At 32.3% G+C, this 57,671-nt stretch carries 47 protein-coding genes and 1 tRNA gene; 10 read left to right on the forward strand and 38 right to left on the reverse strand.

What is annotated here, in order from left to right:
- Positions 1 to 85: 85 nt before the first annotated feature.
- From H3S73_RS05585 to H3S73_RS05635, 11 genes are all read right to left on the reverse strand, one after another.
- A complete protein-coding gene (locus H3S73_RS05585; protein ID WP_198236086.1) occupies positions 86 to 997 on the reverse strand; it encodes a putative type VI secretion system effector in 912 nt (303 codons plus the stop codon).
- A 66-nt stretch (positions 998 to 1,063) separates the two neighbouring features.
- On the reverse strand, positions 1,064 to 2,170 hold the full coding sequence (locus H3S73_RS05590) for a DUF6708 domain-containing protein (RefSeq protein WP_198236087.1): 1,107 nt from the start codon (positions 2,168 to 2,170) through the stop codon (positions 1,064 to 1,066).
- Positions 2,171 to 2,189: 19 nt separating this feature from the next.
- Complete coding sequence (locus H3S73_RS05595; RefSeq protein WP_198236088.1) at positions 2,190 to 3,290, reverse strand: DUF6708 domain-containing protein; 1,101 nt, start codon at positions 3,288 to 3,290, stop codon at positions 2,190 to 2,192.
- A gap of 20 nt (positions 3,291 to 3,310) precedes the next feature.
- Positions 3,311 to 4,411 (reverse strand): DUF6708 domain-containing protein, encoded by a 1,101-nt coding sequence (locus tag H3S73_RS05600; protein WP_198236089.1) that lies wholly within the window; start codon positions 4,409 to 4,411, stop codon positions 3,311 to 3,313.
- A 19-nt stretch (positions 4,412 to 4,430) separates the two neighbouring features.
- Positions 4,431 to 5,531 (reverse strand): DUF6708 domain-containing protein, encoded by a 1,101-nt coding sequence (locus tag H3S73_RS05605; RefSeq protein WP_198236090.1) that lies wholly within the window; start codon positions 5,529 to 5,531, stop codon positions 4,431 to 4,433.
- On the reverse strand, positions 5,532 to 8,228 hold the full coding sequence (locus tag H3S73_RS05610) for a T6SS effector BTH_I2691 family protein (protein ID WP_198236091.1): 2,697 nt from the start codon (positions 8,226 to 8,228) through the stop codon (positions 5,532 to 5,534).
- 3 nt (positions 8,229 to 8,231) lie between these two features.
- Positions 8,232 to 9,071, reverse strand: coding sequence for a DUF4123 domain-containing protein (locus H3S73_RS05615; protein WP_198236092.1), 840 nt, complete (start codon positions 9,069 to 9,071; stop codon positions 8,232 to 8,234).
- Between the two features lie 2 nt (positions 9,072 to 9,073).
- Positions 9,074 to 11,770, reverse strand: coding sequence for a type VI secretion system Vgr family protein (locus tag H3S73_RS05620; RefSeq protein WP_198248894.1), 2,697 nt, complete (start codon positions 11,768 to 11,770; stop codon positions 9,074 to 9,076).
- A 1,326-nt stretch (positions 11,771 to 13,096) separates the two neighbouring features.
- Complete coding sequence (locus H3S73_RS05625) at positions 13,097 to 14,143, reverse strand: type VI immunity family protein (protein WP_198228989.1); 1,047 nt, start codon at positions 14,141 to 14,143, stop codon at positions 13,097 to 13,099.
- An 861-nt stretch (positions 14,144 to 15,004) separates the two neighbouring features.
- Positions 15,005 to 15,796, reverse strand: coding sequence for a phosphatase PAP2 family protein (locus tag H3S73_RS05630; RefSeq protein ID WP_198236898.1), 792 nt, complete (start codon positions 15,794 to 15,796; stop codon positions 15,005 to 15,007).
- Between the two features lie 182 nt (positions 15,797 to 15,978).
- A complete protein-coding gene (locus H3S73_RS05635; RefSeq protein ID WP_198236897.1) occupies positions 15,979 to 16,695 on the reverse strand; it encodes a GntR family transcriptional regulator in 717 nt (238 codons plus the stop codon).
- Positions 16,696 to 16,875: 180 nt separating this feature from the next.
- On the opposite strand from H3S73_RS05635, the gene H3S73_RS05640 reads away from it, so the two are divergent.
- Positions 16,876 to 18,204 carry a 6-phospho-alpha-glucosidase gene (locus H3S73_RS05640; RefSeq protein WP_198236896.1) on the forward strand — a complete coding sequence of 443 codons (1,329 nt, stop codon included), beginning with the start codon at positions 16,876 to 16,878 and terminating at the stop codon, positions 18,202 to 18,204.
- Positions 18,205 to 18,317: 113 nt separating this feature from the next.
- Positions 18,318 to 19,898, forward strand: coding sequence for an alpha-glucoside-specific PTS transporter subunit IIBC (locus tag H3S73_RS05645; RefSeq protein WP_198236895.1), 1,581 nt, complete (start codon positions 18,318 to 18,320; stop codon positions 19,896 to 19,898).
- 173 nt (positions 19,899 to 20,071) lie between these two features.
- On the opposite strand, the gene H3S73_RS05650 is transcribed toward H3S73_RS05645, so the two are convergent.
- From H3S73_RS05650 to H3S73_RS05725, 16 genes are all read right to left on the reverse strand, one after another.
- Positions 20,072 to 20,914: a hypothetical protein gene (locus tag H3S73_RS05650; RefSeq protein ID WP_198236894.1), complete on the reverse strand. Its 843-nt coding sequence runs from the start codon at positions 20,912 to 20,914 to the stop codon at positions 20,072 to 20,074.
- Between the two features lie 351 nt (positions 20,915 to 21,265).
- Entirely contained in the window at positions 21,266 to 22,504 is a 1,239-nt protein-coding gene (locus H3S73_RS05655) for a M20 family metallo-hydrolase (protein WP_198236893.1), read from the reverse strand.
- A complete protein-coding gene (locus H3S73_RS05660; RefSeq protein ID WP_065736976.1) occupies positions 22,494 to 22,979 on the reverse strand; it encodes an L-2-amino-thiazoline-4-carboxylic acid hydrolase in 486 nt (161 codons plus the stop codon). The genes H3S73_RS05655 and H3S73_RS05660 overlap by 11 nt, the downstream gene beginning before the upstream one ends.
- Positions 22,980 to 23,017: 38 nt before the next feature.
- Positions 23,018 to 25,399: an ABC transporter permease subunit gene (locus tag H3S73_RS13995; RefSeq protein ID WP_232352940.1), complete on the reverse strand. Its 2,382-nt coding sequence runs from the start codon at positions 25,397 to 25,399 to the stop codon at positions 23,018 to 23,020.
- Positions 25,400 to 26,392: 993 nt separating this feature from the next.
- Positions 26,393 to 26,830: a hypothetical protein gene (locus H3S73_RS05670; protein ID WP_198236892.1), complete on the reverse strand. Its 438-nt coding sequence runs from the start codon at positions 26,828 to 26,830 to the stop codon at positions 26,393 to 26,395.
- Positions 26,831 to 27,824: 994 nt separating this feature from the next.
- Positions 27,825 to 27,995, reverse strand: a complete 171-nt coding sequence (locus tag H3S73_RS05675; RefSeq protein WP_198236891.1) for a hypothetical protein — start codon at positions 27,993 to 27,995, stop codon at positions 27,825 to 27,827.
- Between the two features lie 1,477 nt (positions 27,996 to 29,472).
- Positions 29,473 to 29,739: a YkgJ family cysteine cluster protein gene (locus tag H3S73_RS05680; RefSeq protein WP_198228982.1), complete on the reverse strand. Its 267-nt coding sequence runs from the start codon at positions 29,737 to 29,739 to the stop codon at positions 29,473 to 29,475.
- Positions 29,736 to 31,307, reverse strand: coding sequence for a hypothetical protein (locus H3S73_RS05685; protein ID WP_198236890.1), 1,572 nt, complete (start codon positions 31,305 to 31,307; stop codon positions 29,736 to 29,738). Before H3S73_RS05685 ends, H3S73_RS05680 begins: the two co-directional genes overlap by 4 nt.
- A 45-nt stretch (positions 31,308 to 31,352) precedes the next feature.
- A complete protein-coding gene (locus tag H3S73_RS05690) occupies positions 31,353 to 32,441 on the reverse strand; it encodes a hypothetical protein (RefSeq protein ID WP_198236889.1) in 1,089 nt (362 codons plus the stop codon).
- A gap of 130 nt (positions 32,442 to 32,571) precedes the next feature.
- Positions 32,572 to 33,447: a WYL domain-containing protein gene (locus H3S73_RS05695; RefSeq protein ID WP_198236888.1), complete on the reverse strand. Its 876-nt coding sequence runs from the start codon at positions 33,445 to 33,447 to the stop codon at positions 32,572 to 32,574.
- Positions 33,448 to 34,221: 774 nt separating this feature from the next.
- On the reverse strand, positions 34,222 to 34,566 hold the full coding sequence (locus H3S73_RS05700) for a hypothetical protein (protein WP_198236887.1): 345 nt from the start codon (positions 34,564 to 34,566) through the stop codon (positions 34,222 to 34,224).
- Positions 34,566 to 34,787 (reverse strand): DNA/RNA non-specific endonuclease, encoded by a 222-nt coding sequence (locus H3S73_RS14000; protein ID WP_370548783.1) that lies wholly within the window; start codon positions 34,785 to 34,787, stop codon positions 34,566 to 34,568. Before H3S73_RS14000 ends, H3S73_RS05700 begins: the two co-directional genes overlap by 1 nt.
- 239 nt (positions 34,788 to 35,026) lie before the next feature.
- Positions 35,027 to 35,377, reverse strand: a complete 351-nt coding sequence (locus tag H3S73_RS05710) for a hypothetical protein (protein WP_198236885.1) — start codon at positions 35,375 to 35,377, stop codon at positions 35,027 to 35,029.
- 460 nt (positions 35,378 to 35,837) lie between these two features.
- Positions 35,838 to 36,185 (reverse strand): hypothetical protein, encoded by a 348-nt coding sequence (locus tag H3S73_RS05715; protein WP_198236884.1) that lies wholly within the window; start codon positions 36,183 to 36,185, stop codon positions 35,838 to 35,840.
- Entirely contained in the window at positions 36,185 to 37,897 is a 1,713-nt protein-coding gene (locus tag H3S73_RS05720) for a DNA/RNA non-specific endonuclease (protein ID WP_198236883.1), read from the reverse strand. Before H3S73_RS05720 ends, H3S73_RS05715 begins: the two co-directional genes overlap by 1 nt.
- A 1,158-nt stretch (positions 37,898 to 39,055) precedes the next feature.
- Positions 39,056 to 39,142, reverse strand: a tRNA-Leu gene (locus H3S73_RS05725).
- A 332-nt stretch (positions 39,143 to 39,474) separates the two neighbouring features.
- Between H3S73_RS05725 and H3S73_RS05730 the strand changes: the two genes are divergently transcribed.
- On the forward strand, positions 39,475 to 40,449 hold the full coding sequence (locus H3S73_RS05730; protein WP_198236882.1) for an esterase family protein: 975 nt from the start codon (positions 39,475 to 39,477) through the stop codon (positions 40,447 to 40,449).
- Positions 40,450 to 40,579: 130 nt separating this feature from the next.
- Here H3S73_RS05730 and H3S73_RS05735 read toward each other — a convergent pair whose 3' ends face one another.
- The 3 genes from H3S73_RS05735 to hemA form a co-directional block, all read right to left on the reverse strand.
- Positions 40,580 to 40,822 (reverse strand): zinc ribbon domain-containing protein, encoded by a 243-nt coding sequence (locus tag H3S73_RS05735; protein WP_025315648.1) that lies wholly within the window; start codon positions 40,820 to 40,822, stop codon positions 40,580 to 40,582.
- 129 nt (positions 40,823 to 40,951) lie between these two features.
- Complete coding sequence (locus tag H3S73_RS05740) at positions 40,952 to 41,203, reverse strand: DUF1289 domain-containing protein (protein WP_065736973.1); 252 nt, start codon at positions 41,201 to 41,203, stop codon at positions 40,952 to 40,954.
- A gap of 35 nt (positions 41,204 to 41,238) precedes the next feature.
- Positions 41,239 to 42,510 carry a glutamyl-tRNA reductase gene (hemA, locus tag H3S73_RS05745; protein ID WP_198228968.1) on the reverse strand — a complete coding sequence of 424 codons (1,272 nt, stop codon included), beginning with the start codon at positions 42,508 to 42,510 and terminating at the stop codon, positions 41,239 to 41,241.
- A gap of 172 nt (positions 42,511 to 42,682) precedes the next feature.
- Between hemA and lolB the strand changes: the two genes are divergently transcribed.
- Both lolB and ispE read left to right on the forward strand, forming a co-directional pair.
- Positions 42,683 to 43,300 carry a lipoprotein insertase outer membrane protein LolB gene (gene lolB, locus H3S73_RS05750; protein WP_065736971.1) on the forward strand — a complete coding sequence of 206 codons (618 nt, stop codon included), beginning with the start codon at positions 42,683 to 42,685 and terminating at the stop codon, positions 43,298 to 43,300.
- A gap of 12 nt (positions 43,301 to 43,312) precedes the next feature.
- Positions 43,313 to 44,152, forward strand: a complete 840-nt coding sequence (ispE, locus tag H3S73_RS05755) for a 4-(cytidine 5'-diphospho)-2-C-methyl-D-erythritol kinase (protein ID WP_198236881.1) — start codon at positions 43,313 to 43,315, stop codon at positions 44,150 to 44,152.
- Positions 44,153 to 44,229: 77 nt separating this feature from the next.
- On the opposite strand, the gene H3S73_RS05760 is transcribed toward ispE, so the two are convergent.
- Both H3S73_RS05760 and H3S73_RS05765 read right to left on the reverse strand, forming a co-directional pair.
- Positions 44,230 to 44,877: a DUF421 domain-containing protein gene (locus H3S73_RS05760; protein WP_172397842.1), complete on the reverse strand. Its 648-nt coding sequence runs from the start codon at positions 44,875 to 44,877 to the stop codon at positions 44,230 to 44,232.
- Between the two features lie 157 nt (positions 44,878 to 45,034).
- Positions 45,035 to 45,802: a transporter substrate-binding domain-containing protein gene (locus tag H3S73_RS05765; protein ID WP_198236880.1), complete on the reverse strand. Its 768-nt coding sequence runs from the start codon at positions 45,800 to 45,802 to the stop codon at positions 45,035 to 45,037.
- A 293-nt stretch (positions 45,803 to 46,095) separates the two neighbouring features.
- Between H3S73_RS05765 and H3S73_RS05770 the strand changes: the two genes are divergently transcribed.
- Positions 46,096 to 47,163, forward strand: a complete 1,068-nt coding sequence (locus tag H3S73_RS05770) for a bifunctional transcriptional activator/DNA repair enzyme AdaA (protein WP_198236879.1) — start codon at positions 46,096 to 46,098, stop codon at positions 47,161 to 47,163.
- A gap of 41 nt (positions 47,164 to 47,204) precedes the next feature.
- Here H3S73_RS05770 and H3S73_RS05775 read toward each other — a convergent pair whose 3' ends face one another.
- From H3S73_RS05775 to H3S73_RS05785, 3 genes are read right to left on the reverse strand one after another with little or no spacing between them, the layout of a single operon-like run.
- Entirely contained in the window at positions 47,205 to 47,888 is a 684-nt protein-coding gene (locus H3S73_RS05775) for a response regulator transcription factor (RefSeq protein ID WP_198236878.1), read from the reverse strand.
- Positions 47,869 to 49,335, reverse strand: a complete 1,467-nt coding sequence (locus tag H3S73_RS05780) for a sensor histidine kinase KdpD (RefSeq protein ID WP_198236877.1) — start codon at positions 49,333 to 49,335, stop codon at positions 47,869 to 47,871. The genes H3S73_RS05775 and H3S73_RS05780 overlap by 20 nt, the downstream gene beginning before the upstream one ends.
- Before the next feature lie 2 nt (positions 49,336 to 49,337).
- Complete coding sequence (locus H3S73_RS05785) at positions 49,338 to 50,672, reverse strand: VWA domain-containing protein (protein ID WP_198236876.1); 1,335 nt, start codon at positions 50,670 to 50,672, stop codon at positions 49,338 to 49,340.
- 257 nt (positions 50,673 to 50,929) lie between these two features.
- Here H3S73_RS05785 and apt point away from each other — a divergent pair, with 257 nt between their 5' ends.
- The 3 genes from apt (at position 50,930) to H3S73_RS05800 (ending at position 53,954) form a co-directional block, all read left to right on the forward strand.
- Positions 50,930 to 51,481 (forward strand): adenine phosphoribosyltransferase, encoded by a 552-nt coding sequence (apt, locus tag H3S73_RS05790; protein WP_198228964.1) that lies wholly within the window; start codon positions 50,930 to 50,932, stop codon positions 51,479 to 51,481.
- Positions 51,482 to 51,728: 247 nt separating this feature from the next.
- Positions 51,729 to 52,499: a dimethylargininase gene (gene ddaH, locus H3S73_RS05795; protein WP_198228963.1), complete on the forward strand. Its 771-nt coding sequence runs from the start codon at positions 51,729 to 51,731 to the stop codon at positions 52,497 to 52,499.
- Between the two features lie 45 nt (positions 52,500 to 52,544).
- Positions 52,545 to 53,954, forward strand: a complete 1,410-nt coding sequence (locus H3S73_RS05800; RefSeq protein WP_198236875.1) for a basic amino acid/polyamine antiporter — start codon at positions 52,545 to 52,547, stop codon at positions 53,952 to 53,954.
- A 14-nt stretch (positions 53,955 to 53,968) separates the two neighbouring features.
- Here H3S73_RS05800 and H3S73_RS05805 read toward each other — a convergent pair whose 3' ends face one another.
- Positions 53,969 to 54,718: a tRNA1(Val) (adenine(37)-N6)-methyltransferase gene (locus H3S73_RS05805; RefSeq protein ID WP_198236874.1), complete on the reverse strand. Its 750-nt coding sequence runs from the start codon at positions 54,716 to 54,718 to the stop codon at positions 53,969 to 53,971.
- Positions 54,708 to 55,373, reverse strand: a complete 666-nt coding sequence (gene nfi / locus H3S73_RS05810; protein WP_198228991.1) for a deoxyribonuclease V — start codon at positions 55,371 to 55,373, stop codon at positions 54,708 to 54,710. The genes H3S73_RS05805 and nfi overlap by 11 nt, the downstream gene beginning before the upstream one ends.
- Before the next feature lie 60 nt (positions 55,374 to 55,433).
- Between nfi and H3S73_RS05815 the strand changes: the two genes are divergently transcribed.
- Entirely contained in the window at positions 55,434 to 56,015 is a 582-nt protein-coding gene (locus H3S73_RS05815; protein ID WP_198228960.1) for a YigZ family protein, read from the forward strand.
- Between the two features lie 756 nt (positions 56,016 to 56,771).
- Here the strand turns inward: H3S73_RS05815 and H3S73_RS05820 are convergent.
- A complete protein-coding gene (locus H3S73_RS05820) occupies positions 56,772 to 57,194 on the reverse strand; it encodes a hypothetical protein (RefSeq protein WP_198228959.1) in 423 nt (140 codons plus the stop codon).
- Positions 57,195 to 57,671 lie beyond the last annotated feature (477 nt).

Genomic DNA, 57,671 nt, shown 5'->3' on the forward strand with positions numbered 1-57,671 from the left:
TTATTCTTTGCGTTTATCTTCAAGATTATCATCCAGTTCGGTATCAATTTCTGTAATACTATCTGGTTTAGCTAATAAATTCTTATTATTTTTTTTTACAAAACATTTCTGGATCATAATAGAAAAACCCAAAGCCATCTCCTCCTTTATAAGGTCTTATAAAACGATCAACATTATTATTCCACTCTAATGAATATTTACCTTGCGCAATTAATTTTTTCACTTGCTCCTTACTTATATCAACTAAATCAATGTTAGTAACATCTCGCCAACCCAATACGGAAAAAATTCGTTCCGCCAATTTAACATGGGTATTTATCTCTTTTTTATATAAAATTAAAATTGTTGGTATATAAAATACACCAATTCCAATATAAGCTGGAATTAGATTATCCAAAGTAAAATCACTAGATAGATACACTAATGCTGCTGTAAATAATAAATAAAATGAAAGTACTGGGATATGATAACGTTTTAAAGCGTGTTTACGTCCAGCAAAACAAGGGGTAATAAGAGAAATAATTTGCTCGCTCGGTTTAAGCATAGCATACACTTCATAATGGTCAGTATGCTTTTCGGCTACAACTTCAACCAAATCTCCTTCATTAAATTTATAATAACCCAGCCAACCTTTTAACTTAATTGAATTATTTAGTTTAGCTGTAAAATATTGTGATGGGAAATAATTACTTACATGTATATCGTCATTATGCCCTAATGCCGCTAAACCAGCACTGTTATTCCCAGCTAATGTTGCTAGCGCTGCTCTACTTCGTATTTTAGCATTCAGTTTTTTCCTCTCTTCTTTACTCATATAAGCATCATCACCCACAGGTGCATAACAGAATATTCCTTTAAACTCCGAAAGTGTACCCGTTATTTTTACTAAATTTTTAGGTGGTAAAATGGGATCAGTAATACTGATCCCCGTTTTTTTTAATAACTCTTCTTTATTATTATAAAGAATATCTGTTCCATCATATTTTGCGTAGGGCATAATAGGCCTTCTTCATTTTTATTATTACTTATTTTTTCGCTTTCATATTCAATAATCAGTATTCATTTAGGAGAAGTTTCCGTAATCAACGTATTTTCCGGTTTTTTCATCCAAAACGCACCACTCTAATCGGCTCTCTAAAATGCCTTTTTGCACGTCAGGTGGATAGTCTGATAAGGTTGTTTCTTTGGGTATGGGTTTGCCTTTTTTACCTGCTTGCCTAATCACCTTTGGCCAACGTGGCTGCCAGCATAAACATTCCGATATAAAATAACCTGCTGTGTAAACAGGTAATAGTATTAAAAATACCGGGATTAATAACAGATACATCACTATACTTTTTGAATTTTGTGCAGCGTGGATCATCGGGCTGATATGACCACCTAATCCATGAAATGGCATTGGTAAATGGGTGCTAAGTCTTGGTTTGGGTAAATTTTCTGGGCCATCTTCCATATAACGGCGAATAAATTCCCATTCATCTTTATAGTCTTGACCTTTATAGGTATTTTTCCCTATCCCGACTGAGTGAGCAATAGGAAAACCCGTTTTATAAGGATGAAAAACAATTAAATTCACCATATTGGTGCCATTCATATCCGAACCGCTGTCGCCAAAGTTACCCGGCATAATATGATCCCATTTAAATACGACGGTACCGCCGCAATATTTAGGGCGTTGAATATAAACTTGCCTTGTTACCCGATTAAACCGTACCCGTATATGGCGTATGGTAAACAGTTCCAATCGATAAACATAACGGAAATATCTGATATATAAATAAATAAGAATCAATGATATAATGGCAAAAATAATCATAGCGAAAATTCCAGAACCAATTTTATCGGCGTCCCATTGATTGTTATTTATTTTAAAAAATATTATAAGTACATAAAAGCTACTAGTTATAGGAATTAAAAATATGAGCAGAGAAATCCAAGTGAGAATTCCTCGAAAATTTTCAAACATTCCACCACGAATCTCGAGATAGCGATCGTTATAGGCATAGTATGGACCAATGGCTTTTGGGTTATTACTGACTGACTCCTTAGTCCAATCCTTTTCAACTTCGCTAAGTTTCATATCACTACTGCTATAACTCATTTCTAATTTTTTTCGTGTCTCTTTTTTTATGGAGTTACCAAACCATAATAAATATTCACCGATATACATTAATTTTTACATCCCTTTTTTAATCACTATTACCATAATCAACGTATTTCCCGGTTTTTTCATCCAAAACGCACCACTCTAATCGGCTCTCTAAAATGCCTTTTTGCACGTCAGGTGGATAGTCTGATAAGGTTGTTTCTTTGGGTATGGGTTTGCCTTTTTTACCTGCTTGCCTAATCACCTTTGGCCAACGTGGCTGCCAGCATAAACATTCCGATATAAAATAACCTGCCGTGTAAACGGGTAATAGTATTAAAAATACCGGGATTAATAACAGATACATCACTATACTTTTTGAATTTTGTGCAGCGTGGATCATCGGGCTGATATGGCCACCTAATCCATGAAATGGCATTGGTAAATGGGTGCTAAGTCTTGGTTTGGGTAAATTTTCTGGGCCATCTTCCATATAACGGCGAATAAATTCCCATTCATCTTTATAGTCTTGACCTTTATAGGTATTTTTACCTATCCCGACTGAGTGAGCCACAGGAAAACCCGTTTTATAAGGATGAAAAACAATTAAATTCACCATATTGGTGCCACTCATATCCGAACCACTGTCGCCAAAGTTACCCGGCATAATATGATCCCATTTAAATACGACAGTACCGCCGCAATATTTAGGGCGCTGAATATAAACTTGCCTTGTTACCCGATTAAAGCGTACCCGTATATGGCGTATGGTAAACAGTTCCAATCGATAGACATAACGGAAATAGCGGAAGCATAAATATATTAAAACTAAAGAAGTAATTAAAAAACAAATCATTGCAAATATATCAGAAGCAATGTTTTCATTCTCACTATTATATAATTGTGATGCAATTATAAATGCAAAATAAAAGCCTGTTAAAGGAAACATAAATATTAGTATAGAGAGCCATGTAACAATCCCTCGAAAATTTTCAAACATTCCGCCACGAATCTCGAGATAGCGATCGTTATAGGCATAGTATGGACCAATGGCTCTTGGGTTATTACTGACTGACTCTTTAGTCCAATCCTTTTCAACTTCGCTGAGGTTCATATCATTACTGCTATGACTCATTTCTAATTTTTTTCGTGTCTCTTTTTTTATGGAGTTGCCAAACCATAATAAATATTCACCGATATACATTAACCTTTACATCCCTTTTTTTAATCACTATTACCGTAATCAACATATTTTCCTGTTTTTTCATCCAAAACACACCACTCTAATCGACTTTCTAAAATGCCTTTTTGTACGTCAGGTGGATAGTCTGATAAGGTTGTTTCTTTGGGTATGGGTTTGCCTTTTTTGCCTGCTTGCCTAATCACCTTTGGCCAACGTGGCTGCCAGCATAAACATTCCGATATAAAATAACCTGCTGTGTAAACAGGTAATAGAATTAAAAATACAGGTATTAATAACAGATACATCACTATGCTTTTTGAATTTTGTGCAGCGTGGATCATCGGGCTGATATGACCACCTAATCCATGAAATGGCATTGGTAAATGGGTGCTAAGCCTTGGTTTGGGTAAATTTTCTGGGCCATCTTCCATATAACGGCGAATAAATTCCCATTCATCTTTATAGTCTTGACCTTTATAGGTATTTTTCCCTATCCCGACTGAGTGAGCAATAGGAAAACCCGTTTTATAAGGATGAAAAACAATTAAATTCACCATATTGGTGCCATTCATATCCGAACCACTGTCACCAAAGTTACCCGGCATAATATGATCCCATTTAAATACGACAGTACCGCCGCAATATTTAGGGCGCTGAATATAAACTTGCCTTGTTACCCGATTAAACCGTACCCGTATATGGCGTACGGTAAACAGTTCCAATCGATAAACATAACGGAAATAGCGGATGCATAAATAAACTAATATTAATGTAATAATTGAACATATTATTATAAAAATTATATCAGATATCACATCTTCACTTTGATGATTATATAAATCTAATGCTGCATCGAATCCCATTTCAAAACTTATGTAAGGGATAAAAAATATTAATAAAGAAATCCATGTAACAATTCCACGAAAATTTTCAAACATTCCACCACGAATCTCGAGATAGCGATCGTTATAGGCATAGTATGGACCAATGGCTCTTGGGTTATTACTGACTGACGCTTTAGTCCAATCCTTTTCAACTTCGCTGAGTTTCATATCACTACTGCTATAACTCATTTCTAATTTTTTTCGTGTCTCTTTTTTTATGGAGTTGCCAAACCATAATAAATATTCACCGATATACATTAACCTTTACATCCCTTTTTTAATCACTATTACCGTAATCAACGTATTTTCCGGTTTTTTCATCCAAAACGCACCACTCTAATCGACTCTCTAAAATGCCTTTTTGTACGTTAGGTGGATAGTCTGATAAGGTTGTTTCTTTGGGTATGGGTTTGCCTTTTTTACCTGCTTGCCTAATCACCTTTGGCCAACGTGGCTGCCAGCATAAACATTCCGATATAAAATAACCTGCCGTGTAAACGGGTAATAGTATTAAAAATACCGGGATTAATAACAGATACATCACTATGCTTTTTGAATTTTGTGCTGCGTGGATCATCGGGCTGATATGGCCACCTAATCCATGAAATGGCATTGGTAAATGGGTGCTAAGTCTTGGTTTGGGTAAATTTTCTGGCCCATCTTCCATATAACGGCGAATAAATTCCCATTCATCTTTATAGTCCTGACCTTTATAGGTATTTTTCCCTATCCCGACTGAGTGAGCAATAGGAAAACCCGTTTTATAAGGATGAAAAACAATTAAATTCACCATATTGGTGCCATCCATATCCGAACCACTATCACCAAAGTTACCCGGCATAATATGATCCCATTTAAATACAACGGTACCGCCGCAATATTTAGGGCGCTGAATATAAACTTGCCTTGTTACCCGATTAAACCGTACCCGTATATGGCGTATGGTAAACAGTTCCAATCGATAAACATAACGAAAATAGCGGATGCATAAATAAAGTGAAGGGAAAAAAACAATAGAATAGAATATGATAGCTATTATATGACTAGCTATCTTATCTGTTTCACCACAATATAACATTATAATATGATTAATACAGTAATAACCTGAACTAAAAGGAATAAAAAAAATTAATAGACTAATCCAAGTGAGAATCCCTCGAAAATTTTCAAACATTCCACCACGAATCTCAAGATAGCGATCGTTATAGGCATAGTATGGGCCAATGGCTCTTGGGTTATTACTGACTGACTCCTTAGTCCAATCCTTTTCAACTTCGCTGAGTTTCATATCACTACTGCTATAACTCATTTCTAATTTTTTTCGTGTCTCTTTTTTTATGGAGTTGCCAAACCATAATAAATATTCACCAATATACATCTATAAAGTCTCCGTAATAGCTTGATTCCAGGTTGTTAATTCTTCAGTTAAATCTGCAAATTTTTTACGGTCTGGTTCCTTGCCAAAACAGCAGCGATCAAACCATTTTTGAAGTGCATTGTCATCAGTAATAATAAGCACAAACGAAACAATTAGTATAATAAATGAAGCCATAAATACAATTCTCCCTATAACAAGGGCACTTCTAAGTGCAAAGCGTCCAATTGAAAGCCCCAAATCAGCTATTTTCACCCAAATGGTTCGTTTTGTACTATAACTAACAATCCTATCTAACCATGGTGCAAGCGTACCTAGTACAGTTACAAATTGCCCAATACTAAGCGCCAATGTTGCCAGTCCTCTTGCATAATATGAAATTTCTAAAATGCTATTCCCAGCTTTACCCTCTGTATATCCATCTATAAAATCTAATACCCCCATTACCCCCCCTGCTATCGTAGATATACTTGCCGACCACAAAAACAACCGACCAAAGGCATTAATAGTAACATGTCCAATTTTAGAATTTGGTTTGTTACCAATGCTATATTCAATTGTGCTTATACATACCTGTAAGGCGGCAGCAATGCTTGTCACTACAGATGTTAGGAATTCGGTTACTTCCCGAATATTATTAATATGACCTGTTTTAAATTTTTGGTATGAATCGTAAGCGCTAAATCCAAGTAAGACGATAGCAAAACGAGTATTGACTAAATCAGCATTTCGGAAGTTTTCTTGTGCAATATTTTCAAGTTGCGGAACCCCTCGATTAGGCACAGCTGAAAATCTTACACGATTAATATTATAACCCTGACGATACATATTAGTCGCGGTTCGATTAAGCGAACTTATGATAAGATTCCCCGCAGCATTGTGGAGGCGCACCTCGGCACTCGATACGGTAATTCTTAAAAAATTTCTTACTAAATCTGTTAATGTCACGGATAATATTGCTATTGGAAATCCTCGTTCTGCTAGTTGATCTATAATAGAACCTACTGTGTTAATATGTTCAGTAAGGTTATTTAATAGTTCAATTGCTTTATTAACATTGGGATCAGTCTCATCTGTTTCAGGAGCATCAATTATCGCAATTGATCGTTGTATATCTAAATATTGATTGATGTCATCAATTAAACTTTTATTGTTAAAAAGGTATGTACGCATAACTAAGTTATCACGAGTTATTTGCGATGCATTCCACCATTGGTCAAGTATATCGGTAATTTCTGGCGAACTGCTTGTTCCATGTAGGCACATACTCATCTGAAATTGAAACATAATTCCGTCGAGTTTTTTGCTTTCATCATAAAGATCTAATGCTGTAATCAATTGCTCCGATTTTAACCATTTTATGTAGTCTTTAGTTCTTAGCTCTGCAAGTTTTTCAGCTTGTTCTGATTTTTCTTTAAAATCATTTTCAAATTTATTAAATTTTTCGTGTGATAAACGACTCCAATATTTTTTTTGAAACTCTTTCTCTGCTAGCTCTTTTGTATAGATAGATTCCACATTTTCGTTATACCATTCTTCACTCTTATCAAGTATTTTATTACTTTGGTTTTTAAGACCTTCAGGAATATAAATACCTTGCATTGCTTTAGTATTCTGTTTTTTTTGCAGCTCAACCGATTTCGAGTAACTCTGTGTTAACTGTTTTATACGGCGATCATGAAATGACTTTTTAAATTCATCAAGTTGTTTTTTAACAATTAGACGATGTTCATTCGAAATCCCTTCATTATCTTTAGCTTCCATCCAGGGTTTCATTCTTTTTTCAAGTGCTTCGTTACGACGATTATTTAAACTTTGTGTAATTCCTATCGCATCATTAACTACAATTGCAGCACCTTTGCGAGCATTTAATTTTTTACAGAGTGATAAATAACGACCATAATATTTCTGAATATCTTTATCAAAAAAAGTGGCGCGATTTGTATATATGTAATGAGTTAATTGAAGTTGTTTGTTAGCATTATCCCGTTCTCCAAGTTTAAATTCATAAGGCAATTTACTACGCAAAAAAGCCTCTTGTTCGGCAATCTCTATTGCCGTTGAAAACTCTAGTATATTTGAAAGTAAAGCTTCATCTTTTATCGATCTCTGACCACTTCGTATTTGCTCTGGTGTCATGCCTTCTAGTTCGAATTCTGGAGTAGTCAGGTAAAACTCTAACCGTTCATTAGTTATTTTATTTGGACTAAAAATAAAATGAATTTTATAGATATCTTTACTATTTTTAAAACTAATATATGAAGCATCCGCTCCGTCAGTAGCTATATTGCAATTATAATTAGGTGGTATAGAGGGTATCGTATTAGTATTTTCAAACTCCGTTAAACATCCTTCAGGGCTGGAAGAAAATACTCGCCACTCTTTATTACCATTTTTATAGTCAATAAGCACATATAAATAACCTTGTCTAAGCATTTGTATACAATAATTAGAGTGTTCTAATGGTAAATTTTTCACCATTTCTTGAGCAAAATCTGGTAAAGGAGGGACTTCTACATTAGCTTTAAGATTATTTTTTATCATACGGTTTTTAGCTAAATAACCGCTAACTGATAACCGAGTTGGTAGAACAATTAAATCGCCTTCTTTTTCTTGACATTTTGGACACCGCCTACCAGAATCGTTCTCCTTAATTTTTGCAGCTGCTATTAATTTAATTAATTCATCTATTGATGCCATATTTTATTCCTGCTCTAATTGTTGCAAATATTTTTTAATTTGATGAATATTACTATTTTTCATCATATTGGAAAATTGATTGTAGGAAGTTCTCTGAAAAAATGGTTCGGATTTTTCCATAACATGATTAACAATATAATCCATTTTTTGTTGTTCTGGCGTATTAAATGAGGCCTTATAAATCCAGTCTAAAATCAATGTTAGAGTGTTTTGTTGACTCCCTGACAAAGGAGAATTTTGTTGTCTCATCATTTGATATTCATAAGCGTTATAAGCTTGAGCAATGTTAATTTTTTGCCATTGATTTGTTGTTATTTCATAATCAATATCTGACAGTATTAATTCTGGTTTGTGATGTAATTCGATATAACTATTTTGCCAATAGTACCAATATTGAGTAACGCCTAATAATTGATTTAATTGTTTTTTATTTAAGATATTTACTAAATGTTTTAAGACATATGGGTCATAAAATCTTAAAAAATAACATTTAGCTTTATACGACATAAACATAGCATTACTAATATGATTTTGTATGTTTTTCACACTGTACGGTGAAATAATTAAAGCAATTGCAGCCGATTGATTATTCTTTAACTCACTAATCACTTGATCAACATAACTTACTCCTTTCCTTATTGTACATAGCTGCAAACATTCATGATCCTGTGAAACCGTATCTTGTCTATCTCGAATTGGTACAATTGATTCAAATTCAAAATTATGCTCAAAGAAAAAATCATCGTTAATTTTTGGATCAATTAATAAATATACCTTGCCAAATCGATTCATTTGCTTAGCTATAATATTACTGATATCTGTTTCTGCTATGTTTTTAATCATTGTTATCTTTCCACAATAATAGCATGCTTATTTGCTTCATCTTGTTGTACACCATTGCATATCGATGGTAATTCCCGTTGAATGTTTCTTTGTGCCGGTCCCATTTTCTGCATAGCATTACTTTTTATATAAACATTATCAGAAGTGCCCAGTTCAATGCCTGCACTGCTGATTTTGATGTATGAACCACCACACATTAAGGTGATTTCTTTTGCAGCTGACAAATCAACACTGCCATCGACACTGTCTATTTTAATATCTTGTTTGGCAGCCATATTCAGGTTGGCATTTTGTGCCTGCACCTCAACATCACCCTGATTGGCAAAGACTTTCATTCCTGATTTATGGGCAAATAGACCGATGGATTCACCGGATGAGACGGTAATGTTTTTTAACGCATTAATGTCAGTTTGGTTTTCACTGGTCACCGATACACTGTTTGAAGTGGACAGTTGAATGTTTTCCGGACTGGTTAAAGCGATACCTTCTTGTGCATAAGCAATAATGCCACTTTGGGCTAATTGGGTTAATGTCGCTTTAAGTTGCTCTTGACTGTCGGTATCTGCGCCATGAGCTTCAGATGAGGTTGCTGCATTTTGCAGTGCTTTGGCAATTGATAACGCATTTTCAAGCTGGGTAATGGCTCCTTGCATATCAAGTTGTTTACCCTGAGCCTTAGGCTCGGTCTGACTGGTCAGGTATAAACCTTTATTGGCAGCAATTGCTCCCCACTCATCGGTGCGCAGTTCAAATCCCTCACCTCGCTGCTCTTTGTTTTGGTCAACTAAATGCCCGATGTTAAGCTGGGTTTTACCGTATTCGGTCGCTAACTTGATGTGCTCTTGTCCGCGCTTATCATCCATCCGCAGTTTGTTGTTAGCAGGAGTACGAATTACATTTCGGTGTTTGTTTATGGCGGTCACATGGTCAGGGTGTTGACTGTCATGCATCGCATGTGCAATATAAGGTCGGTCCGGATTACCGTTAGTAAACGCTACCGCAACTTCTGTGCCGTCAATCAGTGGAAAGTGAAAACCATAGGTACTGCCCGCATACGGTTTAGCCAGTCTTAACCATAAGCTCTCTTCACCGTTTCGCCACTCTTTTAAATCAAAGTTAAATTTAACCCGATAGCGCCCTTGTGTATCAATATAACCATAGGTGTCATTATTCGGACTGGTTACCCGTGCCGGTAAAGTGCCGTCAATAGTCGGAAAAGGAATCGGCTCCGGGCGGTAAGGTTTTAATGGCTGGTAAGGAATAGCGGTAAAACTCAGTTCATAAGCCTCACTGCGGTTTCCCTGACCTTGCACCGTTAATATCATTATCCCTTCATCTATTCCGGCAATCGCACTGCCTTTGATGCGGATATGTTGACCCGGAGCTAAATTGGCCTGATTGCTTTTACCCCGGATAACAATTTGACGGCTAATGGCGTGTTCATGGCGAATGCGAGCATACCATTCACCACTTTCAACACCATTACTCGCATTACCAGAATGAGTGCTAATATCACTGCTATTATCGTTATTATTGCCATTACTGTCGTCGGTATCGATATCACCACTATTTTCATTATCATCATCATTATTATTGATGTCACTATCAATTCCATTATTGCTGTCACCATTGCTATTTAACCCTTTATAATGCTCATCATAACGGTAATCAGTGCCATAAGTGGTATTATCTTTCTGTTGGCTGTTAACTTCACCCAATAAATTCGCCTGTGCATCGCGGTAGTTATAATCTTGTACTTGTACCGAAGATTCCACCATCTGACTGTGTAAGGTTATATCCCAGACACTTTCAACGCCGTTATCCAGTGTGCCACTCGGTTGTTTGTACACAATATCAGCCACCTGCTGATAACCTTGTTCATAATCACTGATGACCATCACATCACAGTTGTGTTCACCATGCGTTTCAAACCGGAAATAGACCCCCACATCAGCAAGCAGTCTTTGAATAAACTCAAGGTCACTCTCCTGCCACTGGGTGATAAATTCACGCTCAGGATATTGCTCTTTAAGTGCTAAACGATAATCAATCCCGGTATAACCATGACCACGCAAGACCTCTTCAACCACACTGATAACGCTTTGATTCTGAAAAATAGCACAGTTATGACTTAATGCCAGTTTGGCTAATTGCGAGGATAAGACAACCTGATAACGGGCTTCATCGTTACTGACTGATAATTGACTGAACTGGGTAATCACACCATAAAGAGTGCGTGAGCTACCTTGAGATAATAGTGAATTTAACGGATTAAGTGGATTAAATTGGGTTAAAGAATTAAGTGAATCAAGTGGATTGGATTGTTTTAATGCATCTAATGGATTAGCCGAAGTTAAGGAATTAAGTGCATTAAGTCCTTGAGTTGCAAAGTCGCTTAAACTGCTAGAATTAGCAGGATTAAAACTCAAACGGGCATTTTGGTTAAGAAAGGATTCAACAGAAAGTTGTTTATCCGAGCTGGTGAAAGTAATCGTATAGTGCCAAGGCTGATTAAGTTGCTCATTACCCTCAACCTGTAGGATTGAAACCTCAGCAGATAAACCATCAATATTTAACGTATAACGATTATGACCGACTCCGTTAACTAAACCTTGCTTTAAACCTTGACTTAAACCATTACCCAATTGATTCACCAAATTGGTTAATCCTTTATCCATGCTATCCTCGATATATTTCATGTGCGCTGCAAATAAAACTTTGTTTTATTGAACTATTTATTATTAATATTTATTTAATATTATTTTTTACTAAAAAATTGATTATTTTAATGATTTACCATTATTAGTTAAATATTTTTATGACGTTACGTTAAAAAAATAATCTAAAGAGCATATAAAATACGCTTTTTTACGTTTTTTGCAATCTTTTTTTAATATTTCTTTAAGTTTAATTACACATATAACTTACTGATATTATTAATTATATTTATAACAAATCATTAAAGATTTGTTACTTAAACATGATCAAACAAGGATTAACAGAACTTGGATTTTGCTGATTTTTTATTAAATATTTTGCACCGAATTTTTATTGAGATTTGTAACTAGAAAATCATTTTTACTCAAACATAGCTATAACCTGAAACCTTTTGGCATAAATAACTAACCACCAATTACAAAAAAATTTCTCTTTAAAAATAACAATAAAATTTTTAAGTAATTAAATAATTGAGTTAAAGATATTTAAAAATTTAATTATATAAATAAGTTATGATTAATTTTGTAAAAAATATTCAGGAGTCTATACCATTTCATCATAAAATCACGCCAATTTTAAATTCAAAGAAAGAATGATCATTGTGAATTGTAGATAGAATTTGGATTTTATGTATTCTGCATAAGTATTTTGTAGAGTGTTTTTTAAATCATTAGGCCTAAAAATTGATTTTTACTCAAACATAGCCATAACCTGAAACTTTTTGACAAAATAACTGATTTTTCAAATATCAAAAATAGTGGCTTTATAAAGCGATCAATTAGGCTATAAACAGGATTTTAGTGTGATTAAATAATTGGGTTAAAGTTAATTTAAATAATCTAATTATATTATTGGGTTATAATTTACTATGTAAAAAATATTCAGGAGTCTATACCATTTCGTCTTTTTAATTGAGTTAAATTTTCTGATATCAATGAAAAGTTATGTATGATTGGAAACATTCAGATTTTTTAAACTTTTCAAGTTTGTGTTGTGTTGTGTTGTGTTGTGTTGTGTTGTGTTGTGTTGTGTTGTGTTGTGCAATAATCTTACATCTAATATTAGTATCTAAAACGATTTTTTTATAAACTCTATTTTTAGCATAAAGCTTTTTTATAAAATAAAACTACAATTTAAAATTAACCATTTTTTTATATAAAATAGATTTAAATCAAAATACATACCCGATCTAAAACTTTTCAACAATAGTCGAAAAAACTAATGTTAATGGTAAAAGATCAGGTATTTTATAATTTAGTTTAAAAAAGCCTAATTATTGGGATAAAACATACTTTAATAGACACATCTCAAGTTTCATTTATCCCAACACTTTCCTCTTCTTCAGATTCCTCTGGAGGAAGATCCGTTGGAGTTACATCGTCAAAACGAGATTGCCATTCTTTAGAAGTTTGGCTATCTTGAATTTTACCGTTATTGGATGTAAAACCAAATGAAGCAATCATTGGAGCTCGTGCTTGTTTTAATAAAGCATTAGCATTAACATAATGTTCAGGATAAGGGTTACGACCAATATCACAAAATTCTGGTACTTCACCAGCCTGAACAACGACTCCCCCATCGTAGGGATGAAAAATAACGCTTTCATCACTATTTTTTTGTTTAACGTCATCGAGACTACCTAATTTTTCAGTAAAAAGCTCTTCACTAAGAATAGTTAGCCAGTTAATACTTTTAAATCCGTCTCTAAAATGTATATCTTCTTCATCAGTGGAAATATCTAAACCTAAATATTTACGCGCTAACTCACCTTCTAAATATTGATAATCATAATATTTATAACGTTGTCTTATACCTAAACCAAAAAAACCATGCATAGGTTTTAAAATTTGGCTGACTTGTCGGATGAATTCTACCATTTTATCAACACCAAAATATTTTAATTCATAAATTGGCAAGTAAAATTGTAAATAACTCACTGTGTTATATTCTTTTTCAACAGATTCTGCTCTTGATAAAACTTTAATTAAATAATCAGGGATTAGATATAGTTTATCTACATTACTCCAATAAAAACTTAAAGTATCTAAACAAAATCCGTTATTAAGTATTATTTTTTGAGCTAAACTGATATTTTGATAACGATATAGAGTATTGGGATCACCATCCCCAAAGCCATGAGTGAGGTGGTCACCCCAATTTTTATCATATAATGCGAGGACTTGGTTAATTGCTTGACGCTTTTCAGATTTATAAGATTTATCTAAATAAAAGCATCCTACTAAACCGACTTTTAAAGCACTTTCGGTGTGATCAAAGTCCAAATAATGACCGAAACCAAATTTATCATAGTTTAGTTTATATTCATCTAAGAGTTTCTGCAATTTATCGTTCATTAGTTTATCCTATCTTTTTATGTGACATTGCATTAGTCAATATCTTATTATATTACATATAAAACGTTTTATTTGTATAAAGGAATTGAGAATTATTAGATAACATATTAAATATACTGAAAAAAATGGTGGCATTATACCTGTAATGGTTTGATTGTTCATTATGAACAACAATTAATAAAGAAATAATTAAATATATCTCATCAACTGTTAAAGTATAATGATTGTAAATAAAATTTTCATGCAACTGTTTAATGAATTCGAATGATTCATTTTTCATACCTTTCTCCTTTTATAATCCCTACATTATTTTGTAATGATTAATATTTCTATATTTTTTTAATATTGAGTTTTTTAGAATTTTGATTTGACATCATGATTATCATTATAACTGGAGTAATTCTACTGATATTGATTCAATTAGTAACTTACAAAAGTTTACAAAAAATAACCAAATGTAATGTATAAACTACCTGTTTTATAATAATTTGCAACCATTTTTATCTGATTATTTTACTTTTTTAAATTAGCCTCAATATTTTGAGTGAAATTTATACAATGATGGTGCGGATACGCTTCTATAAATTGTATTATCACCTCATAGATAGCACTTTTATTTTTTGGGAATGGATAACTCAACCTTATTTTTAAATAAATAATATAGAATTATATAAAAAGAGTTATACAAAAATGGGATATTAATAGTCTTATTAAAAATAACCATAAATCATATAGTTAATACATATTAGTTAATTTTTAATTCTTTGTTCGGTAATTATTTTTTAACCTATTAGGGAAAATAATTTTTCATTATTTTCCCTAATCATTATATAGAATGATAAAAATTCATATCATTCATCTTTATTTATTAACTAAATTAAGTTGATTTTGAACTTCTTCTGTTGCTTTTTTAAGATCTTCTTGAAATTTGGGAATAGTAAGTAAGCGAGAATATTCAACCGCACCCACAAGTCGTCCTGCATCCACATCACTTTGCCAATGAGCACCACAGATCATACGACTCTGACCAAATTCATATCCACGTTTTATAATTGCTTCAGCGTGTGATGGAGCTATTTGAGCAAGAACTAATGCTAAAGTCCACCCGTAAGAAGTATGGCCTGACGGAAACGATCCATTCTGACGTAAACGTTCTTCTTCATCTTCAGGTTGACAGGTATGATTACCGAAGTAGACAAATGGACGCTCTCTATTATATGCTTCTTTCGCTGTTTTAGTCGCATTATCCGCTGAATCCACCAGAAGATCGCCTAGCATTTTATATAGAGTCGGAGTTGTTTCAGGTGAAATTGTGATACCTAAAGGAGCAGAAAAAATTTTAGCAACGTTTGGGGTATGTAAGTCAGCATCTGTGGTTGCCTGTTTCCAACGTTCTGTTCCTTTAAGGTTATACCCATGAAGATAAGCAATTTTGTCTGCTTCAAATTCAGGAGTACCTTCTTTTGGATAGATTGGCAAATAGGCTTTACTACTTACAGCTTGCTCAGCAGTATGATAAGTAATCCCTATTTCATGACCTAAAAAATCTTCAGTTGAGCCTTTTTGAAAAGCGAATGATGATGAAAAAAATAGAGAACAATAGAGTGCAGAAATCAATATTGTCAGTTTTTTAACGCTTACATTTTTTTTCATTATTTACTCCTATTACCTAATTTATGATTAAACAACAACGAATTAACTATGGAGAACTTGAAATTATAAAAAAGCGATTAACTAATGGAGCACTAACGCTCTAAATTTTTTTAGACTATAAAATATACGATATTTTTACAGTTTACAATAATATTAGGATTTTTATCTTTCATAATTAAAAGCTAACCTAATCCCCTACGGGCAATGTATTCGAATCGATACTGAAATCCTCTTAAATATTGAATACTGTATTCAAACCTTTCCCCAGTCTTTAATTCACTTACTGAGCGAAGCCGTAATATTGGATGGTTTGTATCAATATTTAAATGTTTAGCAACGATATTTGTCGCCAAAACGGGTTTTACATCTTGCTTACTATGGGATATTTGATAGCCTTTCTGGTGCTCAACATAGTAGTACTTTGATGATTGCATGACTTTAACGCTTAAATCAGGAAATAATGAGAGTGGCATATAGCTTTGTTCTAAAATTTCTGGCTCATCATCAATTGTTCTTATACGTATTATTGAAAATATTGACGCTCCAACTTCTATTTTTAATTGTTTAGCAATAGCCGGTAAAGCTTGTTCTAATTGAAAATGTATTACTTTTGTGCCCGCTATTCGACCTAACGAAGTAATATTTTCATCAAATCCTTTCAATTGAATCGCATCATGCTTGGCTGAATTGTATTTTACATAAGTCCCACTTCCTTTGATTCTCTCTACTAATCCAAGATTTTCTAATTGCTCAAGCGCTTTGCGAACAGTCACACGACTGACTTTATAAAGATCTTGTAAAGCCTGCTCTGTAGGTAACACATCTTCTAAGTCCAATTCACCAGAATAAATTTTTTGTTCAAAAGTTTCAGCTATTTGTCGGTATAGTGGTTTTGCCATTTAAAGTCTCAACAAATTAAATTTATGTCATTTTATCATTTAATTAGCAAATAGAGGTTAAAAATATTTTGTGATCATTTTCACATTTGTATTAAATAAGTATTATTTTAAATAATACTTATTGCTAACATATTTGTACTTTATTTGTTTTTTTAGTCAACAATACAATTAGGAAAAACTATGAAAAAGATAAATTTAACTGTTGTTGGGGCGGGAAGCACTTATACGTTAGGTATTATGAGAAGTCTGATTACTGAAAAAGATAACTTTCCTTTAAAACGAGTTGTTTTCTATGATATTGATGCACCACGTCAAGAATTAAATGCTAAAGCAACAAAAATAATGTTTCAGGAACTTTATCCAGAAATTGAAGAATTTATCTATACCACAGATAGAAAAGTGGCTTTTGAAAAATCCGATTTCTTTTTTATGCAAATCCGAACGGGTGGATTGAAAATGCGGGAACGTGATGAGCAAATTCCTCTTTCGCATCAGTGCGTAGGTCAAGAAACCTGTGGCGCAGGTGGAATGGCTTATGGCCTACGTTCTATTGGTGACATGATAGATCTTATTCGTGAAATCCGATGTTATCAAAAAGAGGCTTGGATCTTAAACTATACTAACCCTGCCGCTATTGTTGCCGAAGCTTTAAATAGAGAATTTCCTGATGACAAACGAATTTTAAATATCTGTGATATGCCTGCGGCTATAATGGTAAGTTATGCCAAATTACTTGGCTGTCAAATTTGGGATTTTGTACCTGAATATTTTGGTCTTAATCATTATGGTTGGTTCACAAAAATAAAAAATAAACAGGGAGAAGATCTTACTCAAAAGATTAAAGACATTATCTTAAAAGAGGGTATTAGTGCCGTTGATTCGATTATTGCTAATGACCCTTCTTGGCAAGCAACTTTCAAGAATATGGAAATAATGTTAAGGGATAATCCAGAATTCCTACCAAACACTTATTTACAATATTATTTGTATCCGGAAAAAATGGTTAGTAAAGAGGATATCAATAATACTCGAGCTCGTCAGGTTATTAATGGACGGGAAAAACAAGTATTTGAAATGTGCCGTCGCATCATTGAAAAAAATTCAATTCAAGGGGAAGATCTTCATGATGATATACATGGTCGGTATATGATCCGCGTAGCGTCATCTTTAGCGTACAACAAAGGCGATATCTACCTTGTCATTGTTCCCAACAATGGCGCTATTAATAACATTCAAGATGATGCAATGGTAGAAATACCATGCATGCTCACCTCTGATGGACCTAAATCGTTTACTATCGGTAATATTCCAACATTCCAAAAAGCAATGATAGAAATTCAATTAGGTTATGAAAAACTTGTCGTTGATGCTTGGTATGAGGGTTCGAAGCAAAAACTTATTAATGCATTAACACTAAATAGAACAGTGGTTAATGTACCTAAAGCGAAGACAATCGTCGAAGAAATATTAAACGAAAACAGAAAATATCTACCGCAATTTTTTAAATAATTAATTTAATTGAAACAAATAACACTAGGTTTGCTATCAAACCTTAGTGTTAGCATAAGTTATCAATAAATTAAAATAAATATTAATCAATTTGTTAAAGGATTAATGTCTATATGAGAAATACAATTCAACGCTTTGGTGCAGCAATGTTTGTTCCGGTTTTATTATTTCCTGCTGCTGGTATTTTATTAGGTTTAACCGTTGTTTTACTTAATCCCCATTTGTTTCCATTCGCTACAGAGGGTTCTACATATGTAAAAATTCTTGGCATACTACAAAAGGCATCGATGGTTTTATTTCAAAATATGCCAATGCTTTTCGCTCTAGGTTTACCTATTGCTTTAGCCAAAAAAGCGTCAGGGCGTGCAGTACTTGCAGCTTTTATTTCATATCTAACATTCAACTATTTTATTGGCGGGATTATTGATGTATGGAGTGAACAATTAGGGATAAATTATCAAATAGGACAAGCTGGATTAATTCAAATTTGTGGAGTTTTAACTTTAGATACGTCAATCGTTGGCTCAATTTTAACTGCAAGTTTCACCGTTTGGCTCCATAATCGCTTTTATGATTTACGGTTACCAGAGTGGGCAAATGTATTTACTGGAACCCCAATTATTGTCATTCTTAGTTTTCCTTTAATGCTAATACTAGCTATATTAACCGTTATTGTTTGGCCACCGATCCAAAGTGGAATACAAAGCCTTCAAGTTATTATTTTAAATTCTGGAGCTATTGGTGTTTGGCTATTTACTTTTTTAGAGCGAATTTTAATACCAACGGGTTTGCATCATTTTGTCTATGGTCCAATTTACTTCGGTCCAATTGTTACTGATGGCGGGACTGTAAATTATTGGATTTCACACATTTCAGAATTTGCAGATAGCACTAAATCATTAACAGAACTTTTCCCTCAAGGCGGATTTATGCTTATTGGTATGGGAAAGGTATTTGGTTGCACTGGCATCTCAATGGCGATTTATTCAACCGCCAAACCTGAAAATAAAAAAATGGTTTTTGGATTATTAATTGGCGCAACAATCACTGCAGTTTTGACCGGTATTACTGAACCTATTGAGTTTACGTTTTTATTTATTGCACCAATGCTATTTTTAGCTCATGCTCTTTTAGCAGCAACAATGGCAACAATCATGTTTATGTTTGGTGTATCCGGAAATTTCTATTTAGGTGTGATCGATTTCATCTTCCAAAATTGGTTACCATTAGGTGCGAATCATTGGGTTACTTATGTTATTCAAATTGTGATTGGGTTGACATTTACCGTAATTTACTATTTTGTATTTAAATTTCTAATCATCAAATTTAATTTAATGACTCCGGGACGCGCAGATACCAATATAAAATTGTTTACTAAAGCTGATTATAAAAATAGTAAACATAACTCAACAATGAATACCCAAACAGATGAGGAAGAAAAACAAAATGATGAAATTAGACAGAAAGCGATAGCTTTTCTTGAAGGTTTAGGAGGAAAAGATAATATTTCACATTTAACTAATTGTGCAACTCGGCTTCGTGTTCAAATTAACAATCCAGAATTAGTGTATGACGTCGAATATTTTCAAAGTAATGGTGCAATAAATATCGTAAACAAAGGCAAATCTATACAAATTATTGTAGGATTAACGGTTCCTCTTGTCAGAGAAGAGATAAATGCATTAATGAAATAAAACCAATCTAGTAAAAATGGCAATACAGATATCTCGCTATTTATATTGCCTTTTTGTACTAGATTATTTAACAAAAAAATTTAAATAACTGTTTATTGAATAATAAACCTGATTTCTTACCTCTTAATGATTAGCCTATATTTAATTATTACTTCAATAACTGCAAAGTATTTTTAATTAATATCGGTTGTATCACACAAATACTCTAACCATTTTTTAATATCAATTTTTTCACCGTTTTCAAACTCTATTTTACATTTAATATTCTCAATTGGTGCTAAAGTTCTTTTCTGTTTTGATACGTTTTTCATTAAGATTGCTTTATCATTATTATGAAAAATATAGTATTTTTCGATTTCAAATAGTTCGTTGTTGTTATTTATGGGTAAGAAGACTTTTGTCGGAGGATCAAATGTAAAAATATATTTTTCATTGAGAGATACTTGTTTTCGAACATGATCAGCAAATTTAAATATTTTATCTAATTCTAACTTTAACACATCCTTACATAAGGATTTGAAACTATAATGTGTTGCATTAATCGTAATTTGAATCGTCGATGTGAGTTCATTAAATGCAATTTGTTCAATTTTATGACCATTTGCAACAGACAGATAAAAGTTACCATCCTCTTTTAGAATTAATTGTTTTATATAACCACTAAAATTTTTGCTATTACCTGGTAAATTAAAATTTGCAAATATTGCATCACTTTCCCAAATAAGAGCAACACCTTGATTCATCCTATAATCCAAAAATTCATAACTTTTCTCATTATGTTGAACCGTTTTTATTACTTTCGGTTTGACCATTTTTTTAAGTAACCATTTATCATGAAACAGCCGTATGTTAATGAAACCAACCAAACAAACCAAAATAATGATCAATGAGATGAGTTTCAAATAAGAAACAGATTCGGGTATAAAAGCGTTGTTAAAATACCCCATCAAACTCGTGATAATGAAAACCAATGTAGAAACTACTAAAAACAACTTTATCGTTATAATCTTTTTCATCAATTTCTTTCCTAGACAAATCCAATTTATACTAATCCATATATTAATTACATATTATATAAATACCCAATTACTCAGCATTAGTTAATTTTTTACTGGATAAATAGTTAATTTAAATTAGTAAGTTAAATCCATTTTAATACAAACCAGCATTAAGTTGCTAGAATATAACAGGCAGATTTTCCATAATTTGCTTGGCAATAGGCTTTTATGTTTGTTGTATAACCATTATTGATAAACAACCTATTGATTAAGAGTAATGAAACAATTTTTTTCATATTTTATTATGGCAACTGATAAATTAGTATTGTCTAAAAATTCCCATTGCTATATTTAAAATAATTAAATAAATTATTGCGTTAAGTATAGTAATGTATCAAGTAAAACATCCGCTCCAGCTTTACACCATAATGTTGTTATTGATTCCGCTTCATTATGACTTATCCCTTTAATACAAGGAATAAATATCATTGAAGTCGGAGCGACTGTACTTAAATGACATGCATCATGACCTGCTCCTGAAATCATCTCAATGGCAGAATAATTATTTTTTACCGTTGCATTTTTTACAGCGTTTATACAGGCGGGATCGAAATGTATGGCAGGCATACTCAGTATTTTTTTGATTTCAAGTTTTAAATTTAATTTTTTTGTTATTTCAGATAATAAAGCGTACATTTGTGTTTCAAAACTTTCCAACAAATCTGAATCATAATGTCGTAAATCAATAGTAAAAAAGCAATGTCCAGCAACAACATTACGAGAATTAGGACTAACCGTTATCATACCAACCGTTAAGCGAATATCTTTACTATCTGAATTCAAAGCTAATTGATTCAAAGCGGTGACACATTCAGATAAGCCGACAACTGCATCTTGGCGCATATTGACGGGTGTAGTTCCTGCATGAGCAGCCAAACCAGTCAAATTTACTTCGTACCAACGTTGGGCAAATGCACCTTTAACAATACCAATAGTTTTATTTTCGAGTTCCAATATAGACCCCTGCTCAATATGAGCCTCGATAATAGCTTTAATAGAATAATTTTCAGTATTATCACTTCCCAAATAGCCTATTTTTTGTAAAGCTTGTTTTACTGTAATTCCTTGTTGATCTTTAATTACATAAGCGTCTTCAAGTTTTAGTTTTCCCGTAAAAACAGCGGAACCCATCATGGCAGGTGCAAAACGTGACCCCTCCTCATTCGTCCACATGACTAGTTCAATGGGATGATTGGTCTTAATATTAAAATCATTCAATGTTAATAGCACTTCCAAACCAGCTAATACGCCATAAATGCCGTCATAACGCCCCCCTTTTGGTTGACTATCACCATGAGAGCCTGTCATAACAACGGGTAAGTCCTTTAGACCATCTCTGCGTATGAAGATGTTTCCAATTGCATCAATGCGTACTTTGAAGTCAGCAGATTGACTAATTTGAATTAATAAATCACGTGCTTGTTTATCTAACATTGTTAATGTTAAACGACTCACTCCACCATTATCCGTTCTACCGATTTTTGCAAAATCATCTAATAACTTTTCAAGACGTTTTATATTAATTTGGGGCTGTATATTATTCATCATTTTTAACTCGCAGACAGTAACGAAAATCACAAATACCATCACCCATCATAATTGTATGAGGACGGTCTAAATTAACTTGTGGTGCATAACCTTCTATGAATTTACTATCACGGTTACACGATAATAGAAAACCGATTTCAGCTAAGCCCATTTCTTTATACATTTCGGCATATTTACAGCGATGTACATTATAATCATACTTTTCATGGCTACTCTCAACAACAGTGATTGTTAATGCATCATCTTGTTCCCAAAGATGTTGTAATGCTACAAAACTTTCAACACTAGTACCATTGGGTTCTTTAGCAGCAAACTCCTTTCCTGCGTCAATAGCTGCTTTTGCAACAGCTTCTTCAATAACAGCTTTAGCTGCCTCTTTACCGTAATTTCTTATTAATATTTCATAGATTGGCTTGATTATTTCGGCTTCGATTTTACGACGATGTAAAATACCAATTTCGGGAAATTCCTGCATCACTTATACCTCATTTGATCCTATTCATGTTTATCAAACTAATGTTCATTCTGATTTAAAAATTGTTGTAAACGTTTATCATCACTATTTTTTAAAACATCAGGATTATCATCATGGATTATCTGACCTTTTTCCATAAAGATAATACGATTAGACACTTTGAATGCAAAAGACATTTCATGGGTGACAATTAACATAGTCATGCCTTCCGTAGCTAATTGTGCAATTACTAGCAAGACTTCATTAACCAGTTCAGGATCCAGAGCTGAAGTAGGCTCATCAAATAACATAATACTTGGCTCCATAACAAGTGCTCGAGCAATTGCAACTCTTTGCTGCTGTCCTCCCGATAATTGATGCGGGTATTTATTGGCATGTTCTAGCATTCCAACTTTATCTAATAAAGCCAATGCCAATTGTTTGCTGTTTTCGAGATCCTTATCATGATATTGAGGTGCTAAAAGTAAATTTTCTAAGACCGTTTTATGGGGAAATAAGTTATAATTTTGAAAAACCATACCCAAGTGGACAATGCGGTTGTAAAATTGTTTATCATGTAATTTTCGTCCCTCAATAAAAGGAATGCCTTCAAATAGAATGGTTCCTTCATCCAAATTCGATAACCCGTTTATGGTTCTTATAAGGGTTGTTTTGCCTGAGCCTGATGGTCCAATTATTGAAATAACATCTCCCCAATTCACATTTAAATTTATATTGCTTAATACTTTAGTATGTTCATAACTTTTATTTAAATGCTGCAACTCCAATACATACTTACTCGTTTTATTTGTTGATAAAGAATCACTCTCTTTTTTGGAAACGGAATCAAGGGTAATAAATTGGATTTTTTCGTTGTTAGCCCTTTTAGTGACATCTAAATAAACCTCAAAGCGTTTAATTAACCAAGTCACGATTGTCACGATTGCAACGTAGTAAATAGCTACGATCGTTAATGTTTCAATTACCAGAAAATTACGAGTATAAAGTTGTTGGCCAACTAATAGAATTTCTGTTAATGAAATGACAGACACTAATGATGTTAATTTTATAATGGTGACTAATTGATTAGTCAGCGGTGGGAGTGCTATTCTCAATGCTTGGGGAAATACAATTTTAGTTTGAATCGCCCAGTATCTTAATCCTAAAGCTCTTCCAGCATCTATTTGGTCGTTTGAGACAGCTTGTAACGCACCTCGATGAATTTCTGCCATATAAGCACTTTCACTCAGAACTAAAGCGATAAGCCCTGCCCAAAAAGGATTAGATAAAATGATACTACTTGCTTCCCAAAATCTTGGTAAACTATAAATATAAATTAGTAAAACGAGTAATGGCAAACTTCTAAATAACCAGATATACAATGATGTAACTTTGATTAAAATAAACTGTTTTGAACGATTACCTAATGCCAATAGCAAACCAAAAAGTAGCGCACTTATCCACGCCAAACAACTTAAAGAGATAACTGTAAAACTGGCTTTTACAAAATTTGGATTGATTAATTCGTTAAAGAAATAATTCCAATTAAAGCCTTTTTGTTCGATCTTATTGTTGTTTTTTAGATTGCCATCTAGATCCGTTGCGATATAGTCTAAATTGTCATTTAATAAAGTTTGACTAGGATAAGCTAAATTATATTTTTTAAGCAAAGCATCATACTGTCCAGACTGTTTTACCATTTTAATAAGATCGACCAGATTCTGTTTAAACACCAGATCATTTTTACGAACGGCTAAACCGATTAAAACTGGATTAAGCATGTTCTTACTGGTAATTTTCAATGTATTGTTTAGCTGATTTATAACCATATTGGCTACAGCTGCATCTTCATATTGAACATCGACACCATGTGAAAGCAGAGCTTGTGAGGCCTCGGGAGCGCTTGGATACTCTTTCACAACAATTGGATTCAACTTGTTAGGTTTGCAATATGTCTGACTAACCTGATTTATGGTTTCAATCCACGCAGCCCCTTTCATTGAAGATACCCTTTTACCACATAAATCTTTTAAAGTTTGCGGGTTAAAATTATCATCTTGTCGAACAAGCAAAACGCCACCAGTTTGTAAATACGGAATAAAATCAACCTGTTTAGCACGCGTCGCATTTACATATAATGCACTTGCAACAACATCATAATGACCTGACTCAAGCCCAATAATGATATTTTCAATTCGAGTATCATTAAAATTAGCTATTTTATGGGATTTTTCTGCCAACAATCGCATAAAATCAGGATCAAAACCTTCAGCTTGATTGTTTTCTAAATACGCAAAAGGTGCATAAGTCAAATCAATACCAACGTTTAATACATCAGATTTTTCGTCGATAGCCGCTATAGCTAAAGGACTTATTAAGATAAAAATATAGCCAACAATAATTCTTAGAATTTTTTCATTAAATGATAGGAAAGAGAACATAACTTTTCCATCCTTGTCTGATTTCAATACAAAAATAGATTACATTGATGTTATTTGGATGAGTTTGATTATAATTAGATAGAAATATTTAAATAATAATAAATAGTTATATTGTTATATCATTTAAGTATATAGACTAAATAAGTAATCAGATTTCGGTAATTTGAGTAATGACGGAGAGGATCATGTAAATATTTATTATTAATCAAATTGATTAAATTCTTAATAATTTTGGTTAGAATATAAAAAAACAAAAAGACTTTTATCCTTGCATGTGGTTTTCAATTCTTTTAATAGTTTATTTAGTCAATGGGATCATTTTGATAGTCATTTTCATATTTGCGTATATCAAATCAAAAAGATTCTTTAAGTTATTTCAATAATATATCCCATTTTTTGCTTAAAAAGATAGTATTAATGGATGAAAAAACAAGCTTTAAGCGTTGTGTTAACTAGTTTTGAAAATGCTTCAAGAATTTAAAAAAATGTTACTGTTGATTGATTTTGTGCAGCAGTTAGACTTGAACTGACACGCATTTAAGAGAGATTTTTGAATTCTAATGTCATGCATTTAGAACCAAAAAATTAATGATAATCAGGATATAATTGACCATTACCGAGTATAGCCGGACACAACCGCCGATATACCGCTCATTCTATTTTATGGCAATCAGTAAATAATTTAGCCATACTATTTTTGGCGACTGGGTAGTTGATTGATTTTCACATAAACTCAATAAGTTTTTACTCTATCTTTAAGCGTTAAACTGTACAATTGATACCAAGTGTTAACAAAATCAGATATTCTTCACCGATCTTGTTTTTTAGTCATCCATTGATTAGTTGCGGTTTACGCTTTTATAGAGTTTTATAGGCTATGCCCTCACCCTCATCTTTTGTAATAAATGATTCACGGATTAGTCCACCACCTTAAAAAGCTTTCTGAAACAGCCATTTGCCGTTTTTTTCTTATTGACATTAGAGTATATTGATTTAAAAATCATTAGTAGAGATTTTGTCGCAAATATCTTTAATATGGTACGACGATGACATTGTCTTTTTATCTTTAAATGTGAATCGGTTAACCCACTCAATATCCTTTTCTTTAAAAAATAAAACCAACTCCTCATTTTGACAAAGTTCTTCATCAAACAATAATTCCGAAAATGAATCTACACCTTTTTGACTAAATTTAACGCTTTTAGCTTTATAACGATAATCGTAAATTATTGATCGATCTTTTGAACTTATATTTGTCAATGATATTTTATCATCAACTTTTATTGGAAAATTGCCATAGGTTTTATTTAAATCCTTTTTTACCGATGAAGCTAATTCTCTTGCTAGTTTGCTTTCATAATCTGCAAAACCAGAAGATGTAAATAAAAGACATGCTGCTAGTGATAAAGTCGCTGTAATAATTTTTTTCATGATTCTATCCTTGAATAAATCTCTATTTTATTTTTTAAATGCACAATTTTTTAATAGTACCAATTCATTTTCTGTTATTGCGTTTTCTTTCTTTAATTTTAAAATACACTCTATTTCCGCAAACATATCACAAGATAAAATAGCTTTTTTATTGATTGTAGTCCATTTATACTTAGTTCACCCTAGTCTGTTAATAACTAAGAAGCGTTTACTTCAGTTTCAATAGTACATCTCAAAACAATATCTGAAAGTAAAGTATTGTATTTTAATTACAATAACACTTGTAGTTGTATCTCAGTTCTTACATAACCTTTTTAAGTTGTTAACTTGAAAACCTTTAAATTCTAGAAATAACAGATTCGCAATCATCAAAATGGAGCATATTTTCCTTTATTGTAAAAAGGTCTACTCAACCTATTAAAATATTGAAACTGTATTATATATCTTAAAAAACATATCTAATTGCTTTAAATAAAACCAAATAAACACTATTTAAGGAAATAATTTATCCTAAACAAAATTTATCAATAAGTTTTGATAACGCTAATATGATTGTTGACAAATACACAAAACATTCAGTTATGAAAGTTAAAATAATCAAAGATCATGTTTTAAAGGGTTATGAGCCGATTTGTAAAAGAACATCGAATTAGGAATAAAACTTCAAGACGACAAAATACATCAGGAGAAATAACCGTAATAACATTCTGAATTAATTTAGAATTATATTAAAATTCTGGTTAATTTAATTAGTAGTTAAAGGGTATAATAATCAATGAAATGTCCACACTAAAATCAAAAACCACAATTCGCATTAGTAAAAGAATCAGTAGGATAACAGCCAAACAATATCTGTAATGTACTAATATTGACTGTAGCCACTCATTTGTTACATTGTAATCAGTTGTGACAACGTTAGAGCCGAGCGATATACCAAACTATACAATTATTAATATTCCCCTATCACAAAAAATTATGCAGCATCATAACAAGGCTATGCTCCACCATCGTTGGTATTGGTATTCATTATCATTTTATACAAAAGCTCATGTAACAAACACAAACCAATTTTGACATTTTTTTCTGACAAATCAGAGTCAATCATCAATCTGCTAACAAACTCTGCGCGCTCTAATTTAATATAGTTTTTGGTTATTTCATCCATGCTTACACTCTAATACTGTTTTTTTATACAGTGCATTAGGTGCGGTAAGTATTTTCAAGAAAATTTTCTAATTTATCTATTACAAATATATGTTTCAATTAAATATATATGTAACCATGTTATTTCTTTTAATAAAAAATAGATAAAAACGAATAATAAATATCGATAAATGGAAATCAATCGCTATTTTATCGCCCATGGTGAAATATTATACAGTAGAAAACTAGACAGCACTCAGATTAACCATTTGAGTTTATTGAAATTTATTAACTTAAAAAGTATGTTATAAACACTTTTAATTAAAGAAAGTTAATAATTTAAAATTCACTTCGTATACCTAAAAAAAATGCTCCTTAAATTAGATATTTTTAGTACTTATTTTTTTGATTAAAAGTCGATTTTTCGCAGATATAAAAATTTGACCAAAAGTCAGTCCTCACATTTGAACATTTAAGAAATTACTCTCCCTCATTAAAATAATATAAAAACTGTGATACTATACATTATTTCTTGTAAGCATTGTTATATAAGGCTTAATCCATGTATGGTTTATATTTTTACTGTCCATAAAAACCAAAAAACCGCCAATCAAGGTGGTTTAAACAATAACAGACAATTTTTTGGATGTTATCAGTGCTGTTTTCAAGTTTTCTAATCCTAAAATAAAAAGGTTTCTAAGACTAAAAACTTACCTATAAATTTAACTGATTTAATAGAGACCGAACAAAAAGTGAAATTAATGGGACATTAGATAATATTACTAGAAATTTGTTAGAATACATTAATAACCTAAAAGGTACTTGTTCTATTTCATAAGCGGGAATATTGACTTTAAAAAATTATGAGAAATTGTTAGATACACAATATGAAATAGCAGAAATCATAATTTCATCAATCCAGAGTCAATTTTAATATAAAAATATTGATTCAAAATACTTAACCACACTATTAATACAGGAACTTATTGCCCTCTTTAACTGTATTTCTTCATAATACAGGAAAAAACTACCATTATTTACACATGTAACACATTTATCAGATATAGCTACATTAATATACTTAAATCATAAAGTATAACCGTTACCCATTATAAAAATATTTGCGTAGTAAAGTTAAAAAACTAATCAAAATGAAGAATAAAGAACGTTTAGTATTTTTAAAGAAATAAAGAAACTAAAATATAGCTCAATTACAAATATTGATTTAATTCTTACTTATGTTATAACTTTATAATAACACTCAAGTTCCGAAAATCAATCTACCTGTAATCAAGAAGTTTAATATACTCGTAGCTCAACTAACGCTACGTCACAATTTATATATTACCGATTTAAATAACCTTTTGTTTAAAAAATATCGGGACTGTCTAAAATAAATACAAAATAAATTCAATAAAATAGATATACAATAAATCATTTCAATTTAGAAAATATTTAGAATGTCATAACTAAGATTGAAGAGTTTTTCTTTAAAATTTTTATTTAGATAATAAAATACGGCAGGCTATTTGATTTAATTCAATAAATTCCTGCCAAGTATATTTATTTTTGTAATTTTTTTTATATTGTTCATCTACTCGACAAATATCTGGGCGTACATCATAAATACGACATAATTTTAAATGCTGATTATAAGCAATACAAATACCATCTCCTCGATCCAAAAATTGGGTTTCTAGTGATAAATTTACATGACAACAACACATGCCACATTTATCACAAGGAAAAGGTGTTAAAAAACTCATAATGAATTTAACCACGATTTTACGGAATCAGGATTTCCCATTTCATATGGTAATTCAATATTCCGCTTATCAATTTCCTCTTTTAGTATAAAACTTCGTTCAAGTTCATTATTGACTGAAGATAAACGTAATGAAAAGAGCTCAAGTTGTTCGGTATCAATGTTAAATTCTAATTGGTAAAGTTCTAATAGGTAACAGTCTAATTTTTTATTAACTTCACGATAAAAATCAAGTCTTTTAGTGCTGTTATCAGAGAATTTATCTAAAAATGACCAAATCTTCTGACAAATTTCGCCAGTTTCAAGATAATAAGTTACCCCTAGTGTAATAATACCCGTAACTAAGGTGCTACAAAAAGTGGCTATTTCTGCGCCAAAAGGGAATGTAATAACTTGAGATAACATTGAGTTAATCATTACACCACATGAGACAGCTATTCCTGCACCAACAATTTTACCGACTTCTTTTATTAATTGACCTAAAGGTAATGATTGAGGATTAAAGAATATTAATTTAATTGCTTGTACTAAGTTTCCCCAAATCTCTCGAAGTATCTTCACGATCTGTTTTTGTGTTGTAAAAAAAATATTAATCACGGTGGTACTAACGCTTGATAACACTCCACCTATTGCCGAATCTTTAAAAGCTATAAAAAATGTATGGAACTTCTTTTTAATTCTATGCCATATATTGTTAAATGTACTCATTAAATCAATTATAAAACCATTGATGGTAAAATATTGACGATTTCGCTCATATATATCAGGAATTGATTCTTTTAGTTCAAACCACACTTCAGCCAAAATCAGCCCCAGCATTTGCCTTGTGCCCATTTTAAAACCTGAAATAGCAGCCTGTTTAGTGATATTTTTTAAAAATTTACTACTGGTATAATATTTACGATTTATCTTTTTATTATAATCTGCTCTCGCTTTTTCATCGATTTTTTTCATCTTTGCTAAATCAGCATTATCTATATTTTCTAATTTTTTTAACTCTTTTTGCTCTTGTTCGGTTAAATGAGGTTTATTTTTGAGTTCAGCTTTTTTTTGTTGTCTTTTAATATGCTCATTTTGTAGTTTCAGAGTAAACTGCTCCATCGACTTATCTTGCTTCTTTTTATTAATATTTTCATTAGTAAAACAAAGATTTGATTCAGCATTTGCTAAATCTTCCCCTCTCATATCTGCTAAATTTATACCTGCATCATCATGAATCTCATTTCCAGATATAACGTGATCTAGATTTTTTATCTCATTAATACTAAAAACTTTACCTGTATATTCATCACATAACTTCCCTTGTTGATGAGCAATTTTACCTTGTTTATTTTTTGCAATATAATTACGGTGTGAATGATATTTATGAGAATCATATTTCCCACGATTATCATATCGCTCTTTTTCCTTTTCAGTCGCGTAAATCCCCTTTCTCACATTATAGATAGTATCGACATCACCGCCATTTTTATCTTTAAATAATAAAAAATCTAATCCAAAAGAAGTCGCTAGTGATTTAACAACAGTTTGATGAAGCTCGTGACTCCAGTCTATTTCAGCTTTATACATAGACGTTCCTTAGAAAAGGGCCGGAAAATATCCGGCGATATATAATTATTTTAATAAAATTCCATTATATTTTTTAGGCTGTTCAGTTAAAACTGAATCTAAAATTGTTTCATTAATTACACTTCCACCATCTTCATCAGTTTCGAATTGAATTTGTCCATCTTTAATAACCGCTTTTCCATCTTCATCAACTTGGGGTTTAAAAATCGGAGTGGTAATAATTTCAGTCATAATGGCCGCCAATGCATACCCGTTATCAATCTTCTGAAGACATTCTTTAGATTCATCAATTGAGATATCTTCCCCTTGATGACGCTTCATAATAGTTTGATGCATTGTTTTTAAGGCATCGAAATATTCAATAAAAGTATTATTAATGATAGTCAGTGATAGATTAATTCGCTGTATATAATTAGTTATTTTGTTGAGTCGTGCTTCGGCCAAGTCCATTTTTTCTAAGGCTTTATTAACTTCTTTGCTTTGTTCTTCTGCATTCGCTAATGCTTTTTCTGCATGTAATGCATAAGCCAAACCAGCAACAGCTAAAATAGGGGCTGCGGCGGCGGCACCTAATACCATCGCACCACCAGCCATTCCCCAACCTCCAGCAGCAAGCGATCCGCCGCCAATTGCAGCCATTGTTGCATTGTAGGCAGCGGCACCTGACAATGCTGCAATAGGGGTACCTGTTGATGCTGCAGCAAATGCCATCACTCCACCATAAACAGCAAAACTTGCAGCAGCACCGGTGGCGCCTGCAGCAGCTACTGTTGCTAAAAATTCAGTCGTAGAAATAGAAAGATCACTAATTTTCTTTAATTGGTTTGATGGGATAGTCAATTTTTGGTTTTTATAACCACTTTTTTCTAATTTTACTAATAATTCCTTAGCTAATTTCTCAAATTCACCAATTGATTTACCGATGCTCAGTTCCAGATCACCAAGGTTATATAATGCTTCATCAGTATTCTGTTGTATTTTATCAAGTTGTTCTTTTCTGTTATTATATTTGTGAATTGCAGATTCCTGAATTTTATCGGCTTCTTGCTTAGTTTTATACCCATCATATGCTTTTTTTCCACCAAACGCTGTTGCCGCAGCTGCTGCTCCAATAATTATTAACGGTAATGCCATGTTTGTTTCCTCACTTAAATTACTAATGCTAGATTCTTTCACTATTATTTTTATCAACTGTTATTACTCTACTAAACTGAAGAATAAAACCTTTTCACCAAAACTTCTGACCAATGCCATAAGTTCTGGTTCACTTACATGTGGTAATCGTTAATGTAATATCACCATTATCTAACTCATCTATTTTTTGTTGTTCGGCACATACTCGTTCTTTTATATAGTTTGAAACATCTTTTCTAAACTGTATGGCAAAGGTACGAGGTTCATGCCATGGTAAACCAAAAGTATTTGGATTAGGATCAGGAATAGCTATACAAATTTGATGTTTAATTAAGTCTAATTTTTTTATACGGTGAATAGCTAAACACATTGTATTGATTAGTTCTTTGCCTGCATTGTTAGTGCAAGCACCATAAACATATAAAGCGTTATTCATTGCAATAAGTTTTTTGGGTATAAAATAATGATTTTTTCCATTTGGATTATTATCGGATAAATAATGAAGATGACAAAAATATTGAGATCTGATGCAGGTTAATAAATTCTCAATGATCAAATCATGTGTAGAATAATCAATCTTTCCTTTGCTAAAAAAAGCGATGGATTTATTTGTATACGGAAGTTTTTCAGAATCCAGTTCTAACAAAAGTGTTGATAATTTCAAAATGGTTTGATCTAAACGCTTAAAAATATTTTGCGGAACAAAAGCTTTGGAAAGTTCCTGGCATAAACTTAGATAGTGCAGTTCCTGATAATCAAGTCCTAACTTATTATGGTGTTTAGCTTGCAAGCGGTACCATCTGCGCCCTTTATCAAGCCCCGTTTGAAAACAACTAGCACTTGATTGCTCTATTTCATTAGCTAATCGCATAATTGTTTGTGCAGAACAATTTAGTAGTTTACCTAATTCAGATTGATAATGGCACTTATCTTCCGAAAATAATATTTGGTACATACGTAATAACTTTTGCCCTGAACTACTATCTTGGTCATGTTTTATTGCCATATTAAAAGTCCATTTGTAAATCTATAACTATTCCAATAGTACATAACGAATAACAAACACTATATCAATGTTAGTTTCCACAATATGGAAACTGAAGAGTTTTTATATGAAAAATTTATTTCAACATTGTCAATAAAACAATTATCATCATGTAATTTCTCATCAATAACCATTTATTTTTTTCATGGGCTAACAATTCATAATCTTCCGTGCTTTTTACTACCTGTGGTTTTGAATAAACTTTTTGTAGTCTATTATATTATCCATTTAAAGCTGATGGCGTTAACTCATACTCTAAAACTAAATCATTGCGTGTTTTACTTTGTCGATAAAATGTTATCATCTTTAGTTTAAAATAATTAAAATAGGTTCGACTTTCTCATCATTTTATTTTTCTTTTTTTAAATAGTTTACCTTATCTCTTAAAAAAATTATACGAATTAGTGTACGTCATATAAATATATCAATTTTTCTTAAAAGTTCATCTTCCTGATATGAAAAAGAAAAGCTTGACTGAATTCACTATTAAAACTTGTCGTTACAAAAAATACTTCTGTGTCACTATCTAAAAAGTCGAATTCTAAATATACTCCAAAACAAGAAAATTCTATACTAAAAGCAAAAGTAGTTAGTGCTGATATATCCGCTTATCCAGCGAATATATATTTTGAATCTGAAAATCCGATACTATTTTTGGTGGATATATTTTAGAAAGATTATGAATTTCATTACAAATAGATAAAAAGGTTTTATCATCATCTTTAATGAATAAGATTACCTTTCAATAAATGGCTCATATTTAAATTTAATATCAATTTTAGCATTTTCAATATCGACAGTAACAATACAGCCTACCCACGCTGGTAAACCATTAGTTAAGTTATTATCAATACTGTATTGTCTTAATTTCACTAAATAATCTAACATATCGCGATTAGCTCTAGCGCCTCCAAGAAATCGTTTAATATCATTTGATTTATTTATATAATCAAATTGACACTTACAATGATCCTCGTCAGGAGACAGCTCAGCTTTCATTATGACTGCTTTTGCTCCCTCAGGAGCTATATTGAATAGCAGTTGGCCAATTTCATTATAAATACTATTATTTTTTAACATTATTTTCTTCTAGGTGCATTTTTAAATGTGTGTTCAGATAGAGTCTCACCATCAGTTGAAGAGGTTATATAAAAGCTTTCAGGCCTTAAACTCGTTCCTTCATATAAAGGCTCTATCTTAACATAGACTATTTTAGCTTCTGGCAAGTTTTTAACCCATCTATTTTCTAGAGCTTTCCACTCGCCACGATTGAGATTTGAATTCATTGGCAGGAAGTTAATTTTTTCTTATGATCCATTTAGTTAAGATGCAATTAAGCCAAATTCATGTAAAACTTGCCATGCATCCTCCTACTTGTTCAATAATGAATATTTGCGCCAGCTCGCTATGGTCGCGAATGTTCGACGTTCAGCCTAGACGCAAATAATAAGACTTTATAACACACAGTAGAGTACTTACAGCACTGCTTATGTTTGGATTTGCTATTATCTAATTCAGCCCAACTATTTAATGATTAATATTATTCATCATCATCAACATCAATAAATCGTTCATACTTAAATTCAAAATCAATTTTTGAATTTTTAATATCTATCTCAACGATACATCCCACCCAAATCGGTTTTCCATTAGTAAGATTATTATCAAGAAAATACTTTTTAAGTTCTAGCATTGTGTGAAATATATCATTTGTAACTTTAGGGTCAGGCACAAATTGTTTTCTATTGTTTTTATTATCAAAATAAATAAAAACATAAGTAGCAACATCATTTTCTTCTACAATTTCGATTTTTGTTATTATTTTTACCGCATCATCTGGGTAACTACTAACTAATATTTGCCCGATTTTATTATAGAGATCATTTATCATATTTTATTTACTCACTTTGTTATAAAATTCTATATATAAAGTGCCTTTATTACTAATAAGAATACTCTATTTCACATTTATATGGTTTTATATCTACACCATCATATAAAGGCTCAATGTAAACTTTGACTGTCTTACCTTTTCTCAAAGCTTTAACCATTAATTTTCTAGCTTTTTCCATAAGCACGATTGAAATTTGAATTCATTGGCAGGAAGTTAATTTTTTCGTATGGTCCATTTAGTTAAGAGGCAATTAAGCCAAATTCTTGTAAAACTTGCCATGCATCCTCCTACTTATTCAATAATAAATATTTGCGCCAGTTGGCTATGGTCACCAATGTTCGACGTTAAGCCTAGACACAAATAATAAGACTTTATAACACACAGTAGAATACTTATAGCACTGCTTATGTTTGGATTTGCTATTATCTAATTCAGCCTAACTATTTAATGATTAATATTATTCATCAAAAATAAATGGCTCATACTTAAATTCAATATTGATTTTACTTTTTTCAACATCCACCTCAACGATACAGCCAACCCAGATAGGTTCACCATTTGAAAGGTTGTTATCAAGATAATATTTCCTTAATTCAACTAATGTATCCAAAATATCAATTTCGGCAATGCCATCTGGATCATAGTCATGCTGTTCATTACATTTATTTACATAATAAAATTTATATTTACATACATCTCCTTCTGCATTAGGTTCTGCATGCATAATAAGTTTTTTTGCTTTATCAGGCCCAGAATTAATTAGGATACTTCCCAATTGATTCAAAATTTGATCTTCTTTAGTCATTAAATTCCTCCTGGTGAATTTTTAAAAGTAATCTTATTAAATTTGCCATTATCAAAAGAATACAGAACTCTAAAGCCTGTAGGTCTGGTATCTGTTCCTCTATATAAAGGCTCAATTTTAACCTTAACAGTTTTTCCTTCTTGTAGTGCCTTAAACCAATTATTTTCCATTTGCTTCCATGCGCCACGATTAAGATTTGAATTCATTGGTAACATATTAATCTTTTCGCCAGGTCCATTCAGTATCGAAGCAATTAAATGACCACCTTCATCATCGGCATTACCTAGTTTACCTGCTTTCAATTGTTGGTAAGTATTTCTGTCTAATTTATCAAGTTTAAGCGTCGCCTCAACCCTTACCACTCTCCCTAAATGGTCAGTATGATATTTTTTATTACCATCTACAATATATATTTTATTAGGTTGAGGATTATTAAGTTCTTTATTCCAATTGCCTTTGCTACCTGATTCAGTTTTAATAGTTACCGTTTCATTAGTTACACTTTCAAGTTTATAGTGAGCTTTTGTTTTAACGTCCGACACCATCCATTTAATTCTTGCGTATTTTAATGTTCGCAATGAATGGGAAAAAGGTTCAACTAGCGAACCAAGCAATAACCCTTCTAAAACATTTTTTAAACGTCCTTCGGCAGCGCTGTCATCAGGATTAGCTTGCAAATACTCTGTAACCGGATTTTGTAGTTCTTTGAACGATTGGACTAAATTTGATAGCCGTTCTTCGTGAGGTGCAAAAACCGTAAAATCAGCGACCCCGCCAGCAATCGTGCTTTGACCTAGCTTACCCATTTTCGATATAGGTTTAATAAATTTGAGCGCTTTAGATGCTGGAATAAAACCGACTAGAAACTGGGTTATGCCATGAGTAAGTGTACCTGATATAGTTTCAGCCTCAGGAACTTTACCAAATTGAAGAGGATTCTCCGTTTCGATGTTAAAACCATATTTCATCGTTAGGTTAATCGTCGAGGAATCCCATGCTAAATCAGATACAGATTGCGCAGCATCACGAATCCCTCCTAATAACTGTAATGGTACATCGTAATACCATGGGCGATTGTCTTGCTGCTTATCAAAAACGATATCGACATATTGGGCGTTTACGGGTAAGCTAACATAAGCGTAACCACTGCTGTCTAACGTCCCTTGCTTCAGCATCTTCTGACTAGCATTATCGAATATAGTAAAAGGTTGGTTCGCTAAATTATAAACTGTAAATTCAATATAATTATCTTGATTATCATATTTTGTTTTAAGTTCATAAGCTTTTACTTCATCTGGGGTTAATTTACGAGGCACTTTATTAACATTTGATTTTATAGGATTATTTTCTGGTTGTAACATACCAGAATGATGCTCAATCGGTATTTCAAATAAAATAGCCCGCTGTGACTCTATTGCTTCTTTTAGGGCTGCTGAGAACTTTTTATCATCTTTATTATAGGTATTCGTACCATAATATAAACCAAGCTCTTCAAGGGTTGGGTATAGGTTTTTACAGTCATCTTGATGTTTAACACAATATTTAATAATGTCATCCATCTTACTACTATAATCATAGCGGACGGGTTTTAGCTTACTATCTTGAATAATAGTGTTAAATACAAAAGATCTGGGGCGAATGATTGAATTATCTTCTTTTTGTTTTTGTAATTCTTGCCACTGCCGTGTGGTCATTAATAAATAATATTTCATGATAACTATAATTTTTTATTTTATACACTACAACGATAATCTAAACAATATAGAAATCTAATCTACTATTTATTCCATGAGTTATCAATTGTTATCTTATTTTAAATTCCAAACTTTGAATGATATTGATTTTAGTTGTCTTTATTATGAAAATAACTGCTTTTAGAAATTTAACATCTATTATCATTTATTGAACTGCTCTTTTATGAACTTAAGAAACTATAATCTTGCCAAGTAAAAGTTAGTTGTTTATCGGTGTGTGTTTTTAAAAATAAATTTCATTAAAGTGATTTATAATACTTTTTGTCTATAGTTATTGTAGAAAGATTTTGAATTCCTATAAATATTGGTTTCCTCTTGTGTAGTGGCCAATAGGAAGTTTCATGTTTAGGAGAGGAAAGTCAAAAGTTCATATCGAAACATTCCAAAAATCACTCGTACCCATTCATTTCAGCGTTAACTTAATTGTCTGGTTTTTTGGTTACCCTTTTAGTAACAATCAAACCTGCATGGAGAGAATCATCATTCAGTTGAATTTAACATTTACTTATGAATAAACTAAATAATGACAAATTGACATAATAGATTTTTGATTTTTGGATATGAAACAGGTCGGTAATGTTAGCCAGTAAGTCATTATCAATAATTCCTATATTGACAGTATGATACATTATTTCATTAATTAGTCGGCAAACTTACTTAACTGTTTCGTATTTATTTTTGTTATTTAATGGTTGTAGTGCATTAATTGCTTTAATATCTGTTATTTGCTGAAGTGAAACCTCAAAGTAACGACCAAAGCTATTTAATGCCCTTTTTTGGTATACGGGCACGTATACTTAAAAAGCCAAATCTCAAAGTTATTTGCTCTGATTAAAAGGTTTATACCGCCACCATCAAATGAAGAATAATCCTTATCTGTTGGCTTGGCTGCTTTTATTTGTGTGTTAGTTAATGGTAGAGTTTTTCTTGCCATAATAATTTTAGGTATATGTTTGTTGGGTATATTGCATTCATATACCTAAAAATATAACTAAAATTTGGGTTATAAATTTATCTTACTGATATTTAATGAATAATAAGATAGGGTTAATGCTTTATGTTTATTAGGTTCAATGTATTTTAATGAATTTAAAAGAGTGTTAGTGCTGATTGATTTGGTGCCAGTGGTCGGACTCGAACCGACACGCTTTTAAGGGCGGCGGATTTTGAATCCGCTGCGTCTACCAATTTCGCCACACTGGCATTAGAAGTGTAAATAAGTAAACGTGGGCATTATACTAAGCTTTGTGATATCTGCAACAATTATTATCATAAAGTGCTTTGTTTGCCTAAAAATCCAGCTATTGCCAGCATTTATATTCTTTATGTTTAATATTATAGATATGTCGCTATAACTGATAGCTATAAAGCAATATTAATATTTTGAATAACAGATTTTGCATATTTAATTATGCCATACAAATTATCTTCAATCGGATTCTATAATTCCATCTGAAATTGCTATAGGTTAATAATAATGTGACAGAGTTCAAAAAATTCAATCTTAATTGCCTAACAATGATTATCAGGGGTATATGATTGATCAATCTGTTAATCAAAAAGGAGATTATCCTATGAAATCCAACCTTTGTAGTTTTTTAAAAAATATCTTTTTAGTAAGCGTCTTATCCGTTTTATATGTTACAAATTGTTTTTCATCACAGGGTATTGTTGATTCTAGTAAAACGATAAAAAGTCAAATATTAGGTAACGATGTCCATTATACGGTATATTTGCCTCCAGATTATCATAGTTCTAATAGAACATACCCTATTTTTTATTTTTTGCATGGTGGCGCAGATGGTATTCATACCGATCCTTATACTCAGGGTAACTTACAAGCTCATTTGGATAATTTAATCAATTCTGGAAAGATAACACCCATGATTGTTGTTACGCCTGATGCAACTAGAAATGGGTCTTTTGAAAATAATACCTATTATATGAATGATGCGGATGGCCAGTATCTTTATGAGGATATGTTTATCAAAGAATTCATGCCTCAAATTGAAAAAAGCTACAGGGTAAATAATTTACCCAAATTTAGAGCCATTGGTGGACTTTCAATGGGCGGATTTGGCGCTGTTTATTATAGTTTACAATATCCCGGCCTTTTTAAGGCGACGGTAGCCTTAAGTGGGGCGTTTAGAACCAAAGAAGATATAATTTCAATGGATATGAATGTATACAATCGACGCTATGGCAAAGCATTCGGTTTAAACCTTGTAGGCGAAAGCAGAGTAAATAATAAGTTTTATGATAAATATGATATTTTAAATACTACATCGAATAAATTGGAGTCTGAGGGCTATTTTTATCTTGATTGCGGTTCTAAGGATGATTTTCTTATTGGCAATACACTATTAAGTATGAATTTCAAGAAAAACAATATTAACTATACCTTTATTGCTCGCAATGGTGGTCATGATTGGTCATATTGGACTTCTGGATTTGATGATATGCTGATCTTTGTTAGTCAAAGGCTACAAGATTTTAGATTTATTGATTAAGATTTGTTTAAGTTTCAAATAAGTTTTACTTTATATGGGATTACTAAATAAGCAGACAACTCCTGCTTATTTAGCTAATATTCTTAGATTTAATCTAATAAACATTTTCTAGAGTAAAAATAAATACTTTTTACCACTTTCGTTTCCAAGCAGGTAATTTTTTTAGTATTACATATGCAGTATGTTTAGCTATTGAATAATCGATATGATGATTATTAGCATAACGCAGAGCAACTTCTTGCCATTTCTCATCAAACGTTTTCATTGTGCCATCATTATGAGCGCAATGCTTACAGTAATTTTTAGACATGTCATGCAAAGGATAATCACCAAGTGAAGTCATTGGCATGCCACATGCAATACACATTTTCATAGCTGAGATCTCGATTTAATTAACAATGATGACTCATTATTTGCAATAATTGCTGGTTTAAAAAATGCTACTCCGAGTTGTTATAGATTACAAGTTATCCCGTTGTAAAATAGATAACAAGGTCAGGATTTAAAAATTGAGTTCATTTTGCAAGGTTGTATCTTGGATCTTTTGTTGTTGCTGTTGCAATAATAGATAACGCCGTCTTAGCGCCCTTTGTTTACATAAGCGAAGCACTTCTTGCTTTTGAGTATCGGAAAAACTTAACCAATTAAATCGTTCTGTCCTAGAACGAAAGCATTTAATACAATAACCTTGTTTATCGGTTTCACAAACGCGTTTACAAGGAGAGGGTATTTCAAAAAATTCAAGTTGATCCAAGCAGTTCTATTCCCTTTTTACATATCAAAAACTCACTAATGACTTTTCAAACCTAATCCTTTGCTTAACACTTTAAAACAGTCTTCACAATCATGCGTTGCTGCATTAAGTAAAGTTTGGGTTGGCGCATGGATTAATTTATTTGTTAATCGATGAGAAAACTCAGCAAAGACTTCATCAACATTTGCGCCTTGCTTAATAGCATTTAACGCTTTGATCTCTAATTCGCGTTTAATGCTTTGTGCATTACTGCGATACTGTTTAACATAGTCAATTGCGTAACGAGCTTTAAGCCAGTCGATAAATTGCTCAGCTTGTTCCTGAATTATATATTGTGCTTTTTGAGCTGCCATGGCGCGTTGTTCTAAATTATTTTCAACCGTTTTTTGAAGATCATCAATCGTATATAAATGCACATTATCAAGTTCATTAATTTCTTGTTCTACATCACGGGGAACCGCTAAATCAATAAATAACATCTGCTGATGATTTCTTACCTGCAAGGTGCGTTCGACCATTCCTTTTCCAATAATTGGTAATGGGCTTGCAGTAGAACTGATAACGATATCGACCTCTTTAAGGCGATGAGCTATATCAGGTAGTGAAATAATTTCTGCATCAATAAGGGAAGCCAATTTTAATGCTTTATCACGTGTACGATTAGCAACAAGAACATGATTAAACCCATGAGGTTTTAAATAACGAGAAATCAGATCTATTGTCTCCCCTGCTCCTACTAACATGACATTTAATTTGGATGTGTCAGTAAACAACTTACGCGCAACAAGGCAAGCAGCATAGGCAACTGAAGCCGTATTAGAGCCAATATCAGTTTGACTGCGCACAAGTTTTGCTACATGGAAAATATTTTGAAAGAGTTTTTCTAATGTCACCGACAAGCACTGATTTTTTTGTGCAATTGCATAGGCAACTTTCACTTGCCCCAAGATCTGCGGTTCACCAATAATCATTGAATCCAAACCACTTGCTACAGCCATTAAATGTTCAACAGCTTGTTGACCTTCATACCAGTAAAGGGAGTTTTTGTATTGCTCAAGATCAACATTGTGAAATTGACCTAACCAATTTTCAACAAATCCTTTTAATCTAATATAATCTATTTGGTGTTCATAATTTAGATATATTTCGGTTCGATTACAGGTTGATAATATTACACACCCCTCAATTAGAGGATGTTGGTAAAGGCTATACAGTGCTTTATCTACTGTTTCGTTAGGGAAAGCAATTTTTTCTCTTAATGCTAATGGAGCCGTCTTATGATTAACACCTAATATTGTAATTGACATTGCATTGTTTCTTCTTGCGTTTTATTTTAATCAATAGCTGTATTATGAAGCGTCCTTGGCATAACATTATACATAAAAAAATATCAAACGTTAATTTACAGTTACTTTTTCTTATTGTTGTATTATCAGTTATAATAAAATAATTCAAACGTTCAACTACAAGAGATAATTCATGTCTAAAATCAAATATGCTTTTATCCTAGTTTTACCTTTTATTATCACGGCTTGCCAGATCACTAAACCCAAAGATATTGCATCAATTGAACAACAATGGAAGACTCATCAACAAACTCTTGAACAGATAAATACCTTTCGTGTTAATGGCAGTATTGCCCAAATAAGTGAAAAAACTCGTAACTACGGGCGATTTTTAATTACCCAACAATCCGTTAACCATTTTGAAGTTAAGTTAACTACTCCAGTCGGAACAAATATATTAACGTTAAAATCGGAGCCTGATTTTGCCGAACTCATTAATAAAAATGGTAACCGTTATAGTGACACTAATATTGAGAACTTAATGAAGAAAGTATCAAATGTTAATATTCCTTTTAACTCTCTCCATAATTGGTTAAAAGGTTATTCTAACAATATTAATGATAAGTTAGACAATTCTGGCAGATTAGTATCAACTGAATTTATGCAAAACAATAATAAATGGAACTTAAAAATTCCTAGTTATTCAACTTATACCTATAAAAACCAAAAAATAGATTTACCTGCAATCATAGAATTAAATCATGATGGTGAAAATATTCGTTTAAAGATCAGTAACTGGATTTTGCAATAACAGGAAGTCATAATGAAACAGTGGTATTCACCAGCAAAATTAAATTTATTTCTCTATATAACTGGGCGTCGTGCTGACAATTATCACAATTTACAAACCTTATTTCAGTTCATTGATTATTGTGACATTGTAACATTTAAAGTACGTCAGGATAACCAGATCCATTTACTGACCGAGTTTGTTAATGTACCTGAAGATAAAAACTTGATGGTTATTGCTGCCAATCGGTTAAAATCTTATACAAATCGTCAGGATTTGGGGGTAGATATCACTATTGATAAAAAAATCCCTATGGGTGGTGGACTGGGTGGTGCGTCATCAAATGCTGCAACGGTATTAGTCGCGCTTAATCAATTATGGCAACTCAATTTAACAACGGAAACATTAATTGAAATAGGACGGAAAATTGGGGCTGATGTGCCTATCTTTATTTATGGTCATGCAGCTTTTGCCCAAGGCATTGGTGATCAGTTATTAACGGTTGATATTCCACAATATTGGTATTTAGTCACCTACCCTAACATTGAAATCTCCACAGTTAAAGTGTTTAATGATCCTGAACTTACCCGTAATACACCAAGCCGAGATCTTGATGATTTATTAGCTTTACCATTTGATCAGTTTAAAAATGATTGTGAAAATGTCGTTCGAAAACGATATCCAATTGTTGATAAGGTTATTACTTATCTGTCTCAATTTGCCCCAACCAGGTTAACTGGAACAGGTGCTTGTATCTTCACTCAATGTAAAACGGAACAAGAAGCGAAACAAATCCAGCAAAAACTCAATAATAATTTTCAAGTACCAAGCTTTATTGTTAAATCATTAAACCGATCGCCTTTATATAACTAAAATAGTAAAACTCTTTATAAAACCTTAGCCAAATAATGGTTAAGGTTTATTAATTAAAAATTTGCCATAACAAAAAGTCAATCAACAAGTTCGCTTGGTATGACAAAAAGACGATCATCATAGTATTCAACACAATATAATCCATCATAATTAGCATAACCCTGCTCAGCTAATTTAGATTTTAGCCAATCTTCATCTTTGCCAATCGATTTTAACCCATCTTCATTGGGGCTTTCATTTTCTAATACAAGGACAGATATATCTTTATCACCTTTTTTAACCACAGTTAATTGACCATTCGGCTCCAAAATAGCTTTATCAACAGTATGAATAGTAAAAATATTCTTCATTCTAAGTAGTACAGCAAAGCTGGAAAAATCCAAGTTAACACTGGTAAAGGCATCTAGTTTAATTTTACCCTTTTCCATTAAAATAATCGGATTACCAACAATGAATGCTTTGGCATTTTGACTTCTTTTCTTTAAATAGTTGGAAGTATACATAATGGCTGTCCACATTATTAACACCACCAAAAAATCAAAAACGGTTAACTTTGGATTATAGATAATCCCTCCCGCAATTCCACCTAAAATCATATTACCAATAAAATCAATACTCGACATTTGGGATAGTGAGGTCTTACCAGTAATTTTTAAAAATAAGATAATACAGATGAATACAACCAACAACTTTAATGCAATGACTAAAAAATCATAGTAATTCATTTTAGTATTACTCCAAAAAAGATTAATATACATTATTTAGAAGAGAGATAATGACCTAATGGATCTATTGGTAACCAACAAAAATAGAACTAAAACAGATATTATTTAGGATAATAATGGCAGTGTTAACCGCCATATTTAATAGGTTACTAGCGAACTAATTTAATTGAGTTTTTACGCCCCATTTTAACGCTAATTGCTGCTTATTTGAATTAGGAAGCCAACTATTAATTGCATCCAAAAGTTTTTGGTTGCCTGATTGAACCATATAAGCTTTATAGCTTTCTGTACCTTTAAATGGGGTGTCAGTTGCTAAACATAAAACATTTGGCTCTTTATATTGATAATACTGACCTTCAATAAGATCCGTTACCATAAGGTCGGCTGTTTTATCACGCAAAGCTTGGATATTATCAAAATTATTTTCTACGCGAATCACTTGGGCCTTATGAATATTATCATTGACAAAGCTTTCATTGGTACCACCAGGATTAACGACCACCTTAACATCAGGTTGATCAATTTTGTCTAGACTTGATAAATTGGATGCAACATGGCATGCAGCTAACGCTACTTTACCATTTGGCACTATTTCATCAGAAAGTAAGAATTTTTCTGCACGATCTTTTGTATAAGTTACACCACCCATAGCAATATCATAATTATCATCCGCTAAATCTTGTGATAAGGTTGGCCAACTAGTGATATAAAATACCGGCATCACATTTAATTGTTTTGCGAAATCTTTTGCCATATCAATATCAAAACCGACCAATTTTTCTTGGGTATTATAAAAAGCCAATGGTGCATAATCAGCGGGGACACCAACTTTTAAAAATCCTGAATTGACAATTTCATCATAGGTTCTTGCTTGTGCAAGTCCTGAAAACAATAGTAATGCCATAATAGCAGATACTTTTTTCATTTTTTATTCCTTTTCATTTCTGAAATTTTGCAATTATTATTAATAAATTAAAATAAAAAATCAGATAAATCATTTATCTGAATTATTCATTATCCATAAAATTTTACCTTTATTGAACGTGAGTATTAGATTGGATATTCATTCGTTTGGCAATTATTTTTGATCAAATATCTGAAATTTTTATCAAATAATTATGTTTGAAAATAGTTGTCAATTTTTCGGTTGCCAAGAAAATAGCTTTTTTAATAAGCTTACAACCTAATGAAAATCAATTAATCTAAAAGAAACATTCGATGCTAATTACCGATACTAAACAAACAGAAATTTATTACCGAGCCTTACTTGACCGAAATCAAAGTTACGTAGGAATTTTCTATGTAGGTGTTAAAACGACATCTATTTTTTGTATTGCTACATGCCGAGCAAGAAAACCAAAATATGAAAATGTCGAATTTTTCTCAACTTTTAAGTCAGCCCTTGATGAGGGATATCGACCTTGCAAAATATGTAAACCCACTGAAAATTCAAATCAAGCACCGGAAGAGGTAATCAAAGCCATTGAATTAATGAATAAAGAGCCTAAAACAAAAATAACGGATTATGAATTGAGATTGAATAACTTAAGCCCAGAAATTATTCGTCGATGGTTCAAAAAACATTATGGAATAACGTTTCATGCCTATCAGCGAATGTTTCGAATTAACAATGCTTTTCAGGAAATTAAATCGGGAAAAAATATCATCAATACCGCATTTGATACAGGCTATAATTCTTTAAGCGGTTTTGGTTATACCTATAAAAAAATCATGAAAAAATCACCCTCAACCAATCGACAATATGACGTTATTTTAATTGATCGCTTAACTACTCCGTTAGGCCCAATGTTTATTTGTGCAACCAAGCAAGGTATTTGTTTATTAGAATTTGTTGATAGACGAATGCTTGAAACCGAATTCAAACAATTACAAACCCAACTTAACATGAAGATTATTTTTGGAGAAAACGAACACATAAAACAAGCCAAAATTGAGATTTCCGAATATTTTCAAGGGATCAGAACTCATTTCACTGTGGCATTACATACACCTGGAACGCCTTTCCAACAAACCGTTTGGGAATGTTTAAAAGAAATTCCCTATGGTGAACTGACAACTTACAAACGGCAAGCACAAAGAATAAATAATCCATTGGCAATTCGAGCAGTAGCCAACGCCAATGGTAATAATCGTGTAGCAATCATCATTCCATGCCATCGAGTAATCGGATCTAGTGGTGAACTTATTGGCTATGGAGGAGGATTAGAAAGAAAAAAATGGTTAATAGAACATGAAAAATCACACTCACAAAATCAAACTGAGTAAAACAAAAAATTGAAAATATTTAACCCAATTACTAAAGCGATCTAATGCCGATAACCAATGCCATGAATAGTTTTGATTAAAATAGGTATTGTTGGCTTAAGTTCTATTTGTTTTCTCAGTTTTGAAATATGTTGGTCAAGCGTCCGACTGCTCGGTAAAAAATCATATCCCCATGCATAATCGAAAAGCATATCACGAGTAACAACCTGATTTTTATGTTGATATAAACATTCCAATATTTTAATTTCTCTTAATGTTAACTCGATAATTTGGTCATTTCGTTTTGCATATAATTCAGTAGGATAAATTTTTAAATCACCAAATTCAAAATAATCGCTTTTGGTTAGATTTGAATTTTTCGCTTTCAAATAACGTTTTGCAATGGCTTTAATTCTTGCTCTTAATTCATGAATTCCAAAAGGTTTATTCATATAATCATCTTCACCAAGTTCAAAACCTACTACTCGGTCAATTTCCTCATCTTTTGCAGATAAAAATAGAATAGGAACATCTTCATTCAATTTACGAATTTCACGACAAACAGAATAACCATCCAGCTCTGGCATCATAATATCCAAAATAATAAAATCAGGTTGTTGTTGTTCAAATAGTTTAAGAGCAACTTTACCATTACAAGCTTTAATGATTATATATCCTTCTTTTTCTAAAAGATCTGACATGCCGTTAAGAATATGCTTATCGTCCTCAGCAATTAATATTTTCATTTTTTTGTTCCATTAAAATAAGTGAAAATGCAATACCCGGGTTTTTATTTATAACTTTAATTTCACCTTGCAGTTGCTTGGCTAATTGGTTGGCAATAGTTAATCCTATCCCTGTGCCAGAAACACCTTCGGTAATAGATGAACTGACTCGATAAAATGGTTTAAAAATCTGTTTTAACAAATGAGAGGCAACACCTTCACCATAATCACGAACGGTTATTACAACCTGTTTACCCGATCTACACAATGATAAATCAACTTGTTTACCCTTAGACGCATATTTTTCTGCATTACTCAAAAAATTATTAAGAATTTGCATAACACTATCGGCATCTGTATTTACAATACAATCATTTTCAAGATTTATTAAATTAAGTTGTAATGATTTAGCCGCTAGTATAGGTTTAAAAGTAAGATAGACTTGCTTAAGAAGTGACGTTAAATTAACAGGTTTTATATTTAAGTTATTGGGTTTATTGAAAGCCAAAACATTCTGAATAAGTCGAGTTAATCGTTTGCTTTCTGCACTTATTACCTGCAAATAATCTGGAATGGGGGCGGGTTCCTCTTCTAAATATTCGCTTAACATTTCAGAATATAAGGTGATGTTGGTTAAAGGTGTTTTAAATTCGTGAGAAACTTGCCCAACAAAAGTAACTTGCTGTTTTGCCAAGCGCAAAGTACGTGTGTATTCTCGATAACCATAAAAGACAAATCCAAATAAAACGAGAATTAATAGTCCAATCCCCCCTATTCCTAATATATATAAATTCACTAAATTAGGTGATGAATAATAATAAGTTAAATGCCAATTTTGTAATGGGTATTTTAGCGACTCAGTGATTTCATTCTCGAATGTTTTACCGTTGCTATAAATCTGCTTATCATTATTAATAAGTTTAAAGTTATCCTCCAATGACTGATTATCGAGTAAATTAATGATATCAAATGTAAGTTTAACCGTTGAAAGTTCAAAACCAATAATATCATCCGATACTATGAACCAGTATATAAGATGATCATAATTTTGATACCAACCAGAGTTAGGTTGAAATTGTTCATCATGATCTTTTAGATTTAATAGAAGAGAATGGTCTAAAGCAATTGATTCAACCAAACTATGCCATGAAGAATCCTCGGAGTGACTTAAAAACAAAATATTATTCTTGTTTATTACAAAAATCTTTCTAAAGTCAGTTTCTTTTTCTAATAATTCTTTAGCATTATTGTGATCCGAATCAATCATTGAAATCAAACTATTAAAATAAGATATACGTTGATTTAACAACGATTCAATCGATAATTTAATATTGTTAATATGACTTTTAGCTAATAAAGTTTCGTTATTTTTGCGCATTAGTACTTCATGCTCTATACTTCGCCAACCTAAAAAGCTAATAAGGGTCATTAATAAAAATAAAGATAAAATCGTTGTTATTTTTTTCATAATTATTTTTTTATTGCACTCTGTTTTAACTGAAATTGTTCTTCAGTCAATGTTTTACTAAAATCTGGTTTTTGAACTGATTCGGCCAAGGTTTTATTTTTTCGAGCTTGATTTTCTATTCTCTCTTTATCTGACATTGACATTGTCGGCGATTGCGCTGAAATGGCTTTGAGTGCTTCACCATTTTCTCTTAATAATTGTTGTGCTTCATCTCGTTTACCTTGATTATAAAGTTCTAATGCTTTTTCATTCTCAAGAGCCACTTTCTGAAGTTCGGTTTCTACAACTACATCATGATGTATGGCATCATCCACCATTTTTTTGTCTTTGGTGTATGAAATGCGAACCTCTTGAGTTTCATTTTCAGTTTTATTTTCTAATAAATTATCATATTTTAAATCAACTTGAGCTAAAGTTTTCTCTTGCCCTACTTTACCTTTATCTGGAATAACCTCTAACAATACATATTTTTCTTGATTGGAAAACAATTGATTCATTTTTACGGTTATTTCATTACCTTTAATCACACCATCTCGACCAAGCAAACGTACAGGTTTAACGCCATTTTTCAATTGAATAGTAATCACAACGTCTTGAGCAATAGCTGACATAAGATCATTAAACTCGTGAACAAACACATTTTCGAGATCTGCAGAATTATTTACAAAAACATGATTTCCATCACTATAACTTGCGATTGATGACATTAATAATTCATTATAATCAGAGCCAATTCCCAATGTGGTAATAGCGATATTCTTTTTTGCCGCAATAATAGCCAACTGAGAAAGTTCATCTACTGAACTTGGACCAATATTCGCTTGACCGTCAGATAACAAAATAATACGATTAACTTTATCTTTGGTCAGTTGATTTTCAACTTGTTTAATTCCTTTACTCAAACCAGCAAATAGAGCTGTTCCTCCTTCTGCATAAATATTTTCATTAATAAGTCCAATGATTCTCAGTCTATTATCTACTTTGGTTGCTGGAACAATCACTCTTGCTTCGGAATCATAGGCAACAATAGATAATGTATCATTTTCATTCAACATATTAACCGCCAAAATAGCTGCCTCTCTCGCTTTTTCGATTCGCTGTCCTGACATTGAACCAGATTTATCAATAACAATAGCTAAATTAATCGGAACACGTTTTTTGGAATCAATATTTTGACCAGATAATGAGACTTTTAAGTAATTTGTTTCTGGAGTGCCTTCCAAAATAATTGGTGATGACAATTCTGAACGAACTTGTATTTGTTTATTTATTTGGGCATGACCAAATAAGCTGCACACTGAAAGTCCTAGCAGGGCAAATATTTTAATAATTTTCATTGAATTCTCCTTCCATATAAAGTTTATTCAATTATTAATCATTTGCAAAATTTATTGTCTAAATAATGTATTTAGTTGTAAAAAGTTGTAAAAATCCAATTTAAGGATGCACAAATGGATATCAGTAATCGCATTCAAACTCGCCTATCACACTATTTTACGGTGTGTTAACTGTTTGTTTATTGCCACTGTAAAGAGCATGGGTATATAATAAAAAATTAGTTGCTCTTAAAGAAAATAGTTAGAGAATATTTGATATGACTCAATTGCAAGAAAAACTTGAACTTATTAAAAATAGCATTATTACTATCCCCGATTATCCAAAACAAGGGATATTGTTTCGAGATATCACCAGTTTACTTGAAGACCCTATCGCTTTTAGAACTTCTGTCGATCTTTTAATTGATCATTATAAAGATAAAAATATTGATAAAGTTGTTGGAACAGAAGCCCGTGGTTTTATTTTTGCAGCACCTTTAGCCTTAGCATTAGGTGTGGGTTTTGTACCGGTAAGAAAACCCAATAAGTTACCCCGTAATGTGTTTAAAGAAGAATATCAACTTGAATATGGTACCGATACATTAGAAATGCATTGCGATGCAATAAAACCTAATGAACGAGTGCTAATCATTGATGATCTACTTGCGACAGGTGGGACCGTTGCCGCAACCGCTAAATTAATTCAAAAAGCGGGAGGAATAGCTGAAGATGCAGCATTTGTTATTAACTTACCAGATTTACAAGGTAAAACTAAGTTAACCAAGATGGGGATTAACTGTTATACATTGGTCGATTTTAATGGTGAATAACCTATAAAGCCTTTATAACAGCTAAAAAATAAATTTTAAGGGTAATGTTTATTACCCTTTTTTATAAAAAATAATCAGCCTCTATTTTTCTTTCATTTAAGTTTTATCCACCAATCAAATTTCCCACTTGAATAAAAAAACACAAAAATTGCATAAAAAGTCATATTAACTCTTGATAAAGTTATTATTGTGAATTATTATTCAAAAATAAAGCATAATTATTTAATTAAAAAAGGATTTAAAACGAATGAAAAAATTTAATCATATTATTGCAAGAACACCAGCCAAATCACTTATCGATGGTTTAACATCAGCTAACTTGGGTAAACCCGATTATCAAAAAGCGTTAGATCAACACAATAACTATATTCGAGCTTTGCAACAATGTGATGTTGATATCACTATTTTACCGGCTGATGAACGTTTTCCAGATTCTGTATTTGTTGAAGATCCAGTTTTGTGTACCCCACATTGCGCCATTATTACTAGACCCGGTGCCGAAAGCCGTCGTGGCGAAACCGAAATTATTAGCGAAACTATTGAAAGATTTTACCCCAATAAAGTTGAAAGAATTACCGCACCTGGCACAGTTGAAGCGGGAGATATAATGATGGTTGGTAATCATTATTATATTGGTTTATCAGCGCGAACCAATCAATCGGGTGCAGATCAAATGATTGCAATACTAGAAAAATATGGATTATCAGGATCTGTGGTTACTTTAGAAAAAGTACTACATTTAAAAACGGGTCTTGCCTATTTAGAACATGATAATTTGTTAGCAGCGGGTGAATTTGTTACTAAACCTGAGTTTCAACACCTTAATATTATTGAAATTCCTGAGCATGAAAGTTATGCCGCTAACTGTATTTGGGTGAATGAACGAGTCATTATGCCTGCAGGCTATCCAATTACCAAAGCAAAAATCGAAGCACTTGGTTATCAAGTAATTGAAGTTGATACATCGGAATACCGTAAAATTGACGGTGGTGTAAGTTGTATGTCATTGAGATTTTAATTAAAAAAACAATTTATTATATAAATAATTAAATAAGAAATTAATATGAATACACCAGTAAGAAAAAAGCTTGGTATACTTCCTCTCACTTTAATGGTGGTGGGAAGTATTGTAGGGAGTGGTATTTTTAGCCTACCACAAAATATGGCTGAAGGAGCCGGTGCAGGAGCAATATTAATTGCATGGGTTATCACCTTATTTGGTATGCTAATGCTAACAAGAATCTTTCAGTATTTATCGATCCGTTTTTATAAAATCAATGATGGATTATATGGATATGTACGAGCGGGATTTGGTGATTATATTGGCTTTAATGCGGCATGGGGGTATTGGATTTCTGCATGGATGTCATGCACAAGTTATTTGGTTATCTTGTTTAGTGCTCTCGGCTCGTTTGATTGTTTCAGCTATTTTGGCAATGGTACCACGTTGCCAGCAGTTATCGGTGCCCTTATTTTCTTATGGATTGTCAATTCGTTTGTATTAAAAGGTATCTATCATGCATTTTTATTAAATTGCTTAGTTACGTTAGCTAAAATTGTACCAATTGGATTATTTATTGTCTGCATCATTTTAGCGTTCAAAGTGGATACCTTTAAAACAGACTTTTGGGGAACCCCACAATTAGGCTCTATTGTTGATCAAATAAAACACACTATGCTTTATACGGTTTGGGTCTATTTAGGCATTGAAAGTGCGACAGTTTATGCATCACGCGCCAAGAGTATCTTAAGCATTAGTAGAGCCACCTTTTTTGGCTTTGCTATCACCAGTTTATTACTCATTTGCGTATCGGTATTATCTTTAGGCATTGTTCCACAACAGGAATTAGCAGAGATGAAAAATCCTTCAATGGCACTGGTCATTGAGCATGTTGTAGGTAGTTGGGGAGCGACTTTTATTAACATTGGACTTATTGTATCCGTGAGTGGTGGACTATTATCATGGCTACTACTTGCTGCAGAAATGCTGTTTCTAAGTGGACAAGGTGACGATCACACCGTACCGAGCTGTTTTGGCAAACTGAACAAGAAAGGAACCCCTGCCAATGCATTATATTTAACTTCTACTTTGATCAGTATACTCATCATCCTTGCTCACTTTTATCAATCTGGCTATAACACGCTGATTCAATTATCCACGTCCATGGTGCTTATTCCCTATCTGCTATCAGCCCTTTTTGTACTTAAATTGGCGATAAATCGTGGTAAAGCTTACTTAATCTTTTTAGGCTCAACGGGTTCAATTTATGGGGTATGGCTGATTTATGCAGGTGGAGTGTCTTATCTATTACTATCCATGATTTTATATGGCATTGGATTGGTATTTTATTTATACGCTAGAAAGCAAAGAGCACTACCTACTTTCAGCTTTCTACACGATAAAATCTATGCTATCACCATAATTATTTTAGCAATTACTGCCATAATCTATTTTTATGTGCTACCTAATTAACTCATAATAGAGAATTATTTTCGAAATAGATAAAAATCATTCAATAATTGTCTGAATGCTGATGAATAACGTCCATCATCATCACGCATACAAAGTTGCTCACTGAGCACTTGACCACTATTAATTAAAGAAAAAGCCAATAAGGACAATGAAAAGTTTTTATTGGCATTATATTTGACATACAACTCTTGCTGTAAAAAAAGCTGATTTGCCTTACACAGACAAATAAACTGATCAGCCATATGAAAAGGGAGAACCAAACAAAACAGACCACCTGGTTTTAACAAGCGTTTAACTGAGTTTATAAGCTGTTCAAAATTCAAACTTTCAGTATAACGAGCAAGTTGTCGTTGGCTATTGCGACAGTCAACTGCTGGGTCAAAATAAGGCGGATTTGTTACAATTAGATCATAACATGCTGCCAGATTAAGACCAAATTTATTAATATCTGCTTGTTGAGCCCTGACCGATGACAAACCTGCGTGCATACTATTTTCTTGACACTGCTTTATAGCATCCGCATTAATATCAATAGCATCAATTTGGCAAGGGTCATGAGCCAAACGTTGAGCCAACATTAATGCTATCACTCCACATCCTGTACCAATATCAAGGATTTTTTGCGGATGATGGTCAATTGGAGCCCAAGCACCAAGTAAACAACTATCCGTTGTTACCTGCATAGGACTTTTATCATGCGCAACAAAAAAACGTTTAAACGTAAAACCGCCTTTTTTTAAAGGCTCTTGATGACTATTTTTCATTTAATAACTTCTTAAATAGAGGTTTATTCGACGCAATCGCATCTGCCCAACGAGTTGGCTCAGGTAAACGATAACCTCTTAAACACAGGTTCACCCACTTTAATGCACTCTCTTGACTGACACGATGTCCTGCTGAAATAAATAAAGGATTACAATTATTTTTACTTTGCAATACCCAACCTATCTGCTGTTGTTTATCTAACAAAGCAGTTACATTGCCTGCTTGTTTTGGTAATGTTTCATATTGCCCACATAATCGTTTTTTAGCCACTCCAATGGTTGGCATGTCCAACAATAAACCAAGATGACTGGCAATTCCTAAACGTCTAGGATGGGCAAAACCTTGACCATCGACCAATAGCAAATCTGGTTTTTGCTTTATTGGTTGCCATGCTGCCAATAAAGCAGGATATTCCCGAAAGGATAAATAGCCAGGAATATAAGGAAACTCTGTTTTTAAACGAGCTATATGATATTCAACAACAGAAAATTCAGGATAACTTAGCACGACTATCGCTGCTCGAGTAATATTACCATCATCTTCAAATCCCACATCAGTACCACCAATAAAATTGATTGGTTCGTTAAAGTCATCGGACAATCTCACTTGATTAGCCAACGATAACTGGGTTTGTTTTAATTGTTGTAAATTAATAGACATTTTAATTATGATCAGTATCATTATCAGTTATGAAACAATTTTACCAGAATACGAATGCCATATACATTAGCAATTCCCACCCAACTCACCGAAGAAATCAAAAAAAGTCGTTTTATTGTCAATGCGGCGCCAGTAACCTCGGCCGAACAAGCTGCTCAATTCATTGACTCAATCAATGATCCTAATGCCACTCATAATTGCTGGGCATGGAAGATTGGACAGCAATACCGTTTTAATGATGATGGCGAACCGACCAGTACAGCGGGACGCCCTATTTTGTCAGCGATTGAAGGGCAAGATTGCGATCAAGTTGTAGTTGTCGTTACTCGTTACTTTGGTGGTATAAAATTAGGCACTGGGGGGTTAATTCGTGCATATGGTGGTTCTGCAAGTCACTGCCTTCAACAAGCGACATTGATTGAACTTATAGCACGCATTACTTTGCAATTTCATTGTTACTATAACGAATGGCCTATTATCGAAAATCGCCTTAAAGAACTTGATGCGATTATTGAAAATCAAGAATTTGATGCTGAAGGAGTAAAAGTAAGCGTAGCTATTACTAAAGATAATTCAGTGATATTACAAAAAAATATCAGTGATATTACCCGTGGCAGAGTCAATATAACCTTATAAATTTTATGCCCGATTATACTGTGAAAAAGTTTCAGGTTAACTATACGTTTTAGTAAAAAATGGGATATTGAACAAATGTATTATTTAATTGATGCCCAAAGAGATTAGACCGTTACCCCTGCTATAATCAACTTTGATTTCACAGCGGTTGCAAGCATATTACAGTTTTTTATTATTTTAGATAATTTGGTTGATGATTGCTCTGTTTGGAATTGATTTTACGATACTAATTTCGAACAATAATGTGGTTACATGGATATTTAAATTGTGTAACAATAAATTTTGGTCATTGAAATGAGATTCATTATTGAATTTAAAATAACTATTCAGCCAAATATAAAATGATTACTGTTGCAAGATGCATAATTGATTTTGTTGGTATCCAACTATCACTGCTATTATCCTACTTAAAATTAGACTTTATCATAAAACAAATTATTGAAATACAATATGTTATCTAGACAAGGCAGGTATTTCTTTCAAACCATAAAATTTTATATTAGTATTAACTAATCCATTATTGAATGGCCATATGGTAAGCTCCACTAATATAAAAAAACACTAGTATTAAGTAGATCATATTAGGTTTTGAATTGACAGTAAGATAGACCTATCATTGATTTAAATAATATTTAAAATGTATTTCAATCTTCATCATGGTTTCCTTATACGCCTTTCAATGGTATCATTTTCCTTTTTACTTAAGTATCAACTAACATACTGAACTTAGCACCAGCATATTAATACAATAACTGTTTAGTGTATGGATTTAATTAAGTGATTTTTACCTGATATAGGCGTTGCCTCAATCATTTGCTCATCTGATTCAGATTCATCTTCAAGTTCACCAACTGTATTTGACTCATCATTATTCTCTGCATTTACGCCTTCATCAGATAGAGTTGAACCTGATTGCGTTTCAACTTCTTCAGTATTAATTAAGTACGTCGGATTAGCTTGAATTACATTTGCTGTCCTGACATTTAATGCAGTTACATCATTAATACTTAGCACTACAAAAATACTTGCACTGATCAACAAAATCTTGCAATAGAAAGATTTATCTAACATTAATTCAGATAAGCCCGATGCAAGATTAGAGACGGACTGAAAACACTTTTGGGGATTTAAAGAAGAATCTAAATTATGATCTCCTACAAACCAACTGCACTTTAACATCTTATTACTTCCTCCCGACAAATGATTGCTTTTTTATAAATGCAATCTTATGTTGCGAAGTATAATATTTTAAAAAAAATTAGCAAACTTATCTTAGAAAGATTTGTTAACTAATGTAAAATCAATTAATTGCAGGGACCTTTTTTTATTTCCAAACTCTATAATTTTTTGAACTTTTCTTATATAATATCATCTTTATTGATTAAATTTCACACAGCTCATTAGCTTATAATAATTGCTGTTCCTACTAAAATTAAGTGATATATTAATAGTGCAAATTATCATCCCTTTTGTACCAAAACAATATAATTAAACAAATAAGTTTAAATAATAAAATTAGAACCTAGAAATAAAAATTTACCTTTTTTAGATCATTATATACAAGCAACTAGATCGCCAACTTGTTCATCGACTAATTTTATGAGTTCTAGTATTTTCTCATCACCATCAATAAAAATGTAAACATTGTCTAAACGA

Source organism: Gilliamella sp. B14384G12 (assembly GCF_016101825.1).
Classification (GTDB): Bacteria; Pseudomonadota; Gammaproteobacteria; order Enterobacterales; family Orbaceae; genus Gilliamella; species Gilliamella apicola_N.

Coding starts and splice junctions, on each gene's coding strand:
- H3S73_RS05585 (WP_198236086.1), bottom strand. CDS start 997: ATGCCCTACGCAAAATATGATGGAACAGATATTCTTTATAATAATAAA.
- H3S73_RS05635 (WP_198236897.1), bottom strand. CDS start 16,695: ATGGCAAAACCACTATACCGACAAATAGCTGAAACTTTTGAACAAAAA.
- H3S73_RS05630 (WP_198236898.1), bottom strand. CDS start 15,796: ATGAAAAAAAATGTAAGCGTTAAAAAACTGACAATATTGATTTCTGCA.
- ddaH (WP_198228963.1), top strand. CDS start 51,729: ATGAAAAAATTTAATCATATTATTGCAAGAACACCAGCCAAATCACTT.
- H3S73_RS05645 (WP_198236895.1), top strand. CDS start 18,318: ATGAGAAATACAATTCAACGCTTTGGTGCAGCAATGTTTGTTCCGGTT.
- H3S73_RS05670 (WP_198236892.1), bottom strand. CDS start 26,830: ATGAAAAAAATTATTACAGCGACTTTATCACTAGCAGCATGTCTTTTA.
- H3S73_RS05770 (WP_198236879.1), top strand. CDS start 46,096: ATGCTAATTACCGATACTAAACAAACAGAAATTTATTACCGAGCCTTA.
- H3S73_RS05615 (WP_198236092.1), bottom strand. CDS start 9,071: ATGATTAAAAACATAGCAGAAACAGATATCAGTAATATTATAGCTAAG.
- H3S73_RS05715 (WP_198236884.1), bottom strand. CDS start 36,185: ATGACTAAAGAAGATCAAATTTTGAATCAATTGGGAAGTATCCTAATT.
- apt (WP_198228964.1), top strand. CDS start 50,930: ATGACTCAATTGCAAGAAAAACTTGAACTTATTAAAAATAGCATTATT.
- H3S73_RS05690 (WP_198236889.1), bottom strand. CDS start 32,441: ATGGCATTACCGTTAATAATTATTGGAGCAGCAGCTGCGGCAACAGCG.
- H3S73_RS05590 (WP_198236087.1), bottom strand. CDS start 2,170: ATGTATATCGGTGAATATTTATTATGGTTTGGTAACTCCATAAAAAAA.
- H3S73_RS05680 (WP_198228982.1), bottom strand. CDS start 29,739: ATGAGTTTTTTAACACCTTTTCCTTGTGATAAATGTGGCATGTGTTGT.
- H3S73_RS05660 (WP_065736976.1), bottom strand. CDS start 22,979: ATGCAGGAATTTCCCGAAATTGGTATTTTACATCGTCGTAAAATCGAA.
- H3S73_RS05600 (WP_198236089.1), bottom strand. CDS start 4,411: ATGTATATCGGTGAATATTTATTATGGTTTGGCAACTCCATAAAAAAA.
- H3S73_RS05730 (WP_198236882.1), top strand. CDS start 39,475: ATGATTGATCAATCTGTTAATCAAAAAGGAGATTATCCTATGAAATCC.
- H3S73_RS13995 (WP_232352940.1), bottom strand. CDS start 25,399: ATGTTCTCTTTCCTATCATTTAATGAAAAAATTCTAAGAATTATTGTT.
- H3S73_RS05780 (WP_198236877.1), bottom strand. CDS start 49,335: ATGAAAAAAATAACAACGATTTTATCTTTATTTTTATTAATGACCCTT.
- H3S73_RS05640 (WP_198236896.1), top strand. CDS start 16,876: ATGAAAAAGATAAATTTAACTGTTGTTGGGGCGGGAAGCACTTATACG.
- H3S73_RS05675 (WP_198236891.1), bottom strand. CDS start 27,995: ATGGATGAAATAACCAAAAACTATATTAAATTAGAGCGCGCAGAGTTT.
- H3S73_RS05685 (WP_198236890.1), bottom strand. CDS start 31,307: ATGTATAAAGCTGAAATAGACTGGAGTCACGAGCTTCATCAAACTGTT.
- H3S73_RS05625 (WP_198228989.1), bottom strand. CDS start 14,143: ATGAACGATAAATTGCAGAAACTCTTAGATGAATATAAACTAAACTAT.
- H3S73_RS05820 (WP_198228959.1), bottom strand. CDS start 57,194: ATGTTAAAGTGCAGTTGGTTTGTAGGAGATCATAATTTAGATTCTTCT.
- H3S73_RS05735 (WP_025315648.1), bottom strand. CDS start 40,822: ATGAAAATGTGTATTGCATGTGGCATGCCAATGACTTCACTTGGTGAT.
- hemA (WP_198228968.1), bottom strand. CDS start 42,510: ATGTCAATTACAATATTAGGTGTTAATCATAAGACGGCTCCATTAGCA.
- H3S73_RS05595 (WP_198236088.1), bottom strand. CDS start 3,290: ATGTATATCGGTGAATATTTATTATGGTTTGGCAACTCCATAAAAAAA.
- H3S73_RS05700 (WP_198236887.1), bottom strand. CDS start 34,566: ATGTTAAAAAATAATAGTATTTATAATGAAATTGGCCAACTGCTATTC.
- H3S73_RS05610 (WP_198236091.1), bottom strand. CDS start 8,228: ATGGCATCAATAGATGAATTAATTAAATTAATAGCAGCTGCAAAAATT.
- H3S73_RS05800 (WP_198236875.1), top strand. CDS start 52,545: ATGAATACACCAGTAAGAAAAAAGCTTGGTATACTTCCTCTCACTTTA.
- H3S73_RS05620 (WP_198248894.1), bottom strand. CDS start 11,770: ATGAAATATATCGAGGATAGCATGGATAAAGGATTAACCAATTTGGTG.
- H3S73_RS05605 (WP_198236090.1), bottom strand. CDS start 5,531: ATGTATATTGGTGAATATTTATTATGGTTTGGCAACTCCATAAAAAAA.
- H3S73_RS05760 (WP_172397842.1), bottom strand. CDS start 44,877: ATGAATTACTATGATTTTTTAGTCATTGCATTAAAGTTGTTGGTTGTA.
- H3S73_RS05695 (WP_198236888.1), bottom strand. CDS start 33,447: ATGGCAATAAAACATGACCAAGATAGTAGTTCAGGGCAAAAGTTATTA.
- H3S73_RS05785 (WP_198236876.1), bottom strand. CDS start 50,672: ATGAAAATTATTAAAATATTTGCCCTGCTAGGACTTTCAGTGTGCAGC.
- H3S73_RS05650 (WP_198236894.1), bottom strand. CDS start 20,914: ATGAAAAAGATTATAACGATAAAGTTGTTTTTAGTAGTTTCTACATTG.
- H3S73_RS05655 (WP_198236893.1), bottom strand. CDS start 22,504: ATGATGAATAATATACAGCCCCAAATTAATATAAAACGTCTTGAAAAG.
- H3S73_RS05805 (WP_198236874.1), bottom strand. CDS start 54,718: ATGAAAAATAGTCATCAAGAGCCTTTAAAAAAAGGCGGTTTTACGTTT.
- H3S73_RS05815 (WP_198228960.1), top strand. CDS start 55,434: ATGCCATATACATTAGCAATTCCCACCCAACTCACCGAAGAAATCAAA.
- lolB (WP_065736971.1), top strand. CDS start 42,683: ATGTCTAAAATCAAATATGCTTTTATCCTAGTTTTACCTTTTATTATC.
- H3S73_RS05765 (WP_198236880.1), bottom strand. CDS start 45,802: ATGAAAAAAGTATCTGCTATTATGGCATTACTATTGTTTTCAGGACTT.
- H3S73_RS05775 (WP_198236878.1), bottom strand. CDS start 47,888: ATGAAAATATTAATTGCTGAGGACGATAAGCATATTCTTAACGGCATG.
- H3S73_RS05720 (WP_198236883.1), bottom strand. CDS start 37,897: ATGAAATATTATTTATTAATGACCACACGGCAGTGGCAAGAATTACAA.
- ispE (WP_198236881.1), top strand. CDS start 43,313: ATGAAACAGTGGTATTCACCAGCAAAATTAAATTTATTTCTCTATATA.
- H3S73_RS05710 (WP_198236885.1), bottom strand. CDS start 35,377: ATGATAAATGATCTCTATAATAAAATCGGGCAAATATTAGTTAGTAGT.